Raw genomic sequence first — 57,671 nt, 5'->3', positions numbered from 1 at the left:
AGTCAACAGTGCGGGTATTGGGCTACCCGAGGCAGGGAGCCTAGAACTACCCGTAGAAAACTTCCTAACAACATGGGAGTCCTTAATGAACATAAACCTAAGGGGAACACTGCTAGTAGCGCAAGCTACGCTCCCGCTCATAAAAAATAACGGTGGTGCTATTGTCAACATTTCCTCAGATGGTGGTCATAGAGGCAGGAAAGGAGCTCTTGTCTACGATGCAGGTAAAGCTGGGGTGACACAGGCAACAAAATCCATGGCGTGCGAACTGGTCGAGTACGGCATACGGGTTAACGACGTAGCACCAGGTTGGGCTGCAACCGAATTCCACTTCGCTAAGGCACCTGATCCTGTAACGCGACGTCGGGAACTACTTGAGATGAAGGCCGAAACCTGCATAATGCGTCGGCTTGCGCGACCCGAAGAAATTGCTGCTGGTATCGCTTATCTAGCCAGTGATGACGCATCATTCGTTACAGGTACCACGCTGTTCATCGACGGAGGAAGGGTAGGCCTCGAAACCAGATAGAAAGCCTACTTTGGTAATCACTGCACCTATATTATTTAGGCCCCTTGGATTTTTGTTCCGGCAAAATCGTAAGTAATGAGGTCGGTTGAATTGAATCCAATTCAGGGGCACCCTGATAAGCCCCTGTTTTTTGAGCTATTCTTCGTCACCCGCAAATTCGTAACTAGCTGGAGGAAACGAATAAATCCCTAATTCTCTAAGCCAAAGAGGTAAAGTGGCAGTATGCACGATGCCCAAATCATGAAATCAGTAATGGAAACCTACGGCGCGACACACAAGGGTATTACTGAACAGCACCGACATGAACTCGACGTATTGGGATACACGGTATTTGAAGATGTAATCGACCCTATTTGGTTGGAAAACTTACGAACCACATTTGAAACGTTATTTAAGCAAGAAGGAAGTAACGCTGGTAGTGAAGCACCCACTCCAGGTTCAGACCAAGTTAGACGACTAGCTGATCTTGTTAATAAAGGCAAGGTGTTTGACCTGATCTATACTCATCCGATAGTCCTATCCGCCGCATATCACGTGATTAAGAAACCGTTCAAATTGGTTTCTCTTAATGGCCATGACCCTAAGCCGGGGTTTGGTCAACAAGCACTGCATTCTGATTTTCAAGGGTCTCGTTTAGCCGGCGCCTCCCAGCAAACTAATGCACTTTGGATGCTTGACGACATCGCAGAGGATAACGGGGCCACACGAGTTGTTCCGGGAAGCCACCTATCACCCCATTTCCCCCAAGACCTAATGGAAAATGTAATGAACAAACATCCTGATGAGGTTTATATTACGGGGTCAGCAGGGTCGGTGGCGTTTTTCAATGGTCAAATCTGGCATGGTGGTACGACCAACCTTTCGAATCGTACACGTCGGGTTTACCATTCTGCTTTCACCGCAAGGGAAAATCAACAACAGACAGACCAGCGAGCTTATTTACGTCCTGAAACTCGAGCGCGCCTCACAAATGAGGCGCGCTTTCTTCTTGACGTTTAAATATAGATCAGTTAGTCAGTTAATTGGTCCGACAGCCACGTGGTCGCATCCAAGACGACCCTCCTCCGCTATCAGAGCAATACCCCCTCCTGCGAAGCGTGCCTCTGGATCAGTTGCCTCAAGTATGACCTGCCCATCCACAAGAGCCGTGAGATGGTCACCTTCAACCTTAACGATAAACTCGTATTCTTGACCCAATACCCAACCAGGACCCGTCTCTGCAAGAACAGTATCTTGGCCCTCGTGGGTCCTTACAAGACTAAACCGGTCGGTGTCACACAACAGTGCGTAGTAACTGCGCATACCTTGTACGCGAACTCCTATCCCACCTGTTCGTAACATGTGGGGCGTCATCCGAGTGGTCACTTTATAGTCAATCCATTCCCTAGTGCCTTGCATTAGGAGACCGCGACCATGGTTCTGCAATAGCCGGTAGGTATCAGGCCAAAACTGTTTGTTGTTGCTATCGGTACCATCAACCCAGGCATGCTGCCACATTACTGGTCCCGCTCCTCGAGTTCTACGCGAGAAGTCCCTTTCGTACGGACGATCTAGAACAATCTCTGGAGTACCCTGCCAGTCTAAGTAGTCTAAGACCACGGTACCCGATGTCCCACCTTCACCTGAAATTTCCACACCGATTGAAGCGATCGGGTAACCACCGGTATTCGGTAGCTTCCACTCTAGATCAACGCCTGTACCAGCTGAAACTTCAGTTACATTGTCTCCTAGGAGAGCAAGCTCATCTTGTTCATCATAATGGCGGACGTAGAGCCTAACGTTGGCTGTTTCTTCATTACCAGCTGCGGCTGTGACTCGTGCTCGAATCGTTTGGCCAGAGTAAATTGTTGGCGATGCAAGAAGTTTATAACCCCGTTGACTAAAGTAGTCGCCCAATTCTTTAGACGGTATGAATGTCGGGGTTGATACCCGGGCAACACGTCCCGTGGTTAATCGAGCATAGTCAATTGAGAGACCTCGTGAGTCCTCTGGTGCGTCCAAAGCAACGTTTGTAACAATTGCTGTACCACGAGACTCGACAGTATCCTCAACCTGGAAACCTTGAACTGAACCGGGTAAAGAGAAGTGGAAGCGGGCTCCGTTTTTAGGACTAAGGGCCTCTTCTCCTTCTAATGCACGTCCTATGTTGACGATGTGATATGACTCTGCCAAGGCATCCGTAATTACTCTCCCCCCATCGGCAGCGGGGAGATACATCCTATCTGCTACTGGACCTCGCCAGTCTGGGCCAACATCTAGAGCTGCAAGCCCATTCTTAATTCCTAACAAACAACCCAAATTACCGGAGTTACAATCTGTATCCCATCCAGCGGTGTTGACAATACGAAGAGACTTCTGAAAATCGTCATCACCATATAGAAGTGAAAGAATAATCAAACCGTGATTGGGCACCATATGGCAATTACCACCGTAAATGTGATACCCGTAGCTCTCGTGTAGTAGAAGACGTGCTTTGTACCAGTCAGGCTCTTGAGCGTGCCATTCCCGAATTTCGCGAATCATTGTAGCCACGGCAGAATTCTCAGGAATATAGGTGAGCGCAGAGTCAATAAGCTTATCAATATTAGACTCCACGAACGCGAGAGACTCCATAGCTGCTATTACTTGCGCACCGTATTTGGCTTCGCCATCATGACTCACGGTTGCCGCCCGACCAGCAAGTTCGACTGCTAGGTCAGGGTCGCCCGGAGCGACCATTGCCCATCCGTCGATGAATATCTGTGACCCGATTTGTTCAGCAACTACTTTTCCGTTCAGTTCCATTGAACCACTAGCGGGAGCCTCAACGCCAGACTTCAACCGCAGGTACGCAGTGTGTTCGGTGGAATTCCCCATACCACCCCACCAAAGGTGTGTTTTCTCTTCAATAAGGTAGTTCAACCACGTATGCCCGATCTGGGCAGCTGTTACATCGCGCGAATTACCGTAATCTGGCAACGCACGAAGAAAAGTGAACGTCCCGCTGATGTCATCATCTGTAACGATGAGTGGTACACCCAGTTTTTCGTGAACGTAATAGTCAATCTCCCCTAATTGTTCGAGGATCACTTCATGAGGCCACTGCTCGAACGGACGACCCAGGTAGACCCCTATTAGCTTCCCTAACACCCCGGCGTAGACTCGTTCCACATAGTCGGCTGGTAAAGACATGCAATCAACTCCCTAAACTATGGTTCTATGTTGACACGAGAAACGGTGTTGTTGGAAGAAGAGCTCAATCAGATCACTTTGACTGATGGGATGAGGCTGGCCATAACCCCGCCTCATCTTGACTGCTTCTGGAAAGCTATTCTAGGCTAACCCTATTACCGTCGTTTGGACGGCAGGAACGAGGACGCGCTAATGACCAAATACCGTGCAGGCATTATCGGCAGGACTGGTGGCGGAGATTACGGGCACGGTCTTGACCGAGCGTTCGAAGGAATTCCTGATGTTGAAGTCGTAGCTATTGCTGACAACAACAGCACAGGGCTTCAGGACGCTGGCAAGCGCCTAGGGCTAGAGAACTTATACTTAGACTTTCATCAGATGCTTGAGAGAGAACGGCTAGATCTTGTCGTAGTGGCACCTCGTTGGGTTGACTGCCACGCTGAAATGGTCGTTGCTGCGGCGGAATCTGGTGTACGCGGCATCTTTTGTGAGAAGCCCCTTGCCGCTACGTTAGCTGAAGCAGATGTCATGGTTGATGCGTGCGAGCGAAATGGGGTGCGCATGGTGGTAGCACACCGTCGAGCTTGTGCATATGAACAACATGCAAAGCGTTTGGTTGACGAGGGTGCTATCGGTCAAGTTCATACTATGCGAGCCCATGGCAAATCGGACCACCGGGCTGGAGCAATGGACCTGACGGTCTTAGGCACCCACATGATGGACAGCATGAGGTACATTGCGAACTCGAATGTTTCGTGGGCGTATGGTCACGTCACTCAGGACGGTCGTGAAGTAAGCCCAGTTGATTTCCGAGAGGAAAAAGAGGGCGTAGGCCTTGTGGCAGGAAATGGCGTAACAGCGTATTACGTTTTCGAAAATGGCATAACTGCACACTACGATTCCTATCCTGGGGACCTTCACGAAAGATCTAGTGCGAGAGTGTTTGGTTTTGAGATATACGGTTTGAATGGCATTATCTCACTCCGAAACTCACCAAGGGGAGAAATGTACCTATATCCTCACGGCCTCTGGATTCCTGGTGAGGAAAATGGGAGTTGGGAACGGATTTATCTCAATGAGTGGGAATACGGTCCGGACGGACAGCCCTGGACTGGCGATGACTATACTCGCCTCAGTAATCACATGATAGCAAAGGAATTAATTGCTTCTATAGAGGAAGATAGAGATGTTCGTAATGTTTCGAGTCTTCGTGACTCACGGGCCGCCTTGGAGATGGTTATGGCTGTGCATGAATCACAGAGACTACGCACTCGTGTTTCTTTCCCACTTGAGAATCGCGACAATCCTTATGATACTTGGAATTCTTCTCAAAGTTAGGGCTTTTTTTAACCCCTCACAGTAGCAGCTTCCCCATTAGCTCCAGAGCGAAGTAATGCATCGAGAACACCTAAAACTTGGAGGTTTTTTTGTCCGCTGGTTTCGGGTTCAGGACCTCCCTGAACCCAAGTGGCAAATCCTTCGGCCACTTTCTTGTCAAGTGAAGCCATGTCCGAGGGCCCCACGTCGATCGGTAGCTTCTCATAAGTCGATGGTAAATCCCCGGTCGTCAAAGTAGAAGCCGAATCTTTACCTAATAATAGCGATTCGTCACTCCCAAAAACGGCGGAGTTACGGTAGATTAATGCCGCGTGTTCACACTCAACACGAAATTCACAGGAGTGGGCACGTGCTTCTGAGGTAGACAATAAAACGATCCTACAGCCATTTTGGAAAGTAAGCTCAGCAGTCGCGGTCGATTCGCGTTGCCAGGTGGTAGATGGCGGCTGGAACGAGTGACCGTATACCTCGATTATAGGCTGGTTCATCATTGAAATAAGCGAGTCAATCTCATGGATGGTCATTTGCCACAACTGTGAGTGCTCCGAATCAGGATACTCTCCACCACGCGCTTTGTACGAGGCCAAGTGTCCTGCTTGAACCGTTCCGTACTCACCGGAAGCCAAGAGTCTCCGGACTGTGCGTTGGCCTGGCAAGTAACGCCATTGTTGGGTAACAACAATTTTCAAATCTTTTTGGGAGGCCTTTTCCAGAAGACGCATTGCGTCATTGAGCTCGAGAGTGAAGGGTTTTTCTACCATCACGTGTTTTCCCGCGTCGAGTGCTTGGTCGATAAGATCGTGGTGACCTCGGGCCCAAGTGGCCACCATCACTCCATCACACCCGGAATTTGCTAGGGCATCTTGAAAAGAGGTGAAGCCAAATGTTTCTGCGAGATCGTGATCTTCGAGGCCCTTCTGCAAGCGTTCCTCACTTAAATCTACTAATCCTGCTACTGCAAATGAATTTTGTAGGTTTTGAAAACTACGCAGGTGCTGTAAACCTCTACCGGCACCAACAACAAGCATGCGAATCGGTCGATCCACAAAAGTCACCCTTTCTTTGACTGGCTCCAACCACAATGTTTTGACAGGTTGCTAATCCACTGAACTTTCCGCGAAGTAGTGAACCCTGTCGATTTACCAAGATCATTCTTCTGGTCTCTGGTTCTGAGGCTATGACTATTCTCTCCTGGTAGGTATCGTTACCGTTCATGTATTAGTTCTGAATTATTTGGTTAACCTCGGCCATCTCTTCTGCTGATAGAACCCAGCTGGCTGCTGCAGCATTTGCGTGAACTTGTTCTGGCCGGGTTGCACCCGCAATGACAGACGTAACCGCAGGCTTCATCAAAAGCCAAGAGAAGGCTAGCTCAAGGATGGTGCGTCCTCTTGACTCGGTGAACGTAATTAACTTTTCCACGATCTGCAATTTGTCATTTTCAATCTCTCGGTCAGCAAGGCGAGTACCCGTTGGCTTTTCCTGGTCCAACCTGTATTTCCCGGTTAATAAACCACTCGCTAATGGGAAATAAGGCACAAAAGCTAGGTCTAGCTCATTACTTACATCTAATGTTCCTTCAGTTTCAGGGTTACGATGAAGCAAAGAATATTCATTCTGTAGGGCAATAAAGCGAACTTCTTCCGCCGTCTCCTCAGCCTCGTGCAATTGTTCGGGCGAGAAGTTAGAGCAAGCTATCTCTCGAACCGAACCCTCCTGAACTAACTCACTAAGAGCACCTAAGGTTTCAGCAATTGGGACAGACGGGTCAGGCTTGTGGACGTAATAGAGATCAATACGGTCGGTACCGAGACGCTTTAAGCTCCCATGGCAGGCTTCTCTAGCTGTTTCTGGAGCTGCTCCGTCGAGATAACCGAACTTCGATGCAATAATTACATCATCTCTAAGTTTCCCAAGAGCTCGGCCGAGTAGAACCTCACTCTGTTTATCACCGTAAATATCAGCAGTGTCAAAGAAATTGATTTCGGCATCAAGGCAGGCTCCAACAACTGCTTCGGTTGCGCTTGCGTCTATACGCCCACCGAAATTATTACAACCTAAACCGACAGTGGAGACTTGAAATGGTCCTAGTTCTCGGGTTTCCATAACAACTATCCTACCGTTTCAAACGGAGTAGGATAGTCTGATTGATTTGCGGTCCTAAGTACCATTCATCATAAACAATAATCCAAAAGGCGAGTGAGTAGGCATTAGGAGTAAAAACCTAAGGAACTAACGCAAGAATAAAGTACTGCGTTGAATGAACGTATACGTAATAGGATTGATTACATGGATAGTAGGTTTGGATTAACGGTTTTTGCAGCTTTTAGGAGACGATAACGGTTTTTAGTTTTTCTACCGCTACGAAAATCATATTCGGCCCGGGCAGCTCTCGCGAGACTACGGCAATTGCACGACGTCTCGGCCGCAAAGTTCTTTTGGTAACTGGTTCTTCCCCAGAACGAGTGCGGTTTTTAATCCATGACATGCAGATAGGGGGGCTTGAGGTCGAAAACTTCCAAGTAAAAGGTGAACCTAGCGTAAAACAGATCGATGCCGGATTAGTTAAAACTCGCAGTAACGGGTACGACATCATAATCGCGGTTGGTGGAGGAAGCGCAATTGATGCGGGAAAAGCAATTGCGGCTTTAGCTCCGAATGAGGGTGAAACTCTTGATTACCTTGAGGTGGTAGGTCGTGGGCACAAACCCAGCTTGGCGCCCCTTCCATTTCTAGCTCTTCCGACCACCGCGGGTACCGGGGCTGAAGTCACTAAGAACGCAGTTATAACTTCGATAAAACATAGGACAAAGGTAAGCCTCAGAAGCGACGCTATGCTGCCACGGGCAGCCATTGTTGATCCACAGTTAACCATTTCTAATCCACCAGATTTGACGGCTTCGACCGGCATGGACGCTCTTACTCAACTTCTGGAACCATTCGTAACAAATTTTGCTAATCCACTTACTGACGCTTTGTGTAGAAAGGGATTAGAGCGGTGATCTAGTTCACTTAGGAAAGCCTATTTTTCTGGGGATGACATAGAGGCGCGTGAAGGAATGTCACTAGCAAGCTTATTCGGCGGACTAGCTCTAGCAAATGCCAAACTCGGCGCAGTACATGGTTTAGCGGGACCACTCGGCGGGCGAACAGAAGCGCCTCATGGCGCTATCTGTGCGGCACTTGTATCACACGTGAGCCGAGCTAATCTCGAAGCGCTAATCACACAAGAAAAAGACCATCCTTCGATAGCCCGGTACCACGAAGCGGCGCAAATACTAACTAGAAGCGCAAATGCTACTGCCTCGGATGGTATCGCGTGGCTGACTGACTTGGCCAGCGATCTCAACATTCCTCCACTATCGACTTATGGCCTCACGTCTCATGACATACCAGAAATCGTTGAGCAAAGTACTGACTCTAGCAGCATGAAGGGTAACCCCATTGATCTTCCACGCGACACCCTGATAAACATTCTTGAGGCGGCACTATGATTGACTATGACAGTAGTCCTTTAGAATTACCACAGTCTATGGAAGCGGTTGTTTGTTACGGCCCAGAAGACTATCGGCTTGAAGAACGCCCAGTACCACAACCAGAATCAGGCGAAATATTAATCCGGGTAAAAAGCACAGGAATATGCGCTAGCGACATCAAGTGTTACTCGGGCGCACCTCTTTTTTGGGGCGATGAACACCGAACAGGTTTCTGTCAAGCACCAGTCGTTCCAGGTCACGAGTTCGTAGGCGAGGTAGTGGCATTCGGGGAAGGTGGTAATACAAACTCTGGACTCGAGATAGGTGATTACGCAGTAAGCGAACAAATCGTCCCCTGTTGGCAGTGTCGATATTGCCAAAGAGGCCAGTATTGGATGTGCCAGGTGCACGACATTTATGGTTTTCGTCAAGCTGCCCAGGGTTCCTGGGCAGCTTACATGGTCTTCCCAGCTAATGCAATTAGCTACAAGGTCCCTAAGAACCTCCCTACCCACCATGCTGCATTCATCGAACCTCTCTCCTGCTCGATACACGCAGTAGAACGCGGCGAAATAGAGTTTGGCGACACTGTGGTGATTGCCGGATGCGGCCCACTTGGACTCGGCATGATCGCAGCAGCTAAAATGAAGAACCCTGAGAAAATAATCGCGCTTGACCTCAGTAATGACCGTCTTGATTTGGCCAAGCGGTGCGGTGCCGACCTGGGTATAAATCCAGGATCAACTGATTCTATTAACGAAGTTCTCGACCTTACCGGCGGTTACGGTTGCGACGTTTACATTGAGGCTACCGGTCATCCTGCCGCAGTAGAGCAGGGTCTTCAGATGATCCGTAAACTCGGGACCTTTGTGGAATTTAGCGTTATGCGTGAGCCTGTTACTATTGACTGGACCATTATAGGGGACACTAAAGAACTCAATATACATGGATCTCATCTAGGGCCATACTGTTATCCCATTGCAATCCGAATGCTAGAAAAGGGGATTCTGCCGATGGAAGAAATCGTCACTCACCGTTTACCTTTAAGTGAGTTCCAGCAGGGAATAAATCTCGTCTCCTCGGGTAGTTCTTCGGTAAAGGTAACACTTGAACCTTGAAGCTACAGCCCCGGCGGTCATCAAGATACGGACAGTAACGTTAAACCCCGCGCTTGACCTCAATATGTTTTTCACGCAACCGCGCTTAGGCGTCCTTAACCGTGAGACTAGCAGTTACTTAGAGGCTAGCGGAAAGGGACTTAACGTAGCTGCAGCCCTATCTGCTCAGGGCATCATTTCAACTGCGATAGTACCTCTTGGTGGACCGTTGGGCGAAGTCATGAGAGGCATGTTGGGCGATGTACCATTCGAATTATTGATAGTAGAGATCGAAGGGTTTTCAAGGATAAACACCAAGGTTACTGATGATAATAGCGGTGAGATGACTGAGTTTAACGGCCGAGGTGGTCGCCTTGAGATTACGGAGCTCACTACCTGCTCAACACTCATTATGGACGGTTTAGTTGCCGGCGACACAGTGGTCTTATCAGGGAGCCTACCTCCCGGCGCACCACTCGAAACATACCGTGACTTGGTTGAAAACATCCAGAGCCAAGGGGCCAAGGTAGCTGTCGACAGTTCGAGCGAACCATTGAAGTTGGCCCTCACTGCTGGCCCGGATTTAGTAAAACCTAATCAACGGGAGGCCGAGGAGCTTTTAGGGAAACCCCTCTTAACCTTTGGTGACGCAGTGAATGCTGTGCGAAACATTAGTGAGCAGGGAGCAAAAGAGGTGATCCTTTCGCTAGGAAAAGAAGGTGTACTGTTCCTAGATGCCCGAGGGACAATGTTGTTCACTAAACCCCCGGAGGTGCAAGCACTAAGCACCACTGGCTGTGGGGATGCATTAGTAGCGGGTTACCTGTTTGGCTGTCAGCAAAATTGGTCTCTGCAGGAAACTGCTCGGTATGCAACCGCAATGGCTGTAGGCCGGGCTAAAATCAGTGGTCCCACCTTTCCAGATTCACGACTAACTGAAGAATTAGTTCGTAAAATTAATGTTTCGCAAATTAACGAAATTAACTTCAACCACAAGCTTTTAGACTGAAGGCAAAAGCAAAGAATATAGATAATATCGGGACCCGGAAATACCGGCTTCCGAGCCATAGTGCGTAAAACGCTACTGCTAATTCAGGCTAAGTTAGTTTGACAATCTGTTTCCCTAATTTTTCGCCAGTGAACAAGTTTATGAAAGCTTGGGGGGCACTTTCAATGCCTTCACTTACCGTCTCATCGAAACGTACATGACCTTCAGACAACCACCGTGTCATGTCACGTTCAAAGGCCTCCTGATGCTGCACGTGATCACTTACAATGAAACCTTGGATCGTAAGGCGGCGTCCAATGACAAGGAACATGTTGTTGGGTCCTGGTCTCGGCTCGGCATCGTTATAGAGCGAAATCCCACCGCAAGCAACGATACGGCCGTATTGGTTCATGTTAGCGATTGCCGCCTCTAACGTATCACCACCTACATTATCGAAATAAACATCTATCCCCTCGGGACATGCCTTTGCAACCGCGTGGCGCATATTTCCGGCCACCCGATAATCGATAGTCTCGTCGAAACCAAGTTCCCGTAGGTGCGCAACCTTGTTTGGCCCACCAGCACTGCCAACGACGCGGCAACCTGCGAGCTTCGCAATATGGCCAACTACGCTGCCAACAGCCCCAGCAGCTCCAGAAACGTAAACCGTTTCGCCAGGTTTTGGTTTTCCAACGTGTAGTAACCCGTAGTAACCGGTAAAGCCAGGCATACCAAGAACACCTAAGTAGGTTGAGAGGTGTTCCGCGTCTGCAGGTAACTTACGAAGGCCATCCCCATCCGATAGCGAGAAGTTCTCCCAACCTAAACCTGTGAGAACGGTGTCACCCTCTGCAAATACCGGATGGCGGGAGGAAACCACTTGTCCAACAGTCCTTCCCGGAATAACCTCACCTACAGGGAAGTTAGCAGCGTAAGTCTTGGCTGCATTCATTCGTCCCCGCATGTAAGGGTCAACTGATAAGAATAGGTTCTTAATTAGCAACTGACCTTCTCGAGGAGTCGGCGTTGGAACGGTACGTAACTCAAAATCAGCTAGATCAACCATTCCTTGCGGGTGACTTTTTAGGCAAACTTGGGTGTTTTCCACTGTGACTCCTCCAAAGTGTCATAAGGACTTCCCTGGACCGGGATCCTAAATCTCTGATTCGCTTGGAACACACCCCTGTATACAATTTTTTAAGAGAAAAGTCCTACAATTGCCTGGAACGCACCATGGCCTAAGCGCATTAAACAGTGAATTACTTCCGGGCAATAGTTGCTGTCGATACCACTGGCTAGATGGCAAAACTATTGGATCAAACCAGGGTCTTTTTAAGCCACCACTGGTAACGTATATCCAGTACTAGAAGAGCGGGAGGAATTTGTGGGACAACCTAATATCATTTTCATAACTAGTCACGACATGGGAGATTGGCTCGGTTGTTACCAACACCCTACATTGAACACTCCCCACCTTGATGCCTTTGCTAACGACGGATATTTATTCTCAAACGCATACTGTACATCCCCAGTTTGCACACCAAGTCGGGGCGCAATGATGACGGGTAGGTACCCTCAAAGCAACGGTCTGATGAGCCTTATCCAAGAACCATACAGCTGGCGACTCAACTCTGGCGAGAAGCACCTTTCACATCTCCTCCATTCACACGGCTACCGTACCGTTCTATTCAACCACCAACACGAAGCACCCCCTGATGACAATCTTGGGTTTCAGGAACAACCTCTAAAGGAATCTGGTTGGTTCCATTTGATCACAGGTGAACGAATCGTTTCAGCCGTTGAAACTGCTGAAGCCGTTACCGAATTCTTAGAGGAATGCAAAGACACCGACTCCCCGTTTTATGCCCAAATCGGCATGTTCGAAACTCACACTCCATTTGACTGGAGTGGGGCTGAGCCAGACGATTCCAACGGCGTTGAGATCAAGTCACACTCGGCACATGGAACAATCACCAATAAGTACATTTCGGGCCTCCAAGGAGCAATCAGTTACCTAGACAAAGCTGTTGGCCAAATACTAAAGAAGCTTGCTTCTACCGGCCTTGATAAAAATACAATAGTAGTTTTCACTAGCGATCACGGTGTCGAACTCCCCAGGTGTAAATGGCAGCTATACGATGGTGGACTAAAAACAGCTCTACTAATGCGCTGGCCTGAAGGAGGGGTAAGTGGTGGGACAGTGTGTAACTGGCAAACTAGCAATATTGATATTTTGCCAACGCTCCTAGATTTAGCTAACCTCCCAATTCCTGAGAATGTACAAGGCAAGAGTTTTGCTTCTTTCTTCCGCGACGAAAAAGCCTTACCGGCCAGAGAAATTACTTTCGGCATGATGCACGCAGCTCAACGATGGACCGAATCGCGTAGCGTTCGGAGTGATAAATTTAAACTCATTAGGAACTTCACTCCGAGTCGCATGCCAATAGCACCAAAAGAAGGGTTCAAATCACATATCCCTGGTACAGGACCCCTGCAGGAACGCCCTGTGGTTGAAATGTATGACCTGGCTGCCGACCCTCAAGAGCTAAATAATCTGGGGATAGACCCATGCTATCGCGCAGTGCGAGAAAACCTAGACGACCTACTTCTGAAATGGCTCGAAGACGTTGACGATCCCATCTTGCGTGGTCCAGTCATTACCCCTTACCACCAGATGGCAACCGCAGACCTAAAACGTCAATAATATTGACCCGTACGGAGAGCCCTTCCGATCAGCGAAACCTCCATTAATAGTGGTAGCCTGACAACCTATTATGCCGTTAACAGGTCAACCTTTCAGCGTGAAAAGATGAACGGTAATAAAGCACCATTATCATCTGGAGAAATTAAGGTTTTACCCTACTCATTAAGACATCTTGAGAACGACGATGACACTACGAATCGGCCCATTAGGAAAACCCCATCCACTTGTGATGCCCTAAGCCCTGATTACTTTACTAAGCTCCCAAGGACAGGTGACTTGTGAAGAAACTGCGCCTTGTTTTGGCTGGACTTGGAGCGCGCGGCCACGCCTGGGCTGATACGATCCAACGCAATCCCGACTGCGATTTGATTTGCTACGTTGATCCTGACCCAACCTCTCTAGAACAAGCTCAACATCGATTTGGGAATCAACCATCATTCGCGTCTCTAACCGAGGCGCTCGAAACCATAGAGGACATCGATGCGACTATTCTCGCAACACCTCCAGATTCCCGCGAAATGGATATCGCCGCAGCTTGTAAACATAGACTACCCTTACTTGTTGAGAAACCTTTAGCCCTCAATCTTGAACTCGCAATTGACTATGTTCAACAGGCTGAGAAAGCGGGGATTCCTTTAATGATAGGCCTAAACTTCCGGTACTTACCAGTTACCCAGAAATACCGACGTCTTCTAGAAAAAGATGCTGCTGGGCAACTAGGATTCTGTCGCTTCACCTACGAACGTTGGCGCAACGGGCACGCCCAAAGACTCAATCGGTATCCAATTAGTATGTTGCAACCAATGTTGTGGGAACAATCGATTCACCACTTCGACCTAATGCGCTTTGTATACCAACGGGAAGCAGTAGCGGTATACTGCCGAAGCTGGAACCCGTCTTGGACGATGTACGCAGACGACACCAATGTGTCGGCCTTATTTGAATTCGAAGGTGGCTTCGAAATTAACTATCAAGGCACCTGGGTTGGTGGTTGGCAAGAACTCAATTTCGAATGGCGTACAGATGGCAGTAACGGGGTTATAGTCCAACGCGATATGTTCGGTGACTTGTACCAAGCAAAGCGCATGGATAAAGAACTCACACCAGTAGAGTTGCCGCCGTCCGAACCATGGGTTACTGACCTGAGTAGTTTGCTGACAGCATTTCTTCAGGCTTCGCAGGGAGCACCAATCGAATGCAGTGGCAAAGACCACCTAGGGTCGTTAGCAATGGTTGAGGCGTGCATACAATCAGCGCGTGAAGGCAGAAGGATCAAAATCGATCAGCCTGCCAAAATATGAGTATAGGAAGGAAACAACCATGAGTATTAAGGTAGGTGTGATCGGAGCAAGTTTCGCCCGGGCGGCTTTTCTACCAGCATTGGCAACTATAAACGAGGCAGAAGTCGTGGCTATAGCCAGTCAAAGGCTAGAGAGTGCCAAATCTGCTGGTGATGAGTTCGGAGTACCAGAAGCCTACGACGATTGGCAGGCTATGCTGGCAAGCCATGATTTGGATTTAGTATGTATCGCTACGCCAACTGACACTCACGCACCAATGGCTCTAGCAGCACTAGAATCAGGAGCTCATGTGTTGTGTGATAAGCCCATGGCGATGAACTCTGAAGAGTCAGCCGCCATGCTGGAAAAAGCAGACTCACTAGGCCGCATCCACATGATTGACCATGAACTCCGCTTCAACCCCAATCGCCGTAAAATCCAAGAGCTGATTGAGGGCGGCGCTATTGGCAAAGTTAAGCACCTCAACATCGTCAACATCTCAGCAGCCCTAAGTGACCCTAGTTCAAAGTCTGAGGGTGACTGGTGGATGCTTGAAGAACGTGGCGGCGGGCGTATGGGCGCAAGTGGTTCCCACCAAATAGACTTGATCCGTTTTTGGTTAGGCAACGTCGTTTCTGCAAATGGTGTTGTCGAGACTATGGTTCCTAACCGAATCGACAAAGCAAGCGGTAACGCCTGGACGGCGACAGCCGATGATTTCACCCGTTTCACGCTAAAAATGGAATCTGGTGCACTCGCCACTGTCTTGATCAGCGGCGCAGCCCGACATGGTGTTGGTAGCTCAACACAAATCTTCGGCAGTGAGGGAACGATTTTTCTCTCTGACAACGACGAGAAGCTCTTAGTGGCAAAAGCTGGAGAGGATTTCCAAGACCAATCCGTCTCCGATCCTAACGAAGGACTTGAAGGTGTTGGCTCCGGTATTTGGAACGTATCAGTTGTAAGTTTGATGCGGGAACTGATTAGTGCAATTAGTGAACACCGTAATCTCAATTGGGGTGCAACGTTTGAGGATGGTCTACGTTGCCAAGAAGTAATGGATGCCGTCAGACGCTCCTCGACTGAGCGTCGCTGGATAGATCTTTAAGGAGGAGACATTATGGATATAACCAAACATATTGCCCAACGCGTGAAGACTATACCCCTAGGACGCCAGACATCAGTCGCCGTACCGGGATTGATTGGTCTTAGCAGCGGTACCCCCGACTTCGAACCACCAGAATTCATCTTCGAAGCAATGCGAGAAGCAATTGACGCAAAAAAAGCTTCTTACACAGCCTGGGCAGGATCCCCTGAATTGCGGCAAGCGGCCGCCACGAAACTTAAACGAGAGAACCAGCTCACTTTTAATCCAGACAATGAAATTATGGTTACCAGCGGAGCTCAGGAGGCACTTGTCTCAGTATTGATGGGGACGCTCGACCCAGGTGAAAACGCACTGATTCCCACTCCGCACTACGGCAATTACTCGGACGTAGCTAGGATGCTAGGAGCTGAACTAGTCACAGTACCAACCACTATCGATTCGAACTTCACTATTGACCCTGATGCCCTAGAAGCATCAATCACGCCAAAAACACGCATGCTTATTATTGTTACGCCATGCAATCCAACGGGCACTGTCATCCCAGAGGAAACATTACGGGGAATAGCTGAAGTGGCAGTTAGAAATAATCTTCTAGTGTTATCTGATGAAATTTACGAACATTACGTTTATGGAGAACACAAACACGTGAGTCTTGCATCATTTCCCGGAATGCGAGAGCGCACTATTGTCCTTAATAGCCTGTCCAAAGGTTATGCACTTACGGGCCTGAGAGTTGGGTACGTTGCTGCGCGCGAGGAATTGATCGACGCGTTCATGCCTTTCCATCACGCTATGACTATTTGTGCTACATCAGTAGCGCAGGCTGGGGCCACAGTCGCACTCGAGCACCCTCGTGACTGGTTTGAACCTATCCTTCAAGAATACGAACGTAGGCGTGGGGTTTGGACAACGGCCCTGGACCAGATGGGCTTTCCTTACTGTGAGCTGCAAGGCGCCTACTACGTTGCTTTCGACATTTCTGACACCGGCCTCTCAGCTGCAGAGTTCTCAAACCGACTTCGTGAAGAGGGAAAAGTCTTGATGGGGAACGCAGGACCCACCATTATGCGAGGTTCATTGATGCAAAAATCACCCCTTATCGAAGAAGGCCTAGACCGGCTAGCATCGTTCTCGCGAAGCCTATAAGAAAACGGAGTGTGAGCTTATGAGCGTTAAAATCCAGGGTGGCTTCGTAGTTGCTTTTGACGGCAAAAATCATGAAATTCTAGATGGTGGATGTGTAGTTTACGAAGGTAACACCATTACTTTCGTAGGCTTCCCTAACGATCCATCTTGCCCAAAAGTATCCAGAACCATCCAAGCGGAAGGTCGTCTTATTTCACCAGGCCTCATTAATTTACACTGCATAGGCAACATCGACCTGCAACCACTCCGAATAGACGTGGGTAAGGTTGGCTTTCCAAAGTCGAGAGCCTGGTTCGAAAGTAAAAAGTTGGTTTGGGACGAAGCAGATTACCGTACTTCCGCTCGATTCGCAGTGGCGGGATTACTGCGACATGGCTCTACAACTTTTTGCAACGTAACTACGATGGCCAGCAAACGCTACGCCGATCCCGAAATCGAACCAAAACTGCTGGCCGAGGCCTCCCGAGAACTTGGTGCTCGCGCCTACTTGGCGCATAATTTTCAGGACCATAGCCGCTTTGAAGAAAATGGGAAAACCCACGTGATTCCCAACCCAAAAGAGGGCCTCGAGGGGTTAGAACGTGCCGTCGCCCTCATCGAAGAACTTCGTGGCCTTAACGATGACACGCTTAAGGGTTTCCTTTTCCCCTACACTAGCGAGACCTGTTCAGATGAGCTGTTCAAAGCTGCAAGCTCCACAGCCCGTGAGCTAGGAGTTCCGGTTCGTTCTCATTTTGCACAGTACCCTCACGAAACAATCAGTAACCTTAAGGAATTAGGCATGAGTCCTGTAGAACGCCTGGCTAATCTTGAAGTTCTAGGTCCAGAATTGACACTTACACATGCGATCTATCTTCGTGGCCACCCAGAAATTGGTGAAGGCCAGTACGAGGATGACCTCAAACTCCTGGCAGATTCAGGTACGAACGTAGGACACACACCTGTGGTCTTCTCTCGACAAGGGATTTTTCTTCGCTCATTCCAACGTTACGTTGACGCAGGCGTTAATGTCGCGCTGGGTACTGACACAGTCCCCCCTGATCTAGTAGCGGAAATGCGCATGGTTACAACCATGTCCAAAGTTGCTGACGCTGACCCTACCTCGTGAAATGCTGCTGAAGTATTCAATTCTGCCACTCTAGGTGGAGCAAAGGCTTTGGGACGTAGCGATATTGGCCGACTAGTTGCAGGTGCTCGTGCAGATATTTCAGTGTTTGATTTGCGGGGACTACACATTGGTGTGGTGGATGACCCCATAACGGCTTTGATTCACTACGCTAATGGTGTAGATACTGAAACAGTGGTGGTCGACGGTCGGACCGTTGTTGAAAACAGCCACGTAGTTGGGCTCGCTGAAGCTCAACTACAACATGACGCCCATCAAGCTTGGCAAAGATACAAACTAGAGCTCGAAGCTCGAGACCCTGAAGGCCGTAATATTGATGACCTCTACCCACCAGCTTTTCCAATAAGAAAAACCTGAGACGGGACTAACAGATAGATCGTGAGGGACAAGTCTAATTTGTCTCTCACGATCCAGATGCTCACTGTGATGGAGAGCTTGAAAACTGCAACTAAGGTAATGAAAAATCCGTTTTTCGCTGAAACCCCAAGCAAGAATCAGTAATCTACTAATTACACCACCTTTTTTATTGACATTTTTTGGTGCTTATTGATGATTCACAGAACCGTTCAGGTTCACAGTTATTAAATATGGGATTGTTGGAATTTAACAAAGTAATTGGCCGACTTTCAAAACCCATAAAACCCCCACCTACTGGAAGGCCGGGGAATTCTTAAATGTCGTAATTTAAACCCCGGAAAACGCACATGGTAGCATGAGCCCCTCGAAAACAATACGTGCGTCAGGCAAATGCTCAGCGCACCAAAAAATACACCTAGATAAGAAAAGAGTTAAGAAAGGAGCAACAGATGGCCACGATTATCCGCGGCGGTAAGCGCTTCGACAGTCGGGAGGGCCGTTTTGTTCAAAACGGCAGTATCTGCATCGAAGGCAAAACAATCTCTAGTGTAGATGGTGGACCCAACGAAACAAACGACACCGTCCTTGACGCTACCGGGAAAACCCTTATCCCGGGACTAATGAACTTGCACGGGCACTTGGGTTGGGACGGCTTTTCTGACCTCGAAGCTCAGACGCGACATGACGGTCCAATGGCCTATTTAAAAGTGGCCCGTGGACTCAAGGCCGCTGTTGAGGCGGGCGTCACCACATTCCGCAATGTCGGTTGTGGTCACGACACGGGTCTTTATGCCCGCCAAGCAGTTCAAGACGGACTCCTGCCAGGGCCAACTGTTTATGCCTGTGGTAGAGCAGTCTGTCGCACTGGAGGTCACATATGGTGGGGAAACCGCCAGGCGGACGGCGTCGACGAGGTCCGGCGGGCAGTGCGTGAACAGGCCCGAGCTGGAGCCGATTGGATCAAAGTAATGGCCCACAGTTACAGCCAAGAAGAAATTGATGCTGCGGTAGCACAAGCTCACGAGGAAGGCCTGCCAGCAACTACCGACGCAGGTGATTGGGCTGACCGAGCCGTAAGAGCTGGTGTTGATTGCATTGAGCACGGCGGCAACTATTCGGAAGAGCTTCTGAGCCAAATCGTAGAACAAGGAATTTGGATTGTGCCAACTCTGTCACCCGTAGTGCTACAAGCTCGTAACGGAGCCGAATGGGGAATGAAAGACAGCGTGATCGAACGACGTAAGAATCAACTTGCTAACAGCGGTAGAAACGAGGGGCTGGTACGAGCCAGAAAAGCAGGCGTACCATTCGGATTCGGAACCGATTCAGGCAGCCCTGTAGTACCACATGATGCCATCCTCGCAGAAATGGAATCGCTACTCGAGTTCGGGATTTTCGACACCAAAGAGCAAGTACTTCAAGCCGCCACTCATAACTCTGCACGGTGCCTACGCATCGACGACCAGACAGGTAGTCTTAAATCGGGACTTCAGGCCGATGTGGTCATCCTAGATGGCGACCTAGAAGCTGACCTCTCTGTAATCGAAAAGGTGGAAACAGTATTCACGAACGGCCAAGCAACCGTCCAAAACGGGAGTGCCCGTTTGCCCGATCCACGTGACTTTCAAACCTTTGCCAGTATCGGTGCTTAAGCTTTTGAGCCTGCTCGCGAAAGGAGATTAAGGAATGCGCGTTTACATCTCGGTGGACATGGAGGGGTGCTCTGGGGTCCTACACCGTGAACACACAAACCCTAAGGGTTATGACTACGAGACAGCTCGCCGACTCATGACGGGCGAGGCTGATGCAGCTATCCGCGGAGCTTTCGAAGGCGGAGCAACACACGTACTCATTAGTGATTCACACGGTGGGAACGGAATGAGAAATTTTGTTCTGGAAGACCTAGATCCACGTGCTGAAGTCATCATCGGCTCACCCCGCCGCCTTGGTCAACTCGAAGGACTAGATTCATCCTTTGACGCTGTTTTGATGGTTGGGTATCACACCCGTCACGGTTCAGCAGGCGTAATTAGCCACACGACCAATGGACAGGCTGTAGCTAACCTATGGATCAACAGTCACCTAGTAGGGGAAATAGGCCTTAACGCCCGCCTAGCAGGCCACTTCGGTGTTCCGATAACGCTTGTAACTGGAGATGACAAAACCATAGCCGAGGCTCAAGCCGAACTAAATGAGATTGAGGGAGTCGTAGTTAAAGAAGCCATTGGGCGCTACAGTGCCCAATGCCTACATCCTGAAAGAGCCAGAAACCTGATTAGACAGGGCGCCGCGATAGCAGTAAAAAAGGCTCCGCAGGTTAAACCATTCCCAGTCACTAACCCCGTTGTCACTCGACTCCAATTCAAAGAATCAGGATCGGCCGAATCAGCTGCCCGCGCATCTGGCGTAACTTTGGTTGATGATGACACAGTCGAATACAAGAGCGAAGATATGGAAACCGCATACGCTGCCTACAACACACTTGTAGAGTTATGGCAACCTGCTTGGGGAGGATGGATCGGTGGCTAATCAAACACGCAACAAAGAATACGACCCGAAACTATTCGAGCTAGTCAAAACGCTGACCGAAATGCTGGGTCCTTCAGGGTACGAAGATGATGCCCAGGACTGGTTGGAGAAACGATGGCGCGAGGCTGGATGCGAAACTAGTCGAGACCGCATAAACAACCTCTTCGCTCGCGTCGGGGGTAGTGGCAAAAAGCTACTCATAGCAGCACACGTAGACGAAATCAGTTTCCGAGTTAAGAGTATTGACGATCACGGCCATCTTCGACTCACCTCAGGTACAGGCGGCAGTGAACTGAATCCGCCCCATCATGCATTCGTCGCTCAACCATGCCAAGTAATGACTCCAAAGGGAAATATTCCGGGTACGGTCGGTACCATCACAGGCCACGTAATGACCAAAGAAAAGCGAGCCAATAACAGTATAGATTGGGCTGATATTTTTCTAGACATAGGAGCCCGTAATAAGGATGAAGCGCTCTCCTGGGGTGTACACCCTGGTAACCCAGTAGTCGCCGACGTGACACCCCGGCGGGTGGGACACAACATTGTCGGTAAAGCAATGGACGATAGGGCGTCTTTAGCGATCATGACACACTGGCTCGATACCTTAGATAGAGACGCCCTTCAATACGAACTTTGGTTCGCTTCAACCGTCCAAGAAGAAGTCGGAATGGTTGGTGCAGGAGCTGTCCAAGGCTACGACCTTGCCATCGCAATGGAGGTTGGTCTTGCCGGCGACATTCCTGGGGTCGGAACTCTACATGTCCCCTCTGAATTAGGTCGAGGCCCGCTACTTGGGCACAAAGACGTTGCGGTCCACTACGATCGCCACATCCTCAGTCGGCTTGCATCCGTAGCAGACCGCGATGAAATTCCTGTGCAACACCTAGTATTTTTACAATTCTCGAGCGACGGAAAACAGTTCATTAGCAATGATATTCCAACTGCCATGCTGGCCTACCCGACTCGCTATACTCACAGTCCTATTGAAACCGTTGACGAGCGAGATCTTCAAAATACCCTTAAATTACTTAATTCCTTCTCAGCAACTTCCTGGTAACAAGAACCAAATTTAGCGTGAAAGGTGACTCATTAAGAAGGAAATGCTAAAATGGGGCTTCTACAATTACGAAAGGAGTAATAAAAAGGTACAGAACCTTATTAAGGTGCCCTGTACTAACACTCACACCAATTAGCAGTGTGCAAACAAACTTTAGGTTTCTAGCCTTAAGTACTTTCTAGAAAGGGAGCTGAAAGAATGCGGTTTAAAAATGTTTTATTGTCGGTCTTAGCAGCCCTAGTCGTCTTATCCGGGATTAGCTTCGTTTTTTCACAAACGATTACCTATGCTGTGAATCGTGAAGCTGGCATGCTTGATTTACATAAAGGTTCTTCCCGTTATGACATCGTGGTTGCCTCCAACATATTCGATACGTACCTTTATCTCACCGAGGATGGCGAGTACCTGCCGTGGCTAGCTGAAGAAGTCACTATGTCAGACGACGCACGCACTTACACCATTAAACTTCGCGACGGTGTAACATTCCACGACGGCACTCCACTCAATGCCGCTGCAGTCCAATACAACTTTGACAGGATCGTCAATCCTGATACTAAGAGTCGCGCGGCAATCGGTGATCTAGCTTCTTACCAAGGCACCGAAATTATCGATAACCTTACCGCCCGCGTGACTTTCGCTGATCCCCACCCAGCATTCTGGTTTGGACTTTCTGATTGGCGAGCTGGCGGACCCCACTCACCCACCGCACTTGAAGCTGACCCCGAAGGTTTTGCTCGGGCACCAGTTGGTACTGGACCTTTCCGCTTTGTCGAATGGATCGAGCGCGACCGTATAGTTCTCGCACGCAACGACGACTACGCCTGGGAGTACCCCCGCGCGCAACACAGTGGGCCAGCTCACATCGAAGGTATAGTCTTCCGTACAATCCCGGAGAACCAGTCACGCGTCATCGCAGTAACTACTGGTGAAGTAGACGCTGCAATGCGCATTCCTCCACAAAGTGTTGCTGAATTAGAAGCTAATAGCGACATCTATGTCGAGAGTGTGGTTTTGCCTGGAACCGGCGTAATCCTAGTCGTTAACGGCACCAAATCACCAACTGATGATATTGCTGTCCGTAAAGCCCTGCAACACGCTGTCGACCCTAGCGTCGTCAGTAGAGTCGGTTACTTTAACGCTTGGGAGCCCCACCTTGGTTCCGCAATGTCTGCCCCCAACCCAAGCTTCGTTGATCTCTCCGACATGTACGACTTCAACCTGGAAACTGCTGCTAACCTCCTTGATGAGGCTGGCTGGGCAGACTCCAATGGAGATGGAATCCGCGAAAAAGATGGCAACGACGCGGTACTGCAGTACGTCGGCTTCCCAAACCCTGAAACCACTCGTGTAATCGAGCTTCTTCAAGCAACCTTACGGCCAATCGGCATGGATGTTAAGATCCTCGAGCTCGATACTGGTGCTATCCAGAAAGCCCGTCAGGCTGGCGACCACAATATCGCTCACTTGACCTGGATCTTTAAGGACGGCGGTTTCCTTCGTACTCTGTTCCACAGCGAAAACATTGGCAGTGGTTGGAATTTCACTCATTACCCAATGGCTAACGTTGATGAACTGCTAGTTGCGGCTGAAACCGAAGCTGACCTGGCAGAGCGTGGTCGGATCATTGAACAGGTCCAAACGATCATGCTTGAAGAAGCGATCGTCATTCCGACGGTTTACCAACAGCAGATCAATGCTTTCCGCAACGAAGTCCAAGGCATCAAACTGTACGAAGTCTACGGTGAAGCGCCTTACTTCTACGACGCCACCAAGAACTAGCATAGAGTCAATTCGACCTTGTTAGTTACCAGAAAAGCTACCCGGCTTGGGGACAGGATAATTATCCTGTCCCCAACTTGGGACGAATTTTGTCCAATGTCTAATATTTCCTGAAGTCATTCCATGTGGGCTTATATCATCCGCCGATTATTAATCCTAATCCCTGTAGTCTTTGGGGTATCGTTTTTAGTGTTTGGGGCACTTTATGTTATTCCTGGCGACGCGGTCGACCGGATGCTTTCCGAAACAGGGGCATCGGGCGAGACGCTGCAACGTCTTCGTGACCAATACGGCCTCGATGATCCTTTCCTAGTGCAATACGGGAGATTTGTAAGCAAATTAGTCCGATTTGACTTAGGCGACTCAATCGTCACAGAACGCGCAGTTAAAGAGCAAATTGGCAACCAACTACCTGCCACACTCGAGTTAACCTTCTCCGCTCTCGGAATCGCTTTTCTTTTTGGAGTACCTCTCGGGGTTTTATCTGCTATCAAGCGTGGGTCCTGGGCCGACGCAATTGGGATGTTAATAGCTCTTGTTGGCGTATCTATGCCGAATTTTTGGCTTGGTTTGCTTCTAATCATGCTATTTAGCTTGCATTTGGGCTGGCTGCCTGCTGCAGGCACTGGAGGATTCAATCACCTCATCCTTCCGGCCGTGACTCTTGGGTTTAGCGGTATAGCCGTTATCGCCCGAGTGACCCGATCAAGTCTTTTAGAGGTTATGAATAACGACTTCATGAGAACCGCTAGCTCCAAGGGATTGAGACGTATCACCGTAATCGTTAAACACGGTATGCGGAACTCGATGGCATCGGTACTAACCATCGTGGGCCTACAATTCGGCGCTCTTCTCGGTGGTTCGGTAGTAGTCGAAACAGTTTTTGGTCGCCAAGGGATCGGCTTCATGGCCGCTGATGCCATCCAAAGCCTTGATTTTGTTTTAGTCCAGGGAGCCGTGATGTTAGCTGCACTATCTTTTGTTCTAGCCAATCTCCTCGTAGATCTCTCTTACTCCCTTCTAGACCCTCGGATTCGTTACACATGAAAACCGAATTCCAAAGAACTAAGGTCTCACAGGGGGTGAAGACATAACAGCAAGCGCAACTACAGCCCCCCAAAAAGACCCCGCAGTACGACGCCGGAACAACAGCCCAGCCCGAAGGCTCCTACGGCGATTTTTGCAACATCGTGGCGGAACCCTTGGCGCGTTAATGATGTTACTACTCATCATCTGTGCCGTCTTCGCACCTGCAATTGCCCCTTATGACCCACTAGCTATAGCGCCGTGGGATACCCTACTACCTCCCTCAGCAGAACACTGGATGGGAACCGATACTCTTGGACGAGACATGTTGTCACGCATCATCTACGGGTCCCGAGTCTCACTCCGCCTAGGATTAGTAGCCGTCACTATCGCGATGTCGCTCGGCGTGATCATCGGCAGCCTAGCCGGATACCTAGGCGGACGGATAGAAGCTGTCCTAATGCGCATAGTAGACATCTTATTGGCATTTCCCTCACTGATCCTAGCTTTGATCTTCGTGTTCGCCCTTGGACCCGGACTTACCAATGCCATGATAGCTGTCGGTATCGCCTCAATCCCGGCCTATGCCCGAGTAACCCGTGCAGAGGTACTCTCAGCAAAAGAAAACCTCTACGTTCAAGCTGCTGAAGCCGTTGGTGCTCCTAATAGGATCATCATGTTTCGCCACATCCTCCCTAACATCATTGCTCCCAACATAGTAATTGGCGCTCTTGGTACAGGCATAGCCATCCTCGCTGGAAGCGCTCTAAGCTTCCTCGGCCTTGGGGCCCAAGCACCCACTCCTGAATGGGGATTAATGCTGGCTCAAGGACGTGGTTTCATGTCGCTAGCTTGGTGGTTGACTTTCTTCCCTGGTCTGGCCATCATGGTCACAGTTATGGCACTGAACCTACTCGGTGACGGCCTACGCGATGTATTCGATCCAAGGCTGCACTAATTATGCTCACTAAAATGGGACAGAGCCTGCGATTATACGAATGAGACGGACCCTTGGTTTCCAATCTTTGACCTCGCTAGCCGGTCTTATTGCCAGTCGACAGATCTCACCTATAGAAATTGTTAATGCTCTGATTAGCGATATAGAACGACTCAACGCCCGACTTGGCACATACATAACTATCTGCTCAGAATCAGCATTGAAAGAAGCGCTTAAAGCTGAAAAAGATATTCTCGAGAACGGACCTAGCAATCCATTACACGGTATACCTATCGTGCATAAGGACAACATTTGGACTAAGGGCGTTAGAACTACAGCTCACTCCAAAACTCTGACCAACTTCGTCCCTAACGAGGACGCTACCGTAGTAGCGAAACTGGCTAGCAAGGGAATGATTTTGCTTGGTAAGACCAACACAACTGAATTCGCCTGTGGTGATATGGACGTGTACGGACCCAGTCGTAACCCCTGGAATCCAGAGCGTTTTAGTGGGGCCTCAAGCGGAGGCTCCGCCGCAGCTCTTGCAGCCGGATTAGCTATTGCAGCAACAGGTTCTGACACTGGCGGCTCAATCCGCGCCCCAGCCTCAATGTGTGGCATCGTAGGGGTCAAGCCCACCTACGGTCGTGTTAGTCGTCACGGGTTAATTCCACTCAGCTGGAGTATGGATAACATCGGCCCAATGGCCCGAACCATCAAAGATGCTGCTCTTTTACTAGAAGCAATGTCGGGTTTTGATACTCTCGATCCAAATAGTTCCAAAAGACCAGTCCCAAGCTTCGCTGAAGAACTTAAACCAGACTTGGCTGGTATGCGCATCGGCTTCGCAAAACCCTATTTCTTTGAGAATTTACAGCCCGAGATAGAACAGGCAACCCTAGCGGCCTTGCGACAGCTAGAAGAGCTAGGGGCGGAACTTCATGAAATCATCCTACCTTCAGCAGCCAATCTTGCGGCGCCAACTAACGTGCTAGTTATGTCTGAGGCTTTTGGGCGGCACGCTCAAAACCTTAAAACCTACGGATCCGAATATGGCCCCAAAGCTCGCCGGCGTATCGCCGCTGGGGCGTTCTATACCGCTGCTGAAGTAGAACAAGCTGCTCAAATAAGAGCAACCTGGAATACGGAACTATTTAAGGGATTAAGTACAGTAGATGCTTTTATCACACCCACTCTGCCCCACACTGCCTTCACGGTAGATACGCAGGTTCAGGGCCCCCCTGACACTAGCTGGGCCACCCGACATTTCAACCTTTCGGGTTATCCAGCCCTTACCATGCCCTGTGGATTTGACAGTGAAGGTCTGCCCATTGGTCTACAGATAATCGCAAAGCCTTTCCAAGAGAAAACCATGTTTCGTGTGGGTCACGCGTACGAACTGGCCACCGAGTGGCATCAAGCAAAACCACCGGGATTAGAGGATTCTAATGGAAAATAAACTTTCGTTTGAATGGCTTCGTTCTGAAACAAAGCGTCTCGGCCTGGCACTTGATGACCAAGATTTACTAGCAATAGCTGACACGTTAAAGAAGACGCGCAAGGCACTAGCTGAAAACCATTTCAGCGAACTTGGGACAGAAGAGCCACCGTACAGATTCACACCTGATACTGAAACGTGAATCATTCATTCTCATCAGATCAGACATTGGCTCCCGTCTTTTCGTTCCGTTCGACCCCGATCTCCGCTTCAGTTCTCCCAGATGGAACTCAGCTCCCACACGTCTAGGGAGTCGAGCTTAGCTGAGTCGCGCTCGAACCAGAGGTCAACCCCTAGAGCTGCGGGGTCGGAGAACGCACGGGCGGTATAGGCACAGCCGTTGACGAACACCTCTACAATCGATCGGTCAAGGAAAACGTGCAGCGTCACGGGTGCGCCCGGCTCGAGAAACGACGCCTGCCTCCCTAATTTGACGCCCAAAAGACCCTCCTGGAAATCTCGGGCATTGCGCTCCACGGTTGGACCGTCCACGCCGAAGTCTCTGCGGTCCGGGTCGTAGAACACCCTGACGAAGTCGCTGCCGTCGTCGGAGACCCGCAGCTTCAGTCCGAACCTGTCCGTGCCGTTATTGATGAAGGTCGCCCGGAGTTCCAGGGCGTCACCCCGGATGTTCCGTAGCTGATCCGTCATAACTGAACCCTCGAACCGTTGGTGCCGGCCCCGCAGACTCTGCAGCTCCGGGATTGGCTCCTGCCGCACCCGATCGCCCTCGAGCGTAAGCACTCGCGGCAGCGCTAGGGCGCCCTGCCAGTAGGGGACAGTATCCGTGGTTGAGGGCGGCCCAGTGACCCAGGCGTGTAACAGCCTCCGCTCGCTCCCGGCGGGCCCCTTATCGTCGACCATGTGGGGGTTCACGGCGTAGTAATTGCCTGTGTCGAACTGGTGGGGTTCCTTACCGTCGGGTGTGAAGAGCGTTTTTTTCCGGTCGTAACTACCGATCCAGTAGGGGTTGCCCTGCCCCACCATCAGTACGTGCCGGCCGCCCAGTGGAATCAGGTAGGGCAGCTCCCAGAAGCCGTTGCTCTCGATGGTTGGAGCTATGTTCCCCTGAAGGGTCCAGTGTTCGAGATTGGGCGAGGCCCACAGCCAGGCGGCGCCACGGGGCTCATTGCCTCCGGTGGTGCCGCCGATGAGCTGGTGCCAGAGGTCGCCATCGCGCCACACCTGGCCGTCCCAGTGGACGGGTGAATCGGGGTTGGGCCGCTCACTATCATCCATGACGCTTTTCTTGGTCCAGGTGAGGCCGGCGTCTGCACTGCGGGCGAAGATCCCATACGTCTCGCGGTGGCCATCGACGTTGCCGGTGTAGAGGGCGCCGAGGCTGCCGTCGTTGAGGACGAAGGTATTGCCGGAGTAGACGCCGTTACGGTCGTAGGGCGTGTCGGGCCATAGGGCGACGGGCCAGTCCTTCCAGTGGACCAGATCGTCGCTGACGGCGTGGGCCCAAGTGCGGGCACTTTGGCGGCCGTTGACGATGGGGTCGAACTGGTAGAACATGTGGTAGCGCCCCTGGTAGTAGATCGGCCCATTGGCGTCGTTGGTCCAGCTCTCGGGACCGAGCAGATGGTAGCGGGGCCAGTGTGGATCGTTGGCCGCCATCCAGCGCCTGAGTGCAAGCGCAGCTGGCCCGTAAACCTCCCGATCCCGGCTTGTGACCGCGTCACGGTAATTCTCGACAGGATCCATAGCGCCTCCCTCGGGGCCATTGGCGCTCCGCGTGGCGCCAGCCTCCGCTAGTATATCGCCCCCGGATAAATCCTAACTTCCTGCCCCCGGTTTAAATTTCCACTTGATTGCTGTCGTAAGGCTCTCGAGCCTTTAATTGACTTCACATCTATTTCTATGTACATACTGAGTGCCAATACATTTAGGCAACTAAAGTTCTTAATGAGGAGGCTAGATTCTCTAAAGGCTGGTTCACTGCTAGATGGAGCCACAATAGGTGCCACTGGACCATTAACTAGATTTCACCCTCCTGAGTTTCCTAAAAGAAAGGTGCATATAATGTCAACCAGCTTCACAAGATTACTTGTCTCGATCGTAACGGTGCTCGTAGTAACGCTGACGATGGCCCAGACGGTCGTCGACTCGCAACGTTACGACGTTCCGGCCACTTTAAATGAGGTACCCATGTTCGCCGACCATGTTGCGTCAGGCGAGCTGCCCCCCATCGCGGACCGCGTCCCGGTCGAGCCGTTCATCGTCGGCCCTGGGGTGCTCAACTCCGAAAAGTGGCTCGACTTCGAACCCGGCAACTACGGCGGCACCATCCGCTTGCCTAACCTTAACGGCACCATCCACGAGGCCTTCTTGGCGTTGGGCATGACCATCCTTAGAGCGCCCGACCAGAGCACCAAGGATCCCGCACCTGGCATCGTCAGTAGCTACGAGATCAACGAAGATTACAGCGAGTACACTCTCACCATTCGCGAGGGCCTCAAGTGGTCCGACGGCGAACCCGTCACCACCGAAGACGTGCGGATGACCTTTGAGCTGTACCACGACGAGCGCATCTATCCGGCAATCCCGGTCAAGCTTAATGCCCTGGGTGACCCCTCACAAAGCGTGGGTGAGCTGACCATACACGACGAGCTGAGCTTCACCATCACCTTCGACCAGCCCTATGGCCAGTTCTTGGCGGAGCTCGCCTCCTGGATCCCCGACTACACCCTGCTGTTCAAGCCGGCCCACTTCATAAAGCAGTTCCACGCCGACTACAGCTCCATGGACGACATCCAGCCGATACTCGACGACCTGGAGATAGACACCTGGGAGAACCTGGTCATCCTGAAGGACATGCCGCACTGGGAGTTCTTCCGTGAGCACGCCATCGGTGTGCCCACCCTGGCCCCTTGGATCATTGAATCAGCCGACACCACGGGCATAGTCATGGTTCGCAACCCCTACTACTGGAAGGTTGACGTCAACGGCACCCAGCTGCCTTACGTCGACCGGCTCGAGTCGGAAGTCTCGAACGAGCTCTCCACCATCATTCTTAAGGCTATCGCTGGTGACTACGACGTAATGACTTCCTACGCGCAGCTCAAGGAGATGCCGCTCTACGCCGAGAACGCTGAGCGCTCCGGCATCGCTACGGTTCTGCACGGCTCGATCAACAATCCGCCAATCCTCTTCCTCAACCACGACTTCGGCTATGAGACCGAAGGAATAACTGCTAACCCCTGGCAGCAGCTTGTCTCCGATTCGCGCTTCGGCAAGGCGCTGTCACTGGCGATCGACAAGGAAGACGTCAACGAGAACATGTACTTCGGCTACTACCAGCTGGAGGGCTACACGGACGTCGAGTTCGATCCTGAAACAGCTGGAGAGCTGCTCGACGAGATCGGCATGACCGGCCGCGACGCTGACGGCTTCCGCACTGACCCGAACGGCGACCGCTTCGAGATGGTGATCACCACCGCCGAGATCTCACCTGACTTCATTAACCTGGGTGAGCTGCTCAAGGTCTACTTCGAGGACGTCGGTATCCGCGTTGCCTTCGATGTAATCGGCAACTCTCTGTTCGGCCAGCGGATGGACGCCAACGAGCTAATGTCGACTATCCACTGGAGTGATGAACCCATCTGGGCCCCCGGCATCTCCGAGGATTACCTGCCGGGCGCCAAGGGCCACTGGGCCCCGATGTCGGCGCTCTACATCGCCACTCAGGGTGCTTCCGGCCGTCAACCCCCCGCTTACCTACAGGAGTTCTTCGACCTCCATGTGGCCCGCAAGACAATCCCGCCACAAACTCCCGAAGGAGAAGCGCTGTGGGCTAACGTGGTGCAGTGGTTCGGCGATAACTACGCCACCATCTGGCCAGTAGGCAAGATGACAGTGCCGACGCTCTACAATGCCGACCTTGGCAACGTTATCAAGGAGGGCTACCCCTACGACCGTGCGCTTGACTACGGGATGGAACAGCTCTTCTTCCGGACCCCCCAGTAGGGTTCTAAATAAGTTCGGTAGACGTTCTTAAGAGCGTCCACTGCGAAACAAAACGACATGTATTGAGGGCGGGGAACGTTCCCCGCCCTCAATATTTGGGATCGACTAACACATAAGGCTGAAGTGCGCCTCCTGTATAATGTTCAGGACGCGCATCAGGACAGGAGAGCTCAGGACAGGAGAGCTTAGTGTGAGCCAAGGGTCGAAGACATGAAAGCGTTTATCTTCCGCCGCATCGGCATTGTCATTCCGCTGCTGTTTTTGATCTCAGTCATCTCCTTCGTGATCATCCTGCTACCACCGGGAAGCTACGTCGAGACCTACGTCCAGAACCTCGAGGAGCGTGGTTTCGCCATGGATGACGGACAAATAGAGGCGCTCTATCGCCAGTACGGCCTAGACCGACACCCCGTAGCTCAGTACCTGGTATGGATGAAGAACTTTCTCTTGAAAGGTGAAATGGGGCGCTCGTTCATCTACAACCGCCCGGTCACCGACATCATCCTCGAGCGCCTGCCGATGTCAATCACAATCACCTTCGTGTCTCTGCTAGTGACCTGGATAATCGCTATTCCCATCGGCATCTTCTCTGCCTTGCGGCAGTACTCGATCGGGGACTACTTCGCCACTACCCTCGGCTTCATCGGGCTGGCGCTGCCCAACTTCCTGCTTGCGCTGGGACTCGCCTACTTTGTGTTCGTGGGCACTGGGCACGCAATCACAGGCCTATTCTCGTTCGAATTCAAGAACGCGCCATGGTCACTAGCTAGGTGGATCGACCTGCTCAAGAACGTGTGGCTACCGGTGCTGGTCATCGCGGTGGCCGGCACCGCTGCACTGATCAGGATCTTGCGGGCGACGCTGCTTGACGAGATCAAGAAGCAGTACGTCACAACTGCCCGCGCCAAAGGCATGCGGGAGAACCAGTTGATCCTTAAGTACCCCGTCCGTATGGCCATAAACCCCCTAGTCAGCACCATCGGCTGGACCTTGCCCTTCATCGTGAGCGGCGAAATCATCGTTTCCCAAGTGCTGGGGCTCGAGACGCTCGGCCCGGTACTGTTGGCCGCAGCGCTGGGCGAGGACATGTTCCTGGTCGGCAGCATCGTAATGATCCTCAGTGCCCTCACCGTCATCGGCACCCTGCTGTCCGACATCCTGCTGGCATGGGTCGACCCACGAATCCGCTTCGAACGGACTACGGGGTAACGCATGGACACCCAATCGAGGCCGGCGTCGTTCCTCTCGAGGACGTTTCGGAACTATGTGCAACGCCGGCAGGCCCGAGCGCAACAGGTTCAGGAGAGACTCTACTTCGCCTCCCAACGCCAGCTCGTGTGGCACGCCTTCAAAAAACACCGGCTGGCACTCCTCGCGGTGTTCCTGCTGGCCGCCCTCTACCTACTGTCGATCTTCGCCGACTTCGTAGTCCCGTATGCCCCTCTGGAACGGCTCAAAAACTTCAACGACACACCCCCGACGACAATACGTCTCATTAACGAACAGGGTAGGCTAGTCCGGCCGTTCGTCTATCAGACCACCCGGGAGCTCAATCGGGCGACCTTCAAGTACGAGTACGCGGAGGACCGTTCCCAAGCACACCCCATCCGCTTCTTCGTTCGCACCGAGGAGTTCAAGCTACTCGGGTTGATCCCCATGAACGTAAAGTTGTTCGGCCTTGAGGACCGGTCGGTGCCGCTGTTTCTGTTCGGCTCGGATCGGCTCGGCCGCGACGTCTTCTCAAGGATCTTCTTCGCTGGGCGGATTTCGCTATTCATCGGCTTCGGCGGAGTCATTCTCACCTTCATCCTCGGCAGCATCCTGGGGGGCATCTCCGGCTACTATGGTGGCGTCGTAGACGAGGCGATCCAGCGGCTCATCGAGGTGCTCATCAGCATCCCTGACATCCCCATCTGGATCGCCCTGTCGGCTGCCCTGCCGCGAGACTGGGGGACCATCAACATCTACTTCGCGATCACAGTGATTCTCGCGATTCGCGGCTGGACGGGGCTAGCTCGGGTGGTCCGGGGCAAGATCATCAGCCTCCGCGAGGAGGAGTTCGCCCTAGCCGCCAAGGCCGCCGGAGCGACCGATCATCGAATCATCTTCCGTCACCTGCTACCAGCCTTTGTCAGCTACCTGATTGTCCACGTCACCCTAGCAATCCCCCAGATGATCCTCGGCGAGACGGCCCTGAGCTTCCTGGGCCTCGGCATCCGGCCGCCGGCAGTGAGCTGGGGCACGCTGCTGCAGGACGCGCAGGACGTGACGGTGCTGGCCAACCTCCCCTGGTTACTTATCCCCGCAGCCTTCGTGGTGGTGGCCATCCTTTTGTTCAACTTCATTGGCGACGGGTTGCGCGACGCGGCTGACCCGTACGCCCAGAGATAGGGGAGGCGACGGATGAGAAACACTCCCGGTCCCCAAGAACCACTGTTAGACATCAGAGGCCTGCGGACCCATTTCATGCTCGACACTGGCGTGATACGTGCGGTCGACGGCCTCGATCTGACCCTGCACCGCGGGGAAACCTTGGGCATAATCGGCGAGAGCGGCTGTGGCAAGTCAGTCACCGCCCACTCGATCCTGAGACTGATCCCATCACCGCCCGGGAAAATCGTCGACGGCGAGATCCTGTTCCACCCGGATGACGGCGCACCGGTGGACCTGGCCAAGATCGATCCCCGCACGGAGATGATGCGCACTATCCGTGGGGGCGACATCGGCATGATCTTCCAGGAGCCGATGACCTCGTTCGGGCCGCTGCACACTATCGGTAACCAGATCATGGAAGCAATCCAGATACACAACCCGGGCATGACGAAGAACGAAGTCAGAAATCTCGCCATCGAGCTGCTGGACCAGGTCGGCATACCCAACCCCGAGTTACGGATCGACGCTTACCCGCACGAGTTCTCGGGCGGAATGCGGCAGCGCGCGATGATCGCGATGGCGATCAGCTGCGGGCCTAAGCTACTCATCGCCGATGAGCCGACCACCTCGCTCGACGTCACTATCGAAGCACAGATCCTCGAGCTGCTGGTTAGTCTCCAGGACGACACTGACATGGCAATCCTACTTATCTCCCACAACCTGGCAGTAGTATCCGAGATGGCTGATCGCATCGCAGTGATGTACCTCGGCAAGCGGGTCGAGCTGGGGAACACCGACGATATCTTTGAGAATCCGCTGCACCCCTATACCCAGGGCCTGTGGCGCTCGATCCCCAATGTGGAGGGAGAGTTGGAGAGGCTAGTGCCCATCCCCGGGGTGGTGCCTAGCCCGCGCGACCTGCCGCCCGGGTGCGTCTTCGCTTCGCGCTGCTCCGAGTTCATGCCCGGCATCTGCGACCAACCGCGGGAAGTACCGGTCATTGAGGTCGAGCCGGGCCACACCGTCAAATGCTACCTCTACAGCGAGGCGGATTTGGTTGCCGAACTGCCACCAGCACAGCTGGACGGAACGTGAGGGGCGAGAGCCCTCGGAGGGCGGCTGGACATGACTGAGAACAATAATAAACTCGTCGAGATCCGGGACCTACAGCAGTTCTTCCCGATTCAAAAGGGCTTTCTGCGAAGGACGGTCGGCTACATCAAGGCGGTCAACGGGGTCAGCCTCGACATCGGCCATCGGGAGACCGTAGGTCTCGTCGGCGAAAGCGGCTGCGGCAAGACCACCTTGGGTCGCTCTATCCTCCGGCTATACGAACCCACGGGCGGCGAGATCTACTTCCACGAGGGCGGCAGGAGGCTTCCAGTCCTCTCCCTGCCCCGCCGCGAGATGCGGGACGTGCGGGCCAACATGCAAATGATCTTCCAGGACCCGTTCGCCTCCCTGAACGAACGCATGACGGTCCTCGACAACGTCATCGAGCCACTAGTGTGCAACAACATCGGCTCCCACAAGGAGCGGGAGCAGCGGGCCGAGGAGTTGCTGATACAGGTGGGCCTGCGGCGAGAGCACCTACGGCGCTACCCCCACAGCTTCAGCGGCGGGCAGCGACAGCGTATCGGCATCGCCCGAGCGCTATCAGTGAGACCCAAATTCATCGTGGCTGACGAACCCGTCTTCGCCCTCGACGTCTCGGTCCAGGCGCAGATCCTCAACCTGCTCCAGGATCTGCAGAACGAACTTGGGCTCTCGTACTTATTCATCTCCCACGACATGGGCGTGATCCGCTACGTCGCCGACCGCATCGGCGTGATGTATGTCGGAAAGCTTGTTGAGTACGCGCCGCGCGAGGAGCTACTGCGCAACCCAGCCCACCCTTACACCGAAGCACTCCAGTCGGCGGTTCCCCGCCTCACGGTGCGCCACCGCCGCGACCGGATCGTACTCGAAGGCTCTCCACCCGACCCGAGTGACCTGCCGGGCGGCTGCGTGTACCACACTCGCTGCCGCTACGCCGAGGCAGTCTGCCGCGAGCAGGAACCCGAGCTGCGAGCGATTAGCGAAGGGCACTTCGTGGCCTGCCACCTGGCCGACGAGCTCGACCTCAAGGGCATAGCACTGGTGAGCAAAGCACTGGGGCTGGGGCGGAAGAACGACCCCAGGAGTGCCCAAGCAACCCCCACCAGTAAAACGAAGAACCCCGAGGGAATTGCACCCACAACAACGAAACTCAAAGAGAGTCCGGCTGACGAAACCGGCTGAACCCGTGGCACGAGGACGGTATGGGAGAGCCAGGTTAGCTACACACCGCCAGCCGAGACGACGGCGGTCCGTTAGAAAGCTCCAAAGAGAGTCGTTAGCCCCCGAACGGCCACGCGGTTCGCAGACGCGAGACGCGCACTTTACGCACTAGAGCCGATCCACCACGGGCGAAGAGTCGGACCTCCTGGTCCTCGGGCCGAAGTACCACACCAGCCGCCACAAGAGTCGTGCCGCCATCAGCGAACACCTCGATCGAGGTGCGATCAGCCAGGATCCGAAGCCTTAGCGACCTCAACGGAACCGTCATAAGGGCCGTATAACTACCACAGAAGAGTGCTCCCAGACTTCGGTCGTACCAGACAGGGACGCCGCGAACCACGACTCCGGCGGAGTCCGCCTCACCCAGGTCGATGTCGACCTCGAGGTCGAGGAGTTCACCACCTAACCCCGCCTCGAGCTCGGTACCCGCCGTAAGCTCGACGTCCCGCTCCTGCCACTGCTCTTCCCACAGGACCTCGAGTTCCTGCACAGGGTCGGCGGTGAGCACGATCCCGTCATCCCGCCGGATCAACCCGAGGCTCCAGGGGATAGTCATGAACTGGCCGAACGGCATGCCAGGCATGACCTGGCGGAACCACGCCATCTGCAACAGCCGGTCATCATCGGGATTCTCTCCCCAGGTCTGAGCTGCGTAGGCGCAACCATCGGGCTGCAGCATCCGAAGCGATTGTTCAGGCCGGAACGCAGTCCCATCGAAACTCCCGACTGCGTAGGTACTGTTCGCTCCCCAGAAGACCCAGCGCCGGTCGTCCTCGTCGCCATCGACCGGTAGCGGGAAAAGCTCTGGGCACTCGGTCGCGCCGCGCAGCGTGAAGTCGCTCACGTGCTCCCACTCGAGCAGGTTGGGGGAGGCGAAGATAGCGTAGTCGGACTGGTCCATGTAGAGCGGCATGATCCAGCGCTCAGTCTCGGGGTGCCAGATGACCTTAGGGTCGCGATTCTTACCAATAATGTGCCCCATTACCGGATTGCCGTCGTACTTAGTCCAGCTGCGACCGCCGTCGGTACTGAAGGCGACGCACTGCGTGAACTCGTCTACCCAATCCGCATGCCCAGCCGTATAGACGGCGACAATGGCCGGTCCCTCGTCGCTCCCGAGCCCACTGGTGTTTTCGTAATCCACCACCGACGAGCCGGTGGACATGGTGCCCAGCGCGTCCGGGTAGAGTGCGACCGGCAGCTCGGTCCACTGCACCAGATCGGTGCTGACAGCGTGACCCCAATGCAGATTGCCCCAATCGGTACTGTAGGGATTATGCTGGTAGAGGAGGTGATATTCGCCTCCGTAGTAAAACAAGCCGTTGGGGTCGTTATTCCAACCCCTCCGCGAAGAGAAGTGGAACTGGGGACGCAAACGCTCTCGGTAGATCTCCCCCGGATCGACGGGCTCGTCAGCGAGAAAGATCCCGTCGAGAGACGCGGCGGTGTCACCCTCGTACTCGACAGTGAGCTTCGCACCCCGGTAAGGCTCAAGGTCACTGAATACCTGATAATCACCAGCCCCATCCGCAAGCCGGATGTCGAACTCCCGGACTGTTCCCGATTCGTCCCGAAGCCGCAGGTGCCCAGACATGGGACCCTTAGCTACCGGGAGGACAAGATATTGCCGGTCCACCGTGATCGATCGCCTCAACATGACTGCCTCCCATCATCGGTGACAGTGTCGGGTTTTCCCACACCAAGCCACCCCACCGAGTATAGGACTTCCCGGATGGAAGCCTTCTCCAGTAGCCCACCCCTTACCACCACTGGTAGACTCGGATCGCGCGGAACACATACACCCGACGGAAAGGATTTTCGAGAGCCATGGTAAAAACTTCTAGGAAACTGGGTCGACGCGTGAACGCCATCGTCCTGTTCCTGCGACTGTTCGGAGCCCACCTGTTGCTGCTGGTGGCCGGCTTGGCGGTATTCGTTCTTTCCCGCCCACTGTGGTCGGGCCTCATCAAAAGTACCTGGGGACGGGTGGCTGAAAGCATCGCTGTGCAGATCAGCCCTGAACCAACCGCCCTCTATTCCCTGCTCGCCTTCTTCGCCCCCTTCTACCTTGTGATCACCACCCTCGTGCTGCTGGTGGCCTGGCCCATGTGGACCACGGTGCATGACCACACCAAGACCTGGCGACGAGTGTTCGTCGCTAACACCTGGATTCACGCGGTGACCCTGCTGCTGCTGCTGACGATCCTGAACGTGCGGCTTCTCTAGCATAAGATTGAATCCTTTCTAGGATTTACTAAACGTCCTGAACTCTTCCTGGGGATAGACCCGTTTCGGCTTTACTTAGAATAAGCTTTACGATTGCGTAGGAAATCATTAGTGCGTTTATGTGACGGAATCAAAAACTCCTATGTGAAGGACTAAGTGGGAACTGTCAGGGATTTAGTCTAAACCACCTAAGTATTTGCTAAACACAGCGTATTCCTTCGTATCAGTACTCAATTTAATTACTATCTAAAACGATAATCTTGGGTGAAAGACGCAAGATGAACAGAATAATTCATTCTCATAAATTATAGGCGGTATTCTTTTGCGAAGCTTCTTCTTTTTTTCGTTAGGAAATTGATACCCCAACCCTTAAGCCGTCCTTAGCATTAGCATGATGTGTTAGTTACTCTGGCGTCAGCTCCCTGGTGAGTTGGTAATCATGTCGTGCTCGCTCGAGACTAACGTAACCCATACTAATATCGTGCTGGATAGCCTGCAGGGAACGTTCTGAAGGTGGGCCAAACCCCCCACCACCTGCAATATGTAACTCCACAATGTCGTTGGGATGAAGGTCTATTGCGGGAAAAAGGAAAGTCTTTCTGCCATTTATATAAACTGCCCCAATCTCCCCAGGGCCACCACCATCCAAGCCCTGTGGCAAGGTGGTTATGCGGTCTGGAGTCAGACTAAAAATTCCTGCTTCTTTCCCAACATGCTTAAAAACTACAATTTGACCCAGGCCACCGCGATAGCGACCTGCTCCGCCACTATCAGGACGTAGTTCCTTACGACAAAAAAGAATCGGCGCCTGCGACTCAAGCACCTCGCAAGGAGTAATAGTGCTGTTGTTCGGATAAGCAACGGGAACCATGCCATCCATGGAAGGGAGTCCTCCGCGACCGCCGTGAGGGAGCATATCAACAATGTAGCGGCCTAAGTCTTTTTCTTCCCCCTTCAGCACCAAAGGCCAAATAGCACCATTACTAGCTTGAACACGATTACCGAAGACCGACCAAAGAGCTCCGGAAATCACCTGGTTGACATTATTCGTAGTCTTTGCCCGGGCCTTAACGGCAATGGGAAACTGGGCGTTGAGAATTGAGCCCTTGGGGGCCACAATGCGAATAGGACGAAAAAGTGCTTCGTTGTTTGGGACCTCAGGTACCAAGGCACATTTAAACGCATAGACGCTCGAGGCGCGAGTGCTGTGGTAAGAAGAATTTATTGCCCCATGGCGAGATTCTAATGAAGTGCCTGTGTAGTCAACGATTGCTTCCGAACCCTGAATGTTCACTGTCACGTGGAGATGGATAGGCTCTATATAACCGTCAATGTCAAGACCGTACTCATATGCGCCATCAGGAAGAGAATCAATAGCTCTACGCATAGCTTGTTCGGAACGGTCACTGATTGTAGCGGCTAGCGCGTCAAAGTCATCGGCCTCCTGATCCTGGAGAAATTCTCGTCCCCGCTCCGAGCCTATACGAAGCGCGCCAGCCATAGCCCGAAGATCTCCGAGCAGGAGATTTGGCGCACGACAGTTGGCACCAATTACATCAAAAGCCAGTGGGTTTTCTTCCCCTTGTTCGTAAAGCTTAAAAGGACGCATTCTCAATCCCTCACTAAATACATCCTCACCCTCGATCTCGCCCGGGTGCCCGCCCACATCAGACATGTGTGAAACCGTTCCCATACAAGCAACTACTCGACCGCGCCAGAAAATGGGAACCAGCAATATGTAGTCAGGCAGATGGCCAGTACCGAACCAAGGGTCATTGGTGGCAAGAACATCCCCTGGCTTCAGAGTATCGATAGGATAACGCTCCAACAATTTTGCGGCCGTGAGAGGAAAAACAGCAGAGAAGTTAGCTGTACTAAGCTGGGACTGACAAAGAGAAAGGCCGCTAGGGTCAGCTAGTATGCAGGCAAAATCTCGACTCTCTCGCAGGATAGTTGAGAAGGTGGTCTTAACAATAATAGTGTCGACTTCATCCATAATGGCAATTAGCCGCTGCCAAAGGATCTCAAGTTCAATTCCATCTATACGGGTACCCATTTTTTTAGAGCAACTCGACCACTGTCGTTAGTACCTCATCTATTTCCGCATTACTCATGTAAGGATGACAAGGGAGTGCCAGCAGTTCATTGCAGAAAACTTCTGTTTCCGGGAGACTACCAGGTCTATAACCTAAATCACGATAACAGACATCAAGGTGATCAGCTGGGACGTAAGCAAGTGACGATTCGATACCAACAGCATGGAGACCAGCATGAACTCGGTCACGATCAGGTAATAGGACCGTGAATACACGCCATACAGCCTCGCTATCTGGTGGGGGCTGCTGGTACCTTACGCCTACTTTTTCGAAACCTTTTGAGTAAATCTCCGCAATTTCCCGGCGCCTGACAGAAAGCTCATCAAGCTGGGGCAGACGGATTCTCAAAACCGCGGCTTGGATTGAGTCAATCCGTTCGTTATAACCAATCTCTATCGTGTCTGAAGGCCACTTCGGACCCATGGATTGTTTGTCACGATAGGGCGGGTCCTCTCTTCCATAGTGTCGTAAAGTATTTAGTCGATTGTAAAGAGAACGATCTTCAGTTGTGATGAGCCCACCACTACCAATACCACCTAGTATTTTCCCTGGGGCTGTACTAAATGCTGTGAGACTACCTAGGGAACCAATGCGATTCCCACGATATCGAGCCCCTGCGGCTAGCGCCGCATCATCCACTACCGCAACATCGTACTTTTCAGAAATCTTAAGGATGGGGTCGAGGTCTGCCGGCACCCCATGTAAGTGCACGGGTAAAATAGCCTTAGTCTTTGGTGTTATGGCTGCCTCAATTTGATCTGGGTCCATATTGCAACCTATCGGTTCGATATCAACCCAAACTACTTTGGCGCCCGTCAAAGTAACGGCCTGGCTGGTGGGTATATCTGAATTTGCCACTGTTATTACCTCGTCACCCTCACCGATCCCAAGTGCCCGAAGTGCCAGCAGTAGGGCAGATGTTCCGGAAGTCACGCCCACCGCGTAATTAGTCCCACAATAAGCCGCAAACTCCTCTTCGAGAGCTCGAACGTCTGGCCCCATCACTAACTCACCAGATTCCAGTACCGAAAGAACGGCAGCGTCAATTGCCTCTTTGTCACTCAGATATTGGGCAATATTGTCGTACATCCTTATTCTCATAGCCACGAGTATCTCCTTAAACCCAATTATATGGTAGTGTCGGCAATCACGAACACTAAATATAGTCCTTCCCCGAATACCTACGGTATTTGGAAGGCATAAACCTGACCGGGGGTAGGTTATGAAAACAAAAATAGACGGGCGCTACGTGGTGGGTTACAACGAAGTTTCTAAGGAACACGTTGTGTATAAAAACGGCGAGGTGGTGTTCGAAGAGGACAATGTCCTCTTTGTTGGCCAGGGCTACGAAGGCAACGTTGACCGCGTGATTGACGCTTCGCGCTGTCTAGTATCACCTGGATTGATTGACATGCATGCACTGATGGACGTCGGAATTCACCCGCCTCTCCTCGATTTGGGTAAACGAAGCGGCATGTATAGACCAAAAAGTTGGGTGATAGAGGAAGGAGAGCCTCCTGTTTTTTCTCCTGACGAGATCCGTGCCGGCGCGGAGCATACTTTTCTGTCGATGCTCCGATCTGGGGTAACTACCTTTTGCGGAATCACGGCGATGGTTTTTAAGCGCTTCAACGACCCCATTTGGGAACCAGAAATCTACGTAGAGACCGCCGTGCGGTTTGGCTTACGCGCCTATTTGTCGCACCATTTTCGTGCTGGTGCGCAGTTCGTAGAGCCTGACGGCTCACCCGGGTGGGTCTGGGATGAAGAACGTGGTTTCCAAGGGCTAGAACGCAATATTGCGTTTATCGAAAAACATGACGGTGGCTACGGAGGTAGAGTACATGGCCTGTTATTTCCATATACCACTGACCAAGTAAGCCCAGAGCTTCTACAAGCCACTAAAGATGCTGCTGCTAAGCTTGGGGTAGGTATACGCATGCACTTCGCTCAATCCGAAAACGAATTACGCCTTATCGCCGATCGCCATGGCGGCAAAACCCCAGTAGAATACCTAGACAGTATCGGCTTCCTTGGGCCCGAGGTAATGCTCACGCACGCGTTGCTAGGCCGGGACCCCGATGGAACTATGAGTGATGGAGAGCTAGCTACTCTTGCAGAACACGGAATTACGGTGACCAACTGCCCCTGGATTTATTCAATGCGGGGTAGTTATCTCAATTCTATTTCCCGGTACAATGATGCAGGTATAAATGTTTGCTTAGGAACTGATACTCAACCAGATGACATATTAAGAGAAATGCGTTTTGGCGCAATTATGGGTAAGGTAGCTCACACAAACGCTCGTACGGCCACTGCCCGAGAGGTTTATAACGCCGTCACTGTCAACGCGGCCAGATTCTTAAGGCGTGATGACATAGGGCGCCTCTCACCAGGTTCTCGAGCTGACATCACAGTCGTGGACCTGGACCGGCCTGCCCTAAGTGCCCAGGACGACCCTATCCGCAGCCTTGTTTACTACGCCTCCATGGCCGATGTGAAACAGGTCTTTAGTGGTGGACGCTTAGTTGTTGACAACTTTCATTGTCCAATGGTTGACGAAGCTGAAATTAGTCGTGCTTCCCAAAAGGTTTCCCGAAAGGTCCGTGAGACGCTCGCTGGGTGGGACCGGAGGGGTAGTAATGTTGATGAATTCTTTCCACCTACCTTTGAGATGCGCTAATAGCAAAACTCTACATTTGGTGGTGCTGACAGGTGTGATCTTGTAAAGGTGATATACCGTTTGTAATAACAGAAGGTTCAGAAGCGGTACTTTTGAACCTTTACAGTCTTGATAGGCCGATAAGTTGGAAAAAGGGACTACCTAAGAGAGGGACAAATTCATTGGGCCTCCTTCAAGAACTAAAAAGTCCGTTGGCCTAAGGGTTCCCAAGAGATGCAAGTCTTACCCACGGATTGTCTAGGTTAATCGTCTTTTACACTTTGATAAAATCATCTACATTCAGCGTAAAAATTATTGCTCCTCCTTGGGTTACCTCGGTGGCTTGAGCGGCATATACTCCCTCCAAATCAGCCATCGCAGCCCCAGGAATCATTAGTTCACTCCGCTCTCGACAAGTGGAAGCGATTAGCTCTCGTACCTCTAGTACTTGGTCATCCTCAACGCCAATCAAGAAAGTAGAGTTTCCCTGACGTAAAAACCCACCAGTAGACGACAACTTCGTGACGCCTAATCCTCGTTCCGTCAGGACCTCTTGAAGTTTGTTTGAATCTGGATCCTGAATAATTGTTAAAAGTAGCTTCATTACCAAGTCATGGTAGCAGAAAGTTCCAAGTTCTTTGAAATCTAAGGTTATTACTTGACTACGTTTGATGGTGCCTTAAAAGATGAAGAGTCTTCAGTAGCTTTCTCAGAACCTAACTTTGATAAACCTATACTGAAACTATAATGGTGCTCTCAATTATAGTGTATTAACAACCTATACACCCGAAATCGAATGATTCGTACGCTGCCCCTAAAGGGAAACCGATGTACGGTGGGAAAGGTTAAGCTTAACCCCACAATGACTAGCCGGAACAGGAGGATTTAAAATGTACGAGCAAACCCTGCTCTTCAAATACGGTCAGGAAGGTTACCGCGCATTCACCACCCCTGTCTTGGTCACTACGAATAATGGCGCTATCCTAGCGATTTGTGAAGGACGAAACAGCGATCCGACTGTAATGGGTGGTGATTCTGGGGATATCGACATTGTTTACAAGAAAAGTAACGATAATGGTTGCACCTGGAGCCCTTTACGAGTAATGGTACGTACAGGACCTGACACGGACGGTAACCCCTGTCCCATAGTAGATAAAGATACCGGTACAATCTGGTTACTTTTTTGCAAAAACTTCGCAGACGGTCCAGAAGACCTAATTATTGAGGGTAAAGCACCACGTACAGTCTGGATAACCTCAAGTAATGACGATGGCGAAACCTGGGCTGAACCCACAGAAATCACCAAGCAAGTTAAACGCCCATCTTGGACGTGGTACGCCACAGGACCTTGTCATGGCATTCAACTTCAGAACGGAAGGCTCATAGCGCCTTGCGACCATGTTGAAGGCACTGCCTCCGGGTATCACGACGTAGAATCATCAATTGCGGTCTTATCAAAGTTAGGTCGCTCGCACGTAGTTTATAGCGATGACCATGGTGTGAGTTGGAACATTGGTGCTATCGCCCAGGCTGGTACCAATGAATCAGTAGCTGTTGAGACTTCAGATGGCAGCCTTTACCTCAACTGCCGCAACTATGTTGGTGAACGACGCCGAGCTTATGGTCGAAGTGTTGACGGCGGCGTTACTTTCGTAGAAACTGGCTACCATCCTGATCTTCCCGACCCGATTTGTCAGGGAAGCGCACTCCGCCTGACTAACGAAGCAACTCACGGTAAGAACCGAATGGTTTTTTCCAATGCAGCTAGCTCTACTAGACGGGAACGCATGACCGTACGGATCAGCTACGACGAGGGGCAAACTTGGAACGCCGGGAAATTACTACACAATGATCATTCAGGTTACTCCGACCTCTGTATTACACGCGACCGAATTATCTGCTGCTTGTTCGACCGTGGCGAGGGTAGAAACTATGAAGGTTTAGCTCTCACCCGATTCGACCTTGAGTGGCTCACTGACGACGAAGACACACTCAACTAGCTTTTATGTGAACAATCTGTAACGCCTCAAGGGGCAAGACGATCAATTAACCATGTGCCATCTGACAGGGTGTACCGGAACCGGTCGTGCAGACGGTTGCTTCGGCCTTGCCAAAATTCGAAAGAATAGGGCTTAACACGATAGCCGCCCCAGAAATCCGGCAAGGGAATCTCGCGGTCTGCGAATTGATCTATCAACTCCTGAAGTCTCCCTTCAAGCTCAGTGCGCGAAGAGACTACGGAGCTCTGGTGGGAAACCCACGCCCCTAGTTGGCTACCACGAGGGCGCCGTGCAAAATAGCTTCTCGCCTGCTCCTTCGGCACGGCCTCGGATTTTCCGATGACTTTAACCTGGCGCTCAAGAGCTAACCATGGAAACAATAGTGCGACACACGGGTTACTCGCAATATCCAGCGCCTTTTGACTCTGCTTATTGGTAAAGAAGACAAAACCTTCATGATCCACAGTCTTTAACAGGACCGTCCGAATTGAGGGTGATCCATCACGATCCACAGTAGCTAGGCTCATGGCATTCGGTTCTATCAGGTCTGCCGCCCGCGCTTGCTGAAACCAGTGTTGAAACTGATCATATGGATCCTCTCTCAGATCATCCCGATTTAGGCTGGTACTGAGGTATTCCTTGCGTAGATGTTCGAGCTTCATCTCCATACCCTATATTGAAGAATAGACTAAATTCTCGTATTGGTTAGAGATTAGGCCCACTATTTTACGGTCGAAACCTAGAAAGACACTACTATCAACTCAATTAGGCCCTATTCATGCGTCAACGACCGCGTCGAACCAGCGGTAAAGCGTAAATCACGGTGGCATTGTCCCACTCAACAACAATAGCCGCTATGATGAGTTGAGATTTGAAAAATGATTGAGTGGAACGACATAAAATTTGCTGATCCCGAGAGCGTTTCAACTCCAGTAATGCTCGTATACCGGGATATTGTTATGAACAACATCGACACGCTCTGTAGGCTTGCTTGTGGTGGTGGCAATCTTCTCGTTCATGTTAAGACTCACAAATCATTGGAGGTTACCCAGTTTCAACTTAGAGCAGGAGTCGCGGGTTTCAAAACGGCAACTCTATCGGAACTCGAGATGGTGCTAAAAGCTGGGGCCTCACTCGCGATACTGACATATCCCTTGGCACAAAAGCGGAAGGTTCAACGTTTTGTAGAACTCTGCAAAACCTATTCTGACAGGACTGTACACGCTATAGTTAGCCAACCATTACACGTCGATTTATTAGCCAAAGAGGGGAAGAAGCACGGTTTCTGTCTTAGTGCCTTATTAGACCTAGATGTTGGAATGTTGCGAACGGGGGTCGCAATAGGAAAACGTGCTGAAGAAATTTACAAAGTGTTGCAAGAAGGTTCGTATACACGGGCCGCCGGGCTGCACGCATACGATGGTCATGACCACGAACCCGACTATGGAAAGCGCGAAGGTCTGGCTTTAGCTCACATTCAAGAGGTTAAGAGATTTCGCAACATCCTTCTTGGGAAAGGCTGGCCAGTGGATATAGTGGTAGGTGGGGGTTCATTCTCTTTTCCTTTTTACGCTCGTGAAGAAGCTATATTGGGATCACCAGGTACCGCAATTTATTGGGATGCAGGCTACTCCTCTTTACTTCCTGATATGCCCTTCAAGTGGGCGGCTTTCCTATTAACCCAGGTAGTCGATTCTTACCCTGAGAAGCTTCTTTTCACTACTGATCTTGGTAACAAGGCTGTTGCGCCAGACAAACCTTTAGAACAAAGAGTTTTTCTGCCATCGGTACCAAATGCCCGACTCATTTCGCAAAACGAAGAGCATGGGGTATTCAAGGCTAACCCTGAAACATTACCGCAGGTAGGCGACTATCTCTTAGCAGTCCCGGGACATATTTGCCCGACAACTATCAAGTACCCCTATAGCTTATGGGTGGACGCTGGAGGTAATGTAACAGGTGTAAATCAACACACGGCTCGTGACCGACAGTAAGGGCTGTCTTTTTTTCACAATAACCTTAGTTTAAAGTTTCATCCAAAATTGGGATCTTTTTTTAGAGTTTCAGTCTTATAACCCAGATCCCCGTAATACTAGTCTACTTAGGGGATCTGGGCTGCATTCTCTGTCTACTGTTTCCTAGGTTCTCCTAGAACAGTTGCTTACCGGCTACAAATGTGGCCGTGACATTTTCTAGGGCATCCAGGTTATCAATTGGATTCCCCTCCACAAAAACTACATCCGCAACCTTACCAGCTTCAAGTGTGCCTAGTTCTTGCTCAAGCCCATTGATGTTGGCTGCTACGCTTGTAGCACTACGCAAAGCACCATAGTTGTCCTTTACCACTCCGAGTTTGACCATGAATTTCATCTCAGGTGCAACTACAGAGTGCGGTACTACTGGACTACCCGCATCCGTACCGAATCCAATTGTTACACCAGCATTAGCAGCTTTTACAAGTGATTCGTAGCGCCCAGAATCAGCTACGGCCCGTTGTCGTTCTTCAATCTTCCATTCAGGAATTCCGTACTGGCGCGCAATTTCCGCTTGACTCTGCATAACTAGTGGAGCGAAAGTAGTGACGATAGGAACGCCTCGTTGTAGCAACAGTTGTATGGTGTCGTCGGTCATGCCACCACCGTGCTCTACACAATCTATTCCAGCACTCACTACTCGTGCTATTGCATCATTCCGGGTAGCGTGCGCGGTTATGGGTAGGCCATTGCGGTGACTCTCGTCAATTACCGCGTCTAACTCTTCATCAGTGAGCTCAAGCGTATCGTGACAAGCCATAATCTTGATCAGGTCTGCGCCGGCACGTACCTGCTCCCGTACAGCTCGACGCATTTCATCAGCACCACTTGCTTCCCGACAGCACCAATAGGTGTGACCACCAGTCTGTATGATTGCCTCACCTGTAATAAGCAACCGTGGACCTGGGAAAATCCCTTGCTCCACAGCTTGCTTAGAAAAAATGTTTGCTGTGTTCATACCAAGGTCACGGACGGTAGTAATCCCGGCTCGCAAACTAATCAGCATGTTACCTGCAGACTTATAAGCACTGATTTCCGGCGAATCATCCATCGACTGGCGAGCTAAGTCGTGAATACCATCCCAAGCAAGGTGCGCGTGACTATTAAACATTCCCGGGAGGATCGAGCCTCCGGTATCAATAGCATCTTTAGCACGAGAACCTAATTCGGAGGCTATTCCAACTGCTTCAATTTTATCCTCTTTGATCTCAATAAAACCGTCGTCAATAACCTCATCACCAATACCAGTCAACACCCTGCCAAGAAACACATGATGCCCCAATGGAATGTCAACCATTGGCTTAGTAATTTTTTGGTAACGCCATGCTGGGGGTTCGGGCATATTATGCTCCCTTTCTTAGATCAACTAGGATCTGATACCGATTATGTTGTCACTTGTCGGGTGCGAATTATTACGCTGTAAACTAACGTACGAAAGCTGTCAGAGTGGCCCTCCCTTGGGTTCACTTGAGTCCTAACTCTTCCAGAGCACTAGCTGCCCCATCTAAGTTAGTAAGCTTCATGCTGGCATAGTTGGGGGAAAAAATCACGCCCTTACCTCCAGCACGATACGTGGCTTTGACGCTACGATAAACGATATCTGGCGTGCATACCGCTTGATCAGCACGGGTCCGTGGGGCATCTACTCCCAGACCCATGAAAACTGGGATCTTACCGTTAACGCCTCGTACTGCGTCTGCACACTGGCCGTAAACGTAGGTATCTGGATCCATACCGGTCTGTACAACCTCATCCCAAGGCGCCTCCTCTAGGCCAAGGGCTTTGTACATGATCGGGGTCATTTCTTCGGGAGTAAAGTCACGGAGTATGGTTTCGTGAAAAGTAGTCATCTCATTGACGTATATGAGGCCAGACTGGTGTTGGTAGGTAATCGGCTTGACCCAGTCTGCGTATTGCGTCTGCTCGTCCCAGGGCCACTGTGCCTTGCGAAAAGGGTTGAAGTGGTTTCTGTTCCACACGTTAAGACCGAACTGGATGTCTGGGTTGATCCATTTCACAATTCCGTATAATTCCCGGTCAAGATCCTTGTTTCGCTCTAACCAGAATCGCTCCCAAATTAGTATCTCAGGGTTCTGCAGAAGCACCCGTAAAAACTCGATAAGCGCTCCATCTACGAAGTTCTCGCCAGCCCGTACTTTTTGGAAGTAGTCGTAGGCTTCTCGGAAAGCACTCCTGACTCGTTCAACATCAATGCCCTGTTGTAAGGCCTCTCGTCGGCTGGCTTCACTGAAGTCACCTGGGGCATCACCCACCATAAGTTGGTCAAGCGGACTACGCCGCTCGTTACACCACATGACACCATCAATGTCATAGTTACGGCACTGATCCTCTATCATGGAATGAATCCAGAGGCGATAGTCAGGGTTGCTGGTACTAGGTTCCGAACCATGCCGGCCAAGAAAATCAACTTCTAAACACTGTGCTAGATTTGGGATTTGAACGGTGTTGGCGGATCCATGCCCTGCGTACTTAAAAAAGGGCTCCATTAACTCAATGTAGACTTGCATGCCCCTTGCCTTAGCAGCAGGGATGACCATCTCAAGAACATCTTTACCAGCCATCTCAGGATCCGTGGCTCGGTAATTATTGATGAGCGTATTGCGGTAATAGGCTGAATCTGGGTTGAAATAGGCTCCGCCTTGTAGGGTGAAAGGCTCAGCTACCCCGTGATCAGGGAAACCGTCTAGTTCGTGGGAGATACTACGTCCAACCTTGAGACCGAGCCACGAAACCGTGCCAATCATCAAGACATTTACCCCAACGCGTTCTTGGAGCGTCTCTAGGACCTGATCAACTCCCTCATCAATGAAACTAACTGGACTGATTTGTACACCAACGAATTTATCATTTTCCATGGATTCTCCTTTGTACAACCCTGCCCATCAGTCCATTGAACGCCAGCGGTGCTCCCAATCAACACTTAAGCGTTCGGCACCATTCTCAGTTATCAGGATGTCCTCATTTAGGCCTGAGCTCCAATTGCCTTCGGGCATAACAACGTTACGGCGGGGGTGGTAAGAAAAAACCATGCCAGCCTCAAGCGGCCAGTCCTGGGACTGTCCCCAGGGTTCCTTCTGGGAAAACCATGGCCGTTCAATCGTGTCCATTCCTTGACCATGAAAATGGAAATGTGTGGTTTCCTCACCAAGGTCCCAACCTTGTTGCACCATTACGCGATTGAAGGCAGCAGCCACATCGGAAAGTCTATTACCCGGTCGGGCAACCTTACGAGTCTCCTCGAAGGCAATGAGTTCATCCTCAATGAGTTTTCGCTCCAGATCATTCGGTGGCTGGAATGCACAGTTAATAGTGATCTCACACCAGTGACCACTCTCTCCACAAATCTCCAGGTGAAATCTCAGTTTATCGTCGAGTCTTAGAGGAATATCAGCCGGCACCTCAACCGTTCCCGGTTCTTCAGCTATGAAAATTAATAAGTCCCGGGAACCTGCAGCCCAAACAGGTTTTGTTGCTTCTGCAATCAACTCCCGCTGGCTTACTCCTTTAGCGTCTTTGACTAACTCGCCAAACCCTGTCATTACGGATTTCGCCATAGTCCATAATTCACGCTCTTGGACTATTTCGAGTTCACTCTTTGTAGAGCGGATCTTGTCCATAAGGTCGTCTGCACTGACGAAAGTTACGTCTGGGAGAAGCCTTTGTAGTTCGGCATAACTACCAGCGGAGAGTATAAAGCGGAATCCAGCAATGCCGATACGGCTGGTGGCAAGCCCCTTCTCACGAATGTAATCAGCCATACGTGGGACTATGTATACATCCCCACGACTTTCGGTCACCCAACCTTCTTGAGCAATACGAGCTGCCAGTGCAGGACTATTATTGGTGAAAGCCGGCTCACCTTCCTTCGGGATCAATAACAAACCATCGTGACCCCAAAGATGAAAGTTCGTAAAGTAACGCCAATAACCCCGACCAGTCCACCAGTGTCCTTTACCAGCTACCAGTAACGCGTCAAGTCCTTCACGCTCCATTGCTTCTCTGGTCCGCTGAAGTCGCTTATCACGTTCATTAAGATCCGCCTTGGTCATTTTGACTCCCCCTTAATTAGACTTTATTACTGTTAGTTGCAGGGTTGGACTATTGCGCCATCCCCAGGACTACCCTTAATCTCACCGCCATGATAAACAGTCTTGCCACCAACTATCGTGGCAGCCACCTCACCTTGAATCTCCATACCATCATATAGTCGGTTGCAATCAGCCCCCCGACTAAAACCATCTTGTCGATTAATGATTTTTCTAGACTGAGGATCATATATTGTCAGATCGGCATCAGCGCCAGCCCGCAATACACCCTTGTTGGGGTAAAGACCAAAAAGTTCTGCTGGTCGAGTACTTATTAGTTCCACCACATGGAACAAGTCAAGGCGACCACTTAAAGCCTCATCCATCATGAGGGGTACTAACTGCTCTACACCTGGATGACCTGGGGGTGCTGAAAGAATATCTCCCCAAGCGGCCTCCTTCTCAGCTGGGGTGAATGGCGCATGATCAGTCGCTATTACGTCGATGACCCCTTCACGAACAGCCTCCCAAAGGGCTTCGCGATCCTCTTCGTGCCGTATTGGTGGATTAATCTTCCCATAAGGACCAATTTTCTCCAAGATGTCTTCGGTGAAGTGGAGATAGTGTGGGCACGTCTCAGCAGAAATTTTAGCGCCTCGGGCTTTTGCATGTCGGATAACGTCAACGGTTGATTTGGAGCTAACGTGTGGTAAGTGAATAGGCGTGTCTATTGTTTCTGCCACCGCAATCAGCTGTGCTGCAGCTGTGGTTTCTACAACACTTGGCCGGGAACGAAGGTGGCGAAAATGGTCTGGTCCTTCAAGGCCTCTAGCCCGAGCAGTAAACATATCGATTAATCGCTGATCCTCCGCGTGGAAAGCACAGCGTAGGCCGGTATCACGGACCAACTCGAGCGCCTGATAGATCTCATCAATGTTTGTAACGCTAAGGCCTGTAAACTCGTCTTCACGGCCTTTGACGGCTTCGGTGGTAAATAGTTTGAAGGCGATGGCTCCTGCTGCTGCCATGCCCTCTATTTCTTTCCGATCCAATCTACCAGGCGCTCCGTAAAGTCCTATATTGACGTGTGCGTGGCTTGCAGCTAAGTCGCGTCGAGCTAACCATACCTCTGTCGTCGAGGCACAAGGTTTAGATATTGGCATCTCGAATATTGTTGTCACGCCACCTGCAGCTGCTGCTTTAGATTCGGAACCAAAGTCTCCCCGCTCTGGAAAGCTTGGAGCGCGGCAGTGAAAGTGAATATCTATAGCACCAGGAAGAACCAGGAGTCCTTCGGCGTCAAAAATTTGATCGGCAGCCACGTACTCTTCGGGAGGCAGCACAGCTTCTATGCGACCACCGTTGATTAGCAGCGTACCAGCTTCTGGATCGGCATTAGGAGCGGTAGGGGCTAACTTACCGTTGACAATCGCGAGGTCAGCCATGACCCCTCTCAGCTTGTCTGGCTACATGATCACGAATTGCCTCGAGTCGTATTGTTTGTGGGTCAACGTCAATATCAAGACCGTAAACTTCTCGTGCCGCCTCCGTTGTGACAAGACCTAGGGCAACATCTTCTAGAACGCGTTCTTTTTCTCGCTGCCGGGGGTCGCCGTACCCACCACCACCCGGGACACGCAGTGTAATTAGATCCCCAGGGTGCCACGGGATTGGAACGAAGCGTTCGAGCCTGTCGCCATTTAGCAGGACTTCGCCTCGGGAACCTTCACCGCCCTCTTCAAGACCTGGTGCCGGAAATTTCATCAGGTCCGGTCGAATGGTAAGCAGCACAGGCTTTTTAGCTGTACACCGTAGTGTTATTTCTTGACCTGGGCCTCCTCGCCTCCGCCCGGGTCCTCCTGAATCTGGAATGATTTTCTTGCAAATCATTACCGCTGGACACTGTCTCTCAATAATCTCAGTAGGTGTAACTGTACTATTGTGTGGGTAAGCTGCGGGCAGCAAACCATCTGCCTCCTTAGTTGCACCAAGACCACCGTGGGGCAACATGTGAACAGCAAACTTCGGAAATTTCTCGTCTTCTCCCACAAAGTGGAACGGAAAAATTCCCCCGCCAGCAGCAATAGTCTTTCCAGGTAATAACGGGGTTAATGCCCCGAAGATTAGCGGAGGTATATGTTTGATTACTTTAGCTCGGGCTTTGACAGGTGCTGGAAAAGTACAGTTGACAATGGAGCCTTCAGGAGCAGTGATCTGAATTGGGCGAACCAGACCATCATTATTTGGAATCCTTGGGGCGAGAATGCATTTGATCGGATAGACCGCTGTAGAGTAGCTGATGTTAAAAGCAGCGTTGATTGCAGAGTGATTCTGCTGGGGCGAGCTCCCTGTGAAATCCATTAAGATTTCGGAACCACTAATTTCGATGGAAAGTTTAAGGGTGAACGGTTCCAAATAACCGTCGGCAGTCAACTCGTAATTTGCCACCCCATCAGGAAGTTCCGCAATAGCCTCTCTTAATGCATTTTCAGAGCGTCCAAGAATAGCGTCTGAAAGGGGCGTAATGTTATCCAATCCATAGTCGTCCATGAACTCCTGTAAACGCCTAGCACCAATCCGATGAGTACCTACAATGGCGTGTAGGTCACCCAGAACCATCTCGGGTACACGGCAGTTCGCTGCAATGAATTCCTCAATTATCGGGTCTACTTCTCCCCGTCGATAGAACAGGTTAGGCATCACCCGTGTACCCTCCATAAACATGTCGGAGGCCTCAAGGTCACCTAGATGACCACCCACGTCAGATACGTGAGCCACTGTGCCTAAGAACGCTGCCACCTTGCCTTTGTGAAATACCGGCGAGATCAGGTTGTAATCCGGCAAATGAGTGCTACCGATCCACGGGTCATTAGTGCAAAGCACATCACCTTCACTAAGTGTATCTATCGGGAATCTTTCAAACAACAAACTAGCAGTACGGGGGAGCATAGTGCAAAACTGCGGCGGACTCCACTGTGCCTGCGCAAGTCCCGCGCCATTAGCATCAAGAATCGCGCAACCAAAATCGTGACTTTCGCCAACAATTGTTGAGAAAGAAGTTCGGATTGTCGCTGTGTCGATCTCGTCTGCAATCGCAACAAGCCGCTGCCACATCACTTCGAGGCTAATCGGATCTATTCCCATGTTCACTCCCCACCTGTCGCGGGCATTCAAGACTCCGGCACGTCTATTATCAGGCCGTAGTCTTTAGCTGCCCCTTCTCTAGTAACATAACCAAGCTCAATATCCCTTAGTACTAATTCTTTCTCCCGCAACCGAACATCACCGAATCCGGCTCCTCCTGGCATTCGCATTTCTATTTCATCCCCTGGTGCGAACGGAAGAATGGGGAACCGCTCAATCAACTCCCCGTTGAATCGCACCTCTCCGGTAGTTCCGATCGAACCACCGTTAAGGCCCGGAGGTGCGCAGAAAATCTTGTCAGGCCTAACTCTGGCACTGTACGTCACATTAGCTGTGTTCCGGAAGGTCATCCTTTGGCCAATTCCACCACGGCGCCTACCGGGACCTGCTGAGTCAGGTAGGAGTTCCTTCTCCAGTATTAGTAGTGGTGCTTGCATCTCCATGATTTCTATTGGTGTTACAGAGCTATTATGTGGAAACGCAATCGGGATTAGCCCGTCCAAGTTCTGCATGGAACCTCGCCCACCATGAGGNAGAATATGGACACTAAAGGTGCCATANTCNTCAGCTTGACCACTTACACTAAAAGGCCATATTGAACCACTACCAGCTTGCGCGTATTCTCCTAGCACGGGCCATACCGCACCAAAGATTACCTGGTTGATGTTGTTAGTGGTTTTGGCGCGAGCACGTACAGGGTGTGGGAAGGTCGTATTTAGGATACTTCCCTCCGGTGCCGTGACGTGAATCGGTCTGAAAAGCCCCTCATTATTAGGGATTCCTGGCACAAGGGAGCATTTGAATGGATACATGGTGGAGGCGTAGGTAGTGTTGTAGACGCAATTGATGGCCGCTCGCGGATTCTGTGGGGATGTACCAGTGTAATCCACATAAATATCAGAGCCACGAATCTCAACAGTTGCGTGCAGGTGAACGATGTCTATGTACCCGTCAATATCTAGTCCAAATTCGTGCTTCCCGTCCGGCAATTCCTCAATTTTGCTCCGGATCAAGCTCTCGGAACGACTTAATACTTCGTCGGAAAGCGTAACCAAATCTGGCATGTCGTAGTCATCTAAAAATTCTCTGAGTCTACGGGCACCAACCATGTGGGTACCGACAATAGCCCGGAGGTCACCAAGCACAAGGTCGGGAACCCGGCAATTATTGCCGATGATCTCAAATAGTAATTCGTTCTCTTGGCCAGCTTCATATAATTTCGAAGGTGGGATTCTTATTCCCTCTGTAAATACATCGGGAGCTTCAATGTCACCTCCATGGCCACCTACATCAGCAAGATGAGCCACGGTACCCATGAATGCAACCATTTTGCCTCGGTGAAAGACTGGAGTGATTACTATGTAATCGGGCAAGTGACCAGCCCCTATCCAGGCGTCGTTGGTACAAAGAACATCCCCATCCTTCAGCGTCTCAGCAGGGAATGCATCTAGGAGAATCTTACTGGTACGCGGCAAGATGACACAGAAGTTTGGTGGACTGAAGCTCGATTGGCATAGTGACACCCCATCTTGGTTGACAAGAATGCAAGCAAAGTCGCGACTTTCACCTACTATCGTTGAGAATGAAGTTCTGACCGTGGCATTATCAACCTCGTCCATAATGGCAATTAATCTCTGCCATTGAATTTCCAGAGCTATGGGATCGTAAGTCTCTCCGCTCATTTCAACTCCCATCTTCGGTAGAAACTTGTATCGACAACAACTAAAACGTATTGACTTTCGTCAAACGAATATCCACACTTCAGTTCAAGGTTCACGATTTCTCTTCCTCGATAAACGTAACGTTCAGATTGGCATAGTGATCTATTTCAACTCGGGTCCCTGGACCAATAACAGCGGTTGAGTCAATCTCCTCAACTATCGCTGGGCCCTCAAAAATAGAGCCAGCCGCTAGTTTAGAGCGGTCGTACAAAGGTACTTCCGTGAAACCACCAAGATCACTAAAGTAAGCCTGACGGGTACCTTTAATCGCGACATCGGGATGGCTTACGCTAGTTTGAACTGGATTGAGGTTAATACTGGGCTTGGGACCACTGGCAGTTAGTCGACAGGTAGTTATCTCAAGACCAAGGTGCTTGTGGGCGTGACCGTAGACAGATTCATACTGTTCGAAAAAGCGAGGTGCAAGATCCTCATCTAGTTGCACATCAGCTAGTTTCTCGAAAGGAAGTGTCACTACGATTTCGTAACCTTGGCCGACATGCCGGAGATCGGCCTGCCGCGTAAATGTCATTTCATCCGCAGGAACTCCTGCCTCTAACAACGTCTCCCTACCCTGCTCCTCAAGCTCAGCGTAAACTTTGTCAAGCTCCGGAAGGGTAGTTTGCTCTAATCGCGCCATAAAAGTACGAGCGTACTCGAAAGCTGCTGGGGCAGTCAGGAATCCCATAGCAGAAGCAACCCCAGCACTGGCAGGACAGATGTAACCCTCCATCTTGAGGGCGTGCGCAATAGCGTGAGCATGCATCGGGCCAGCACCGCCAAAAGCTATTAACTTGAGTCGGCGTGGATCTCCACCTTGTTCAGCGATGTGCACGCGAGTAGCAGATATCATGTTCTCATTCACAACACGAAATAGCCCATGTGCAGCCTCGGTAACACTTAACCCCAGAGGCTCAGCGAGACGAGCCATCGCGCTCTCTGCCGCTTTTAAATCTAGACTCATGCGTCCACCCAAGAAATAATCCGGGTTCAAGTAACCAAGTAACGCATCAGCATCAGTTACTGTCGGTTCCGTACCACCCTGCCCATAGCAAGCAGGACCAGGATCCGCGCCTGCTGACTCCGGCCCTACCTTCAATAGACCAAGTTCATCTATATGTGCGATCGACCCGCCACCAGCCCCAATCTCGATCATTTCGATGGTGGGGACACGAACCGGGAGACCGCTACCACGCTTGAAACGGTGGACCCGTGCTATCTCGAAGGTATCCGTAACAGTCGGACTTCCCCCCCGAATTACGCACATCTTGGCTGTAGTGCCTCCCATATCGAAAGACACGAGATCCTCATCACCTGTTAAGTTTCCGTAGAACGCAGCTGCAAGAGCACCGGCAGCCGGACCAGACTCCACCAATCGAACAGGGAATCGAGCTGCTGTTTCAAGGGTAGTTACCCCTCCACTGGACAGCATTAGGTACAGGCCTTGACCAAAACCTCGTTCACGAAGGCTCTCGTGGATCTGCTTAAGGTACCTCTCGGTCAGGGGTTGTACATAGGCGTTACACACAGTGGTAGACATACGCTCGTACTCTCGTATTTGAGGGGCAACCTCGCTTGATAAAGAGACGCTGATGCCTGGCAGGTTATTTTTGAGCCAGACGTTAATCTTCTCCTCGTGTTCAGGATTTGTGTAAGCCTGCATTAGACATACCGCGACCGATTCTATCTGTCCCTCTACACCTGCGTCCGAGAGCATAGCCTTCATCTCCTCTAGACCCGTAAAATCTAGAGGCTCGATAACTTCGCCAAAGGTATCGATACGTTCGTCGATCTCAAAACGGAGAGGTCGTGTAATTAAATGCTCCACTGGGAGCGCTTGGAGGTCATAAATGTCGTAGCGCATCTCTTTCTGAGTATCGAGCACATCAGAGAACCCACGAGTTGTAAGGAGTAACGCTACCGCACCCTTGCG

45 protein-coding genes and 1 pseudogene (1 of these 46 running past the window's edge) are annotated in these 57,671 nt (G+C 51.3%); 28 read left to right on the top strand and 18 right to left on the bottom strand.

Annotated features, from left to right (window positions below):
- Both CMO31_03990 and CMO31_03985 read left to right on the top strand, forming a co-directional pair.
- Positions 1–529, top strand: the 3' portion of a protein-coding gene (locus CMO31_03990; protein ID MAZ53160.1) for a hypothetical protein. Its footprint begins 275 nt before the window's first position; the window shows 529 of its 804 coding nt (coding positions 276–804); the start codon falls outside the window, past its left edge; its stop codon occupies positions 527–529.
- A gap of 222 nt (positions 530–751) precedes the next feature.
- Positions 752–1,528, top strand: a complete 777-nt coding sequence (locus CMO31_03985) for a phytanoyl-CoA dioxygenase (GenBank protein MAZ53159.1) — start codon at positions 752–754, stop codon at positions 1,526–1,528.
- Positions 1,529–1,543: 15 nt separating this feature from the next.
- On the opposite strand, the gene CMO31_03980 is transcribed toward CMO31_03985, so the two are convergent.
- Positions 1,544–3,700 carry a hypothetical protein gene (locus CMO31_03980; protein MAZ53158.1) on the bottom strand — a complete coding sequence of 719 codons (2,157 nt, stop codon included), beginning with the start codon at positions 3,698–3,700 and terminating at the stop codon, positions 1,544–1,546.
- 192 nt (positions 3,701–3,892) lie between these two features.
- Between CMO31_03980 and CMO31_03975 the strand changes: the two genes are divergently transcribed.
- Positions 3,893–5,038 carry a 3-chlorobenzoate-3,4-dioxygenase gene (locus CMO31_03975; GenBank protein MAZ53157.1) on the top strand — a complete coding sequence of 382 codons (1,146 nt, stop codon included), beginning with the start codon at positions 3,893–3,895 and terminating at the stop codon, positions 5,036–5,038.
- Positions 5,039–5,046: 8 nt separating this feature from the next.
- Here CMO31_03975 and CMO31_03970 read toward each other — a convergent pair whose 3' ends face one another.
- The gene (locus tag CMO31_03970; protein ID MAZ53156.1) at positions 5,047–6,084 is read right to left on the bottom strand and encodes a hypothetical protein; all 1,038 of its coding nucleotides are present in this window, start codon (positions 6,082–6,084) and stop codon (positions 5,047–5,049) included.
- A 172-nt stretch (positions 6,085–6,256) separates the two neighbouring features.
- A complete protein-coding gene (locus CMO31_03965) occupies positions 6,257–7,144 on the bottom strand; it encodes an aldo/keto reductase (protein MAZ53155.1) in 888 nt (295 codons plus the stop codon).
- A 230-nt stretch (positions 7,145–7,374) separates the two neighbouring features.
- On the opposite strand from CMO31_03965, the pseudogene CMO31_03960 reads away from it, so the two are divergent.
- From CMO31_03960 to CMO31_03950, 3 genes and pseudogenes are all read left to right on the top strand, one after another.
- Positions 7,375–8,532, top strand: a pseudogene (locus CMO31_03960) (alcohol dehydrogenase).
- 38 nt (positions 8,533–8,570) lie between these two features.
- Entirely contained in the window at positions 8,571–9,632 is a 1,062-nt protein-coding gene (locus CMO31_03955; protein ID MAZ53154.1) for an erythritol/L-threitol dehydrogenase, read from the top strand.
- Positions 9,622–10,620 (top strand): 1-phosphofructokinase, encoded by a 999-nt coding sequence (locus tag CMO31_03950; protein ID MAZ53153.1) that lies wholly within the window; start codon positions 9,622–9,624, stop codon positions 10,618–10,620. Before CMO31_03955 ends, CMO31_03950 begins: the two co-directional genes overlap by 11 nt.
- 88 nt (positions 10,621–10,708) lie before the next feature.
- On the opposite strand, the gene CMO31_03945 is transcribed toward CMO31_03950, so the two are convergent.
- Positions 10,709–11,665 carry an NADP-dependent oxidoreductase gene (locus CMO31_03945; GenBank protein ID MAZ53152.1) on the bottom strand — a complete coding sequence of 319 codons (957 nt, stop codon included), beginning with the start codon at positions 11,663–11,665 and terminating at the stop codon, positions 10,709–10,711.
- A 318-nt stretch (positions 11,666–11,983) separates the two neighbouring features.
- Between CMO31_03945 and CMO31_03940 the strand changes: the two genes are divergently transcribed.
- From CMO31_03940 to CMO31_03875, 14 genes are all read left to right on the top strand, one after another.
- A complete protein-coding gene (locus CMO31_03940) occupies positions 11,984–13,303 on the top strand; it encodes a hypothetical protein (protein ID MAZ53151.1) in 1,320 nt (439 codons plus the stop codon).
- A gap of 278 nt (positions 13,304–13,581) precedes the next feature.
- A complete protein-coding gene (locus tag CMO31_03935; protein ID MAZ53150.1) occupies positions 13,582–14,604 on the top strand; it encodes an oxidoreductase in 1,023 nt (340 codons plus the stop codon).
- A gap of 25 nt (positions 14,605–14,629) precedes the next feature.
- On the top strand, positions 14,630–15,691 hold the full coding sequence (locus CMO31_03930) for an oxidoreductase (GenBank protein MAZ53149.1): 1,062 nt from the start codon (positions 14,630–14,632) through the stop codon (positions 15,689–15,691).
- Between the two features lie 12 nt (positions 15,692–15,703).
- Positions 15,704–16,837 (top strand): hypothetical protein, encoded by a 1,134-nt coding sequence (locus CMO31_03925; GenBank protein MAZ53148.1) that lies wholly within the window; start codon positions 15,704–15,706, stop codon positions 16,835–16,837.
- Positions 16,838–16,856: 19 nt separating this feature from the next.
- Complete coding sequence (locus tag CMO31_03920; GenBank protein ID MAZ53147.1) at positions 16,857–17,945, top strand: hypothetical protein; 1,089 nt, start codon at positions 16,857–16,859, stop codon at positions 17,943–17,945.
- Positions 17,946–17,993: 48 nt separating this feature from the next.
- Complete coding sequence (locus CMO31_03915; protein MAZ53146.1) at positions 17,994–18,320, top strand: hypothetical protein; 327 nt, start codon at positions 17,994–17,996, stop codon at positions 18,318–18,320.
- Between the two features lie 449 nt (positions 18,321–18,769).
- Positions 18,770–19,972 carry a hypothetical protein gene (locus tag CMO31_03910; GenBank protein ID MAZ53145.1) on the top strand — a complete coding sequence of 401 codons (1,203 nt, stop codon included), beginning with the start codon at positions 18,770–18,772 and terminating at the stop codon, positions 19,970–19,972.
- 34 nt (positions 19,973–20,006) lie between these two features.
- Positions 20,007–20,849, top strand: coding sequence for a hypothetical protein (locus CMO31_03905; GenBank protein MAZ53144.1), 843 nt, complete (start codon positions 20,007–20,009; stop codon positions 20,847–20,849).
- Positions 20,842–21,909 (top strand): aminopeptidase, encoded by a 1,068-nt coding sequence (locus tag CMO31_03900; protein MAZ53143.1) that lies wholly within the window; start codon positions 20,842–20,844, stop codon positions 21,907–21,909. The genes CMO31_03905 and CMO31_03900 overlap by 8 nt, the downstream gene beginning before the upstream one ends.
- 198 nt (positions 21,910–22,107) lie before the next feature.
- Positions 22,108–23,688, top strand: coding sequence for a hypothetical protein (locus CMO31_03895; protein ID MAZ53142.1), 1,581 nt, complete (start codon positions 22,108–22,110; stop codon positions 23,686–23,688).
- 123 nt (positions 23,689–23,811) lie between these two features.
- Positions 23,812–24,735, top strand: coding sequence for a peptide ABC transporter (locus CMO31_03890; GenBank protein MAZ53141.1), 924 nt, complete (start codon positions 23,812–23,814; stop codon positions 24,733–24,735).
- A 43-nt stretch (positions 24,736–24,778) separates the two neighbouring features.
- Entirely contained in the window at positions 24,779–25,672 is an 894-nt protein-coding gene (locus CMO31_03885; protein MAZ53140.1) for a hypothetical protein, read from the top strand.
- Between the two features lie 40 nt (positions 25,673–25,712).
- Positions 25,713–27,110, top strand: a complete 1,398-nt coding sequence (locus CMO31_03880; protein ID MAZ53139.1) for an Asp-tRNA(Asn)/Glu-tRNA(Gln) amidotransferase GatCAB subunit A — start codon at positions 25,713–25,715, stop codon at positions 27,108–27,110.
- Positions 27,100–27,291, top strand: a complete 192-nt coding sequence (locus CMO31_03875) for a hypothetical protein (protein MAZ53138.1) — start codon at positions 27,100–27,102, stop codon at positions 27,289–27,291. The genes CMO31_03880 and CMO31_03875 overlap by 11 nt, the downstream gene beginning before the upstream one ends.
- 68 nt (positions 27,292–27,359) lie before the next feature.
- On the opposite strand, the gene CMO31_03870 is transcribed toward CMO31_03875, so the two are convergent.
- Positions 27,360–28,856 carry a hypothetical protein gene (locus CMO31_03870; protein ID MAZ53137.1) on the bottom strand — a complete coding sequence of 499 codons (1,497 nt, stop codon included), beginning with the start codon at positions 28,854–28,856 and terminating at the stop codon, positions 27,360–27,362.
- 156 nt (positions 28,857–29,012) lie between these two features.
- Here CMO31_03870 and CMO31_03865 point away from each other — a divergent pair, with 156 nt between their 5' ends.
- The 5 genes from CMO31_03865 (at position 29,013) to CMO31_03845 (ending at position 35,771) form a co-directional block, all read left to right on the top strand.
- Complete coding sequence (locus CMO31_03865; protein MAZ53136.1) at positions 29,013–31,118, top strand: hypothetical protein; 2,106 nt, start codon at positions 29,013–29,015, stop codon at positions 31,116–31,118.
- Positions 31,119–31,328: 210 nt separating this feature from the next.
- The gene (locus CMO31_03860) at positions 31,329–32,327 is read left to right on the top strand and encodes an ABC transporter permease (protein MAZ53135.1); all 999 of its coding nucleotides are present in this window, start codon (positions 31,329–31,331) and stop codon (positions 32,325–32,327) included.
- Between the two features lie 3 nt (positions 32,328–32,330).
- Positions 32,331–33,509 carry a peptide ABC transporter permease gene (locus tag CMO31_03855; GenBank protein ID MAZ53134.1) on the top strand — a complete coding sequence of 393 codons (1,179 nt, stop codon included), beginning with the start codon at positions 32,331–32,333 and terminating at the stop codon, positions 33,507–33,509.
- Positions 33,510–33,521: 12 nt separating this feature from the next.
- Positions 33,522–34,586, top strand: coding sequence for a dipeptide/oligopeptide/nickel ABC transporter ATP-binding protein (locus CMO31_03850; GenBank protein MAZ53133.1), 1,065 nt, complete (start codon positions 33,522–33,524; stop codon positions 34,584–34,586).
- A gap of 30 nt (positions 34,587–34,616) precedes the next feature.
- Entirely contained in the window at positions 34,617–35,771 is a 1,155-nt protein-coding gene (locus tag CMO31_03845) for a peptide ABC transporter ATP-binding protein (protein MAZ53132.1), read from the top strand.
- A gap of 94 nt (positions 35,772–35,865) precedes the next feature.
- Here CMO31_03845 and CMO31_03840 read toward each other — a convergent pair whose 3' ends face one another.
- The 4 genes from CMO31_03840 to CMO31_03825 all read right to left on the bottom strand — a co-directional run bounded on the left by CMO31_03840 (position 35,866) and on the right by CMO31_03825 (position 41,239).
- Positions 35,866–37,467 carry a 2,6-beta-D-fructofuranosidase gene (locus CMO31_03840; GenBank protein ID MAZ53131.1) on the bottom strand — a complete coding sequence of 534 codons (1,602 nt, stop codon included), beginning with the start codon at positions 37,465–37,467 and terminating at the stop codon, positions 35,866–35,868.
- Entirely contained in the window at positions 37,461–38,039 is a 579-nt protein-coding gene (locus CMO31_03835) for a hypothetical protein (GenBank protein MAZ53130.1), read from the bottom strand. Before CMO31_03835 ends, CMO31_03840 begins: the two co-directional genes overlap by 7 nt.
- A 400-nt stretch (positions 38,040–38,439) precedes the next feature.
- A complete protein-coding gene (locus CMO31_03830) occupies positions 38,440–40,092 on the bottom strand; it encodes a hydantoinase (GenBank protein MAZ53129.1) in 1,653 nt (550 codons plus the stop codon).
- A gap of 4 nt (positions 40,093–40,096) precedes the next feature.
- Positions 40,097–41,239 (bottom strand): hypothetical protein, encoded by a 1,143-nt coding sequence (locus CMO31_03825; GenBank protein MAZ53128.1) that lies wholly within the window; start codon positions 41,237–41,239, stop codon positions 40,097–40,099.
- 115 nt (positions 41,240–41,354) lie between these two features.
- On the opposite strand from CMO31_03825, the gene CMO31_03820 reads away from it, so the two are divergent.
- A complete protein-coding gene (locus CMO31_03820) occupies positions 41,355–42,815 on the top strand; it encodes a hypothetical protein (GenBank protein MAZ53127.1) in 1,461 nt (486 codons plus the stop codon).
- Positions 42,816–43,068: 253 nt separating this feature from the next.
- Here the strand turns inward: CMO31_03820 and CMO31_03815 are convergent, their stop codons facing one another.
- Complete coding sequence (locus CMO31_03815) at positions 43,069–43,398, bottom strand: hypothetical protein (protein MAZ53126.1); 330 nt, start codon at positions 43,396–43,398, stop codon at positions 43,069–43,071.
- 286 nt (positions 43,399–43,684) lie between these two features.
- Here CMO31_03815 and CMO31_03810 point away from each other — a divergent pair, with 286 nt between their 5' ends.
- Entirely contained in the window at positions 43,685–44,794 is a 1,110-nt protein-coding gene (locus CMO31_03810) for a glycosyl hydrolase (GenBank protein MAZ53125.1), read from the top strand.
- Between the two features lie 26 nt (positions 44,795–44,820).
- Here CMO31_03810 and pdxH read toward each other — a convergent pair whose 3' ends face one another.
- Complete coding sequence (gene pdxH, locus CMO31_03805) at positions 44,821–45,456, bottom strand: pyridoxamine 5'-phosphate oxidase (GenBank protein MAZ53124.1); 636 nt, start codon at positions 45,454–45,456, stop codon at positions 44,821–44,823.
- Between the two features lie 216 nt (positions 45,457–45,672).
- On the opposite strand from pdxH, the gene CMO31_03800 reads away from it, so the two are divergent.
- Positions 45,673–46,788 (top strand): hypothetical protein, encoded by a 1,116-nt coding sequence (locus CMO31_03800; protein MAZ53123.1) that lies wholly within the window; start codon positions 45,673–45,675, stop codon positions 46,786–46,788.
- A 154-nt stretch (positions 46,789–46,942) separates the two neighbouring features.
- Here the strand turns inward: CMO31_03800 and CMO31_03795 are convergent, their stop codons facing one another.
- The 7 genes from CMO31_03795 to CMO31_03765 all read right to left on the bottom strand — a co-directional run.
- On the bottom strand, positions 46,943–48,169 hold the full coding sequence (locus tag CMO31_03795) for an amidohydrolase (GenBank protein ID MAZ53122.1): 1,227 nt from the start codon (positions 48,167–48,169) through the stop codon (positions 46,943–46,945).
- A gap of 121 nt (positions 48,170–48,290) precedes the next feature.
- A complete protein-coding gene (locus CMO31_03790; GenBank protein ID MAZ53121.1) occupies positions 48,291–49,703 on the bottom strand; it encodes a hypothetical protein in 1,413 nt (470 codons plus the stop codon).
- A gap of 27 nt (positions 49,704–49,730) precedes the next feature.
- Entirely contained in the window at positions 49,731–50,897 is a 1,167-nt protein-coding gene (locus tag CMO31_03785) for a hypothetical protein (GenBank protein MAZ53120.1), read from the bottom strand.
- A gap of 32 nt (positions 50,898–50,929) precedes the next feature.
- Positions 50,930–52,318 (bottom strand): dihydroorotase, encoded by a 1,389-nt coding sequence (locus tag CMO31_03780; protein ID MAZ53119.1) that lies wholly within the window; start codon positions 52,316–52,318, stop codon positions 50,930–50,932.
- On the bottom strand, positions 52,311–54,017 hold the full coding sequence (locus tag CMO31_03775) for a methylhydantoinase (GenBank protein ID MAZ53118.1): 1,707 nt from the start codon (positions 54,015–54,017) through the stop codon (positions 52,311–52,313). The genes CMO31_03780 and CMO31_03775 overlap by 8 nt, the downstream gene beginning before the upstream one ends.
- A gap of 26 nt (positions 54,018–54,043) precedes the next feature.
- Positions 54,044–55,711 carry a hydantoinase gene (locus CMO31_03770; GenBank protein MAZ53117.1) on the bottom strand — a complete coding sequence of 556 codons (1,668 nt, stop codon included), beginning with the start codon at positions 55,709–55,711 and terminating at the stop codon, positions 54,044–54,046.
- A gap of 79 nt (positions 55,712–55,790) precedes the next feature.
- On the bottom strand, positions 55,791–57,671 hold a 1,881-nt coding region (locus CMO31_03765), incomplete at its 5' end, for a methylhydantoinase (GenBank protein MAZ53116.1).

Source organism: Trueperaceae bacterium (genome assembly GCA_002707365.1).
Taxonomy (GTDB): domain Bacteria; phylum Deinococcota; class Deinococci; order Deinococcales; family Trueperaceae; genus UBA6957.
This window is presented reverse-complemented; position numbering and strand designations above follow the sequence as displayed.

What these genes read in the sequence shown, in the direction of transcription:
- CMO31_03865 (MAZ53136.1), top strand. Translation starts at nt 29,013, where the DNA reads ATGTACATACTGAGTGCCAATACATTTAGGCAACTAAAGTTCTTAATG.
- CMO31_03975 (MAZ53157.1), top strand. Translation starts at nt 3,893, where the DNA reads ATGACCAAATACCGTGCAGGCATTATCGGCAGGACTGGTGGCGGAGAT.
- CMO31_03820 (MAZ53127.1), top strand. Translation starts at nt 41,355, where the DNA reads ATGAAAACAAAAATAGACGGGCGCTACGTGGTGGGTTACAACGAAGTT.
- CMO31_03810 (MAZ53125.1), top strand. Translation starts at nt 43,685, where the DNA reads ATGTACGAGCAAACCCTGCTCTTCAAATACGGTCAGGAAGGTTACCGC.
- CMO31_03980 (MAZ53158.1), bottom strand. Translation starts at nt 3,700, where the DNA reads ATGTCTTTACCAGCCGACTATGTGGAACGAGTCTACGCCGGGGTGTTA.
- CMO31_03790 (MAZ53121.1), bottom strand. Translation starts at nt 49,703, where the DNA reads ATGGAAAATGATAAATTCGTTGGTGTACAAATCAGTCCAGTTAGTTTC.
- CMO31_03880 (MAZ53139.1), top strand. Translation starts at nt 25,713, where the DNA reads ATGAGACGGACCCTTGGTTTCCAATCTTTGACCTCGCTAGCCGGTCTT.
- pdxH (MAZ53124.1), bottom strand. Translation starts at nt 45,456, where the DNA reads ATGAAGCTCGAACATCTACGCAAGGAATACCTCAGTACCAGCCTAAAT.
- CMO31_03855 (MAZ53134.1), top strand. Translation starts at nt 32,331, where the DNA reads ATGGACACCCAATCGAGGCCGGCGTCGTTCCTCTCGAGGACGTTTCGG.
- CMO31_03785 (MAZ53120.1), bottom strand. Translation starts at nt 50,897, where the DNA reads ATGACCAAGGCGGATCTTAATGAACGTGATAAGCGACTTCAGCGGACC.
- CMO31_03945 (MAZ53152.1), bottom strand. Translation starts at nt 11,665, where the DNA reads ATGGTTGATCTAGCTGATTTTGAGTTACGTACCGTTCCAACGCCGACT.
- CMO31_03775 (MAZ53118.1), bottom strand. Translation starts at nt 54,017, where the DNA reads ATGGGAATAGATCCGATTAGCCTCGAAGTGATGTGGCAGCGGCTTGTT.
- CMO31_03985 (MAZ53159.1), top strand. Translation starts at nt 752, where the DNA reads ATGCACGATGCCCAAATCATGAAATCAGTAATGGAAACCTACGGCGCG.
- CMO31_03955 (MAZ53154.1), top strand. Translation starts at nt 8,571, where the DNA reads ATGGAAGCGGTTGTTTGTTACGGCCCAGAAGACTATCGGCTTGAAGAA.
- CMO31_03905 (MAZ53144.1), top strand. Translation starts at nt 20,007, where the DNA reads ATGCGCGTTTACATCTCGGTGGACATGGAGGGGTGCTCTGGGGTCCTA.
- CMO31_03965 (MAZ53155.1), bottom strand. Translation starts at nt 7,144, where the DNA reads ATGGAAACCCGAGAACTAGGACCATTTCAAGTCTCCACTGTCGGTTTA.
- CMO31_03845 (MAZ53132.1), top strand. Translation starts at nt 34,617, where the DNA reads ATGACTGAGAACAATAATAAACTCGTCGAGATCCGGGACCTACAGCAG.
- CMO31_03830 (MAZ53129.1), bottom strand. Translation starts at nt 40,092, where the DNA reads ATGGGTACCCGTATAGATGGAATTGAACTTGAGATCCTTTGGCAGCGG.
- CMO31_03835 (MAZ53130.1), bottom strand. Translation starts at nt 38,039, where the DNA reads ATGCTAGAGAAGCCGCACGTTCAGGATCGTCAGCAGCAGCAGCAGGGT.
- CMO31_03895 (MAZ53142.1), top strand. Translation starts at nt 22,108, where the DNA reads ATGCGGTTTAAAAATGTTTTATTGTCGGTCTTAGCAGCCCTAGTCGTC.
- CMO31_03920 (MAZ53147.1), top strand. Translation starts at nt 16,857, where the DNA reads ATGAGCGTTAAAATCCAGGGTGGCTTCGTAGTTGCTTTTGACGGCAAA.
- CMO31_03925 (MAZ53148.1), top strand. Translation starts at nt 15,704, where the DNA reads ATGGATATAACCAAACATATTGCCCAACGCGTGAAGACTATACCCCTA.
- CMO31_03890 (MAZ53141.1), top strand. Translation starts at nt 23,812, where the DNA reads ATGTGGGCTTATATCATCCGCCGATTATTAATCCTAATCCCTGTAGTC.
- CMO31_03840 (MAZ53131.1), bottom strand. Translation starts at nt 37,467, where the DNA reads ATGTTGAGGCGATCGATCACGGTGGACCGGCAATATCTTGTCCTCCCG.
- CMO31_03860 (MAZ53135.1), top strand. Translation starts at nt 31,329, where the DNA reads ATGAAAGCGTTTATCTTCCGCCGCATCGGCATTGTCATTCCGCTGCTG.
- CMO31_03850 (MAZ53133.1), top strand. Translation starts at nt 33,522, where the DNA reads ATGAGAAACACTCCCGGTCCCCAAGAACCACTGTTAGACATCAGAGGC.
- CMO31_03795 (MAZ53122.1), bottom strand. Translation starts at nt 48,169, where the DNA reads ATGCCCGAACCCCCAGCATGGCGTTACCAAAAAATTACTAAGCCAATG.
- CMO31_03800 (MAZ53123.1), top strand. Translation starts at nt 45,673, where the DNA reads ATGATTGAGTGGAACGACATAAAATTTGCTGATCCCGAGAGCGTTTCA.
- CMO31_03910 (MAZ53145.1), top strand. Translation starts at nt 18,770, where the DNA reads ATGGCCACGATTATCCGCGGCGGTAAGCGCTTCGACAGTCGGGAGGGC.
- CMO31_03815 (MAZ53126.1), bottom strand. Translation starts at nt 43,398, where the DNA reads ATGAAGCTACTTTTAACAATTATTCAGGATCCAGATTCAAACAAACTT.
- CMO31_03875 (MAZ53138.1), top strand. Translation starts at nt 27,100, where the DNA reads ATGGAAAATAAACTTTCGTTTGAATGGCTTCGTTCTGAAACAAAGCGT.
- CMO31_03870 (MAZ53137.1), bottom strand. Translation starts at nt 28,856, where the DNA reads ATGGATCCTGTCGAGAATTACCGTGACGCGGTCACAAGCCGGGATCGG.
- CMO31_03780 (MAZ53119.1), bottom strand. Translation starts at nt 52,318, where the DNA reads ATGGCTGACCTCGCGATTGTCAACGGTAAGTTAGCCCCTACCGCTCCT.